Genomic DNA, 57,671 nt, shown 5'->3' with positions numbered 1-57,671 from the left:
TGCTTCAAGCGACCCTTTTTTCCGCGCGTAAATGGGATACTCACTCCCCTCTTCGTAACGGGTGTAATAATAATAGCCGTTAAGCAGATACGGCACAGAGCTGTCATCCTCCTTAATCCGCGCGCGCATCTCACTGAACAGCGATTCCTGAAAAGCCTCGGTGTGGGCCATCATGGCGCTGAGGTAATCATTCTCGGCATTCAAATAATCAATCACCGCGGGGTTGTCGCGGTCGTTCATCCAGAAAAACGGATCGATGCGGGTATGCCCGTGCATGGTAAGCTCAACGGGGATCTGCTGTGCAACCGGCGGCTGAAGGTCAGCCGGAAAAGCGGGCCCCTGCTGTTTGGTACACTGTGTAAACATTAGCATAAACAGCGCCGCAGTAAGCAGCGCAAGAACATGTTTCATAAAGGTTTTGATTGAGATGTAGGATAAACCGAAAGCAAGACCTCCGCGTTTGGCAGAAAACAAAACGGCGGAGGCGCTTAAGGTTGGTTTGGGAAAGGTATCTGTTTTTTGGGAGTTTGAAGACGTGAATTTTTGGTGGGAGTTGCATTTTGCTGGACTAAGGTTCAGGTTAGGAAAGTTTTTCGGGCGTAGGAGAATACCGCGTAACATCAAATTTTTAATTCCCGAAAAAATCGCTCCATTCGCGCGCCCTGATGCCGAGTACAATTCTTTGTTTTTTATGTTGGGATTTCAAAATGACTTGTACAATTGATATATTGCTAAATGTTAATTACAATCGATACATCTGCACTATTAGCTGTTCTTTTAAATGAACAGCATAAGCTGGCAATCATTGATGCCACTGAGGGTCACGATTTGCAGGCACCCGCAAGTTTGGATGCCGAAGTAGGAAATGCTCTTTCAGCCATGTTTAAGCGCAAGAGAATAACACTGAATCAGGCCCATCAGGTACTTGCCTTGTTTGATCAGATACCCATACGAAGAACACCGCTAAGGCTGCCAGAAGCTACTGAAATCGCCATTTATCATAATATTTACGCTTATGATGCTTACGTTTTAGATTGCGCACAGCAGCATCGTTCACCCCTTCTTAGTCTGGATTTTCAACTGATTCAAACAGCTCAAAATCTGGGCATTAATCTCGTGGAGTTACACAAATGAAAGTTTACACCTATTCCCAGGCCCGGCAGCAACTTGCTCAGCTGCTGGATGATGCCCGCGAAGACGGGCAGGCACAAATCAGGCGCAGAGACGGGCAGACTTTTGTCATAAAACCCTTGGAAGAAAAAAAGTCTCCGCTTGATGTTGCCGGGGTTTCTTCTGACCTAAGCCTTGACGAAATCAATACCTTCGTTCGCGAAGGCCGGGAAAGAGCGTAATTTTTATAAGTATAAAAACCCGCCCTAATCCCGCCCTAATCCCGCCTAATCCGCCCAAGTTGCGTGTCATTAGCCCGGGGAGGCTACATCCCGCGCCAGTCCTGCTCCTCGGCGGGTTTGTTGCTGAGGATGTCCTCGATTTTCGCCATAGCTTCATCCGTGAGTTTGGGCACCGCATCGAGGGCGCTCATGTTCTGCCGCACCTGCTCAACGGTTGAGGCGCCGGTAATGACCGTGCTGACCTGCGGATTTTTCAGGCACCAGGCCAGGGCCATTTGCGGCAGGGTGATGCCCAGCTCGTCAGCCAGCGGGGCCAGCTTTTTCACTTTCTCGAGCTTTGCGCGTCCGTCTTCGGTTTCGAGCAGCGCCTTGCGGAGCCAGCTGTATTTCTCAAGCTTCAGGCGCGAGCCCTCGGGTACGCCTTCGTTGTATTTGCCGGTGAGCAGGCCGCTCGCCAGCGGACTCCAGATTGTGGTGCCCAGCCCGATATCGCGGTACAGCCGCGCATACTCACGCTCGACGCGCTCCCGGTGGAACATGTTGTACTGCGGCTGCTCCATCAGCGGCGGACGCAAATGCTCGCGCCGGGCAAAATCGTAGGCCATGCGGATTTCCTCTGCGCTCCACTCGCTTGTGCCCCAGTACAGCGCCTTGCCCTCACGGATCATCTGATCCATGGCCCACACGGTTTCTTCAACCGGCGTGTGCAGGTCAGGGCGGTGGCAAAACAGCAGGTCCACATAACCGGTCTGCATGCGCTTCAGGGCCGCCTCGGTTCCTTCTTTGATGTGCTTGAAGGAGAGGCCGGTATCGTTCGGGCCCCCGCCTCCCCAGAATATTTTGGTGGATAGCACCAGATCAGACCGCTTCCAGCCGGCTTTTCTGATGACCTCTCCCATAATTTCCTCTGATTTTCCGTTCTCGTACGCCTCAGCATTGTCGAAGAAATTGACGCCGGCATCAAAAGCAGTTTTCATCTGCTCGTACGCCAGCCCGGTATCGACCTGCTCGCCAAAGGTGACCCACGAGCCAAACGACAGCGCCGATACTTTGAGTCCTGATTTTCCTAAAAAACGATATTCCATGGTGTGATGGGGTTTGGGGGTGATGATTAGTAAGTTGAATTGTACCGTTTAACTGATTGCATTAATGCGGTTCTGAAGCTCCCTGATTCTTTTGATGAGTTCCTGAAATGTAAGCGCATCTTCATAGATCATAAATCCGGCCATTTCGGAATAATCATTCTCATATTCCCTGATGACAGTTTCGGGTGGTATAATTCTGATTTTATCAGGTGTATGGTTGCTGTAATCAAGACCTCGTAGGGAATTAAATTTTTTCCTGTGAGCCACTATAGTCTGATATAGTTCCGGATTTTGTAAAGCAGCATTTCCATAGCCTGTACCTGCTACTTTTTCAATGTCATAGAGGTGTCTCGAAAGCCTGTTAGTCCGGATTTTTTCCGGTACCTGCGAAAATTCTTCGTGCAGAAGAAAGATCTTTTCTAAAAAGGTTTTTTGAGGCGTCACAGTCATAACCTTAAAGCTTTCTTCTGCAAAACTCATTTTAGGAAAGGTTGAACTTAAAACCGAATGAATCTCCCGAACTTCCGCGGGCTCCATTAAAGATCTGGAACTTACCTCAATCAATACCCTTTGGGGCAGATAGGTGTGAGGCTCTGTAACTGAATGATAGTGAATTTCTATTGTCTGTGGATCTTTATCGGAGTTCGTTACAGCTTGGGCAATCAGCTCACAGTCTGAAATGGCGCCCCATTTTGTGAGCTTGCTGCGTAAATCCTGAATAAACTGATTTGATATAAACCCGCAGGATCGCTGCCTGAGTTTTTTGATTTGTGTCTTGCTGATATCTCCCTCATACCCAAAGAAGCTTCGGTCAATAGCCAAATCAATGTCTTCTGAAAACCGATGGATTAAGCCCCATGCCTTACTCAGTGAAGTACCTCCCTTGAACAGCAATTGTTCGCTGTATGGGAGTTCAAAGCAAGCCTTCAGGCACAGGGTAACCCACCAGTCTTTCTCAATAGCCGCCGCCGGTAAACCGGTACGTTCCGTTACCTGATTGAGGATTTCAACCCTCCTCTGTTTTGGTAAGCTTAGCCAGCTCGTGTTCATCTCGCAGCCTTCATTAAGATGTCATAAATCCAGACGGGCGTGAGCTTTGCATCATTGAGGATGTTTTCATTTTTTTCTTTTTGCAGTAGGGCCCTGATTTTATCCTGCGTTTGCTGGTCTGCGCGGTTCTGACCAATGGTCTTTAGCGCCTGAATAACAAGACCGCTTATTTCCCCTTTGGCAAGAAGGTTTTTGGGCGTGGTTTTTTTGAAGGTGATGGTCCGCCTGCCAACCTTAACCGTTCTTGCAGCACCATCTGTAAGGTAAACCACTTTCATTGGCACCTGGGCGGACAGGCCCAGTTTATTCAGGGCCTGAACACCTGTTGGTACAATGCGCGCCCGATCGCGCCTTGCTATAGCTTGGGCTACTTCTTCTGTTGAGGGATAAAGAACACCAAGCTCAGCGTCTGTTTGGGGGTAAAAATAGATACCATGAGCCAGGCGCAGCAATAGCCCTTCCTCTTTCAGGCGAAACAGGGCTTTTTTAACGCTTTCCGGATTTCCGTAATCCAGAAAATCGTCAATGAACAGAATGCTTCCCCTTCGGTAGCGTTTCAGGGCCTCAGCGATTTCAGATTTTACTTGCGGTCTTTTCATAGGGAGTATCATTTCGTCCCAAATTTAGCAAATATTTGGGACGAAATGAAATTATCAACCGGGGTTTTCAAAAGCTGGGGATCCTGTGCCGGAACAAGCTGACCCTTTCGGGGATGTCTCCCCCAGGTTCGTTTCCTGCGTGTAGGGTATCATCGGTAACCGAATTTCAACCTGGGTTCCCGGGCAAGCCACCTCCTCACACCCCGCCCCGCGGCACGCCGGTCCCTCATTGGCTTTTTGCCAGTCAAACTTTTCCGAGCGGCGGGCAGCCCGTTCGCCGGGGCAGCCCAACGAGAGGGCATTCGGCCGCTTCAGAAATCACCCTTCGCCTTCCACAATTTTTATTTCCTCTTCTGTGAGGCCGTAGAGCTGATATACGAGCTGATCGATTTGGGCTTCAAGGGCGGAGGTGTCGGCTTGGGGGTTTTGCTTTTTGATGGATAATATTGCTTCACTGAAATTGCTAAGCTCTAATTTCAAAACTGGCCCCGGCTTAGCAATTGGAAGTTTTGCTATGTAGGTAGGCTTATATTCAAAATATCCCCCCTGCTTTGTTGATGAAATTGACTTAAGAAAAAAGTCGATCGCCTTTGAATTCAATAAACCCAGCAAAAACAAATCGCTTACGGGAATAATCGTTGTTTTATCATTCCCGTAATTACCTTGGGTATCAAATACATACGAGGCAGATTTTACGATAGCAGGAACAATAATCTTATCTCTCTCAAACTCATCATAATAATCGCAAGCCCGCAGTTCCCACCAATAGTGTCCTTTATCGTACCTTTCTTTTGCTTTCTTTTGATATTTCAAAAGGTGGTTCATAATAGCAGGGTACTTTTCCATCATTTTGGGTAGCGCAGCTTCTTCAGTCAGCGCCCCCCATAAACTCCGCGTATCTCCATTTTTGAAAAGAATCAAAAACTTTGTCGCCTTGGGCTGCTGATATCTTTTGATGTCCCGGCCCGCTAAAAACGGTTTTATGATGGCAGCTGATGCGGGGTCTTCTGCGATGAGTTTATTTTTGGTTCCCTCATCTATCACAAAAGCTTCATTCAAACCCGTGAGTACACCACGGTAAATTTTGCCTTCTACGTAGTCCCCGAGTGGTACGCCCGTATTTTTGAGTTTGGCGAGCAGTTTCTGAACCTTGCTGTCCGTAAGTGTCCATCCTTCATCCGGAAGTTCATTTACCAGTACTTCGATCCGGTTTTGCGCCACATAGGCCGGGAGGCCGTCCGGGTAGGCAAGCGTTTCAATATTCACCGCTGTGAACATTTCCGAACCGGCACTTTTTCGCAGCTGCATGATGCAGGGGTAGGTTGTAGCTTCCTCAAAAACGGGCAGATCACCAAAATCGAGAATCTGAAGGATTTCAAAATTTCTGAGGTAGCGGCGCAGGGCTTCACCATAATTGGCGCGCATCCATTTGTTGGGAATAATGTAGCAGAACGTTCCGCTGCCTTTGAGCAGATTCATTCCTAACTCAACAAAATAGGTGAACAAATCAGCGGTACCGGCGAAGGTTTCAAAACGGCTGCTCAGGTACGGCTTGATTTCCGTGAAAGCTTCCTGCCGGATATACGGCGGGTTGCCGATCACGACGTCGAAGCCTACGAATTCGCCCGCATCATTCAGCACTTCGGGGAATTCGAATCGCCATTCAAAGGCGTTTTCGTAGATTTTGTTGGCCTTTATTTCCTCAATTTCGGCTTCCAGCTTTTTGATTTCCTGCGCCAGCTTTTCGGTTTTTTTGGTCCATACGGCCTTCTCCTTTTTGCTCATCCCGAACAGGTCGGTCTGCGTGGTGAGCACGGTCAGCTCGCCCTGCAGCCGGCTGAGCCGTTTCAGTATGGGGTCATTTTTTGAAATTTCGCTCCGGAAATCCGATTTGATGCCGGCAATGAGGCGCTCCATCTCCCGCTTCTGTTCCTTGCTTTGTGCGTTGCGGTAGGTATCAACGGCGGCCCGGTAGCTGCCGATGGTCCAGCGGCTTTTTTTGAGCGCCTGCTTCAGGTCGGCATCCATCGCAAAGCGGCTCACGAGCGAGTTCCCGCACTTGATGTTGATGTCGATATTGGGCAGGGTTTCGAGCTCATCCGGGCTTTTGTAGTAGGCGTGTTTCAGCAGCTCAATCCACAGGCGCAGCCGGCAGATTTTCACCGAATTCGGGTTGATGTCCACCCCGAAAAGGCTGTTTTCGATGAGGGTTTGTTTTTCGTGGAAGAGGGCCTCCTGCACCCGCTGACTTTCCGGGTTGGCCGGGCGGTAGTCGATCAGGGCGCCGTCTTCATCGGTTACGATCAGCTCATCATTCACCACTTCCACAAAATATTCTTTCAGCCGGCGGCCGCTGCGGTCCTGCAAAATGCGCAGGTCGTTTTTCACGGCAATCAGCTCGTTCAGGGCCGATACGAGGAAGTGCCCCGAGCCTACGGCCGGATCGCAGATTTTGAGGCTGTTCACAATTTCGTTGGCCTCCTGCCGGTCGTCAATCCGGTCGTACAGGCCGCCGAGATCGGTGCAGTTCCAGCCCTTCACCTCGTTGAATTTCTGTACCACCGCCCGCCGGATGGTTTCGCGGCACATGTACATGGTGATGAAGCCCGGGGTGAAGAACGAGCCGTCTTTGTAGCCGTTTATTTTCTCGAAGATGAGGCCGAGCACCGAGGCGTTAATCAGGGCTTTGTTGTCTTCCTGCACTTCCTCCGAGCCTTCACTGCTGAAATCGTAGGCGTTGAGAAATTCAAACAGGTATTCGAGGGTCCGCATCTCACCGGTGCGCTTCCGGCCGCTTTCGGTTTTGAGCACGGTCTGTGAAATCAGCGGGATGGTTTTGTCGTCTTTCAGGTTGCTGATCATCAGGGTGAGCTGCTCCGTCTCGCTGGGTTCAAACAGGGAGGAGTTGAGGTAGGGAACCGTGGCGAAGAGCTGCTTCACGTCGGGGTTGCGCCCCTCCGGCCGGCGGGCGAGCACCTGAAAAAACAGGCTGTTGAGGTCGTCGTAACTCTTCAGCTTCTCCGCATTGAGAAAGGCATACCGGGGGTCGCCCTTGTGGTAGGTGATGAGCTGGGCTTCGAGCAGCTTCAGGAAGAGCACCCGGTTGATCCAGGTGATGGTGAGTTCGAGGGCCACGCCGAACAGCCGCTCCTGATAGGTGGCACCGTACTGCGACGGGTTGGGGAGGCGGCCGATTTTGTCGAGGCTGTCCAGCTGTATGATGGTATCCTCGAGAATGCTGCCGGAGTTGCGCTCCGCTTCGCTGCTGCGCCCGATCAGCTTCTTGCCGCCCTGCCGGGTTTCGCTGAGCCCGATAATGTGGAGCAGCTCGCTGTAGAAGCGTTTGTCGAGGCTGTTGCTGTCGTTCACAAACGGAAGCTTGAGCAGGTGCTCGGGCGAAAGCAGCTTAAAAAGGGCGATGAGACGGGTATCGCCTGATTTATCGGTGCTGCGCAGCGGTTTTTCGTACTGCTGAAGGCTGAAGTGCGCGAACGTAATTTCAGAGCTGAGGCCGGCAATAAACGGGGCGGCAATCTGAGAGTAGAAGAAATCGGTAGTTGTGCCGGGCAGCCGGCCGGCCTCAAAATCGGTGAACTGCTTCACTAGCGCCTTGTTTTGTGCAAAGAGGGTTTCAAAAACGGACGCATCAAAAATGAACCACTCATTAATATTGGTGATGATGAGGTGCTTCAGCTCCGGGTTTTGGTGCGTAATCCGCTCGCGCAGGTAGTAGAGCAGCAGCTCCTGAAAAGCCTTGCGGTTGAGGTCGGCCGTGCTCACCATCTCAGCCCGGTTGCCCGGCTTCTTGGCCTCGATAATTACCCCGACGCTGCTTTTGGCCTTATCCCCGTTGTGGATCACCAGGTCGTTACGCCCCTTGGTATTGATGTAATGGGCGGGATCGTACCAGGTCTTCTTCAGAAAATCAGACAGCAGGTTCTTGTGAAACTCTTCGGATTCGCCCTCATTCTCCCGGGTGCGGTCCAGCAGAGCGCGCAGGCCGGCTTTAAACCGCTCCATGTCGGAGCGGATGGGCTTCACCTTCAGAAAGGCTTTATTCAGGGCCCGCCGGGGCGCATTTACGGTAAGCTGCATAGATGATGGCTGAAGTACAGGAACAGTGGCACGGGTAAAGTACTAAAGAATAACTGAAATCCGGGAAGGGAGTTTTAATGCCGGGAGGGAGGGCAAACCTCACAAATAATCCCGAAAAATCCGCGCAAATCCCGCCCCGATCCGCAAAATCCGCGTGCCATATCCGCCTCAAGATCACTCATCATAACCTCAAAAATTATTTTATCTTACGAGCAACCTTAACTCTTCAATTTTGTTATCTGCCCCTATGTCTTTCAAAAAAATCCTTTTAGGCCTGTTTGCTGTTCTGCTCCTTGTTTTAGGCATCTGGGGCTATAAGCTGATCTGGGGGAAGCCCTTTAACATTGATCACTTTTTCGACCGCTATCTTGTTGAAGCGGCCCTTTCCGAGCCCGAAATCCTGACGCTCCTCGGCCTGGTGGATAACACCTTTCTGGATTTTCACAGTCATAAGCTCACCGATGCTTCCCCTCAGCACACCTACCGCGGACTGGAGCGCGACCAGAAATACCTCGACTTGCTCAGGCGCTACAACCGGGAGCAGCTTTCAGGTCAGAAAGCCATCAGCTACGACATGATGGAGTGGCTGCTGGAAAGCAATGTGGAGGGCGGGCGCTGGGCTTTTCACGACTTCCCGGTAAATCAGACTTTTGGCATCCAAAGCCAGACGCCTGAGTTTATGACGACCAACCATCAGATCATCGGTAAAAAAAGCGCGGAGCATTATATCAAACGGCTTCGGGCTTTTGAGGCCAAGTTTGATCAGGTGCGTGAGTCGGTAAATTACCGGGCCGAGCGGGGCGTGATCCCGCCGCAGTTTGTGATTGACCATGTGCTTCGGGAGATGACCGCCTTCATCGGGCAGCCGGCTATGGAAAATCCGCTGTATGTCAATTTTGCGGCTTCGCTTTCCGGGCTGGAGGGCATCAGCGAGGGCGATGCAGCGCGGCTGCTGGCAGATGCTCTGTCCGCCATAGAAAGAGAGGTTACCACAGGCTACGGCTACCTGATCGAAACTTTTGAGGCGCTTCATGCACGGGCCGGCGAAGAATCCGGCGCATGGACGCTTCCCGACGGAGATGCCTATTACCGCTACCTTACCCGTATGCACACAACGCTTCCGCTCACCCCTGAAGAAATCCATCAGACCGGTCTTGAAGAAGTGGCGCGTATTAAGGCAGAAATGTTTGAACTCTTTGATGAAATCGGGATTTCCGGAGAAACGGTTGCTGCCCGCTTTGCAGTGCTGGATGAGGACCCCGCGATGTTTTACCCTGATACAACCGGTGTTCACGATCAGATTATTGCGGATTACACGGAGCAGATCCGCTTTCTCTACGAAGCTACGGCTCCGCTCTTTAATCGCACCCCAAGAGCTGAGGTTGAAGTAAGGCGTGTACCTGAATATTCGCAGGAAACCGCCCCGTTCGCCTACTATAATATTCCGGCCATGGACGGAAGCCGGCCGGGCATTTTCTTCATCAACCTTCGGGATATTACTGAAGTAACGAAATACGGAATGATGACTCTCAGCGCGCACGAGGCCGTTCCGGGGCACCATTTTCAGCTGGCTTTAGCGCAGGAAATCGAGGGCGTACCGGTGATCCGGCAGGTCTATCCGTTCACAGCCTACATTGAGGGCTGGGCGCTGTACACCGAGTGGCTGCTTGATGAAATCGGCGTTTATGATAACGACCCCTACGGAAACCTCGGCCGGCTACAGGCAGAAATGTTCAGGGCCGTGCGGCTTGTTGTGGATACCGGAATACACCTGAAGCGGTGGACTCGCGGGGAAGCCGTAAGCTACATGCACGAAAACACCGGAATGCCCCTTGGCGATATCATTTCCGAAATCGATCGCTATGTCGTAATGCCGGGTCAGGCGCTGGCGTACAAAATCGGGATGATACACATCCAAAACCTGCGCACAGAGGCCGAAGCAAGGCTGGGCGACGCCTTTGATGTGGCCGAATTCCACGATGTTATTCTGATGAACGGCGGCCTTCCGCTGGAGATACTGAGCACCGTTGTCGAAAACTATATCGTACAGGCCGGCGGGTAATCAGCCCGTCCTGCTGCATCTCAAACTCACCTAAACTAAAAATCCGCGCAAATCCGGCCCGATCCGCAAAATCCGCGTGCTATCAGCGCGTGTCAGCAGTGATCGCCCGAGAACCGGATATCCCCCACGGAGCTCAGGCGGTCGAGGCGGATTTCCATGCCTGATTTCAGTTTGATGAATTCCTGCTTGTCGCGGCTGTACACGTCGGCGATGGTGTCGGTGCGGCTGTGCTCCTGACCCAAATCGCGGAACACAATCCGGACTTCTTCCCGGCGGATCACCAGGCGCTCAAGCTCGTCGTACAGCGCGCAGGCGATTGGGGTGTAGGGCGATGACGATGGCGTTGACGGCTCAGAGGCTGGTTCGAAACCGGAAGTGCTCATAAATGCTTCAGTTTAAATGCGTTGGGGTTTTGATGGATAAATGTGGGGCTCAGCTCGGTTATCATCTTCCTACTGATACTACTGATACCCCATCGCCACGGCAATCACGATAAACACGAGCGCTACCGCGTACAGAATCAGCATCTTCACGAACAGCCATTTCGCCCAGACTTCCCAGGGGATGCGGGCGATACCTAACACGCCCATCAGCACGCCCGAGGTCGGGATAATCATGTTGGTGATGCCGTCGCCGAGCTGGAAAATAAGCACAACGGTTTGCCGGGTGATGCCGATCAGGTCGCCGAGGGGGGCCATAATCGGGATGGTGAGCGCGGCCTGACCGCTGCCGCTCGGCACAATTACGTTGAGCAGACTCTGCACGCCGAGCATGAGTCCGGCGGAGGCGTACAAGTTCAGGTTATCGAGCGAGGCCGACAGATGGAACAGAATCGTATCCACAATTTGTCCGTCGGTGATGATAATCAGAATGGCGCGCGAAAGTGCGATGATAACCGCGGCGCCCATCACGTCTTTCATGCCGCTGAGGAAGGCCGTTGCGGCTTCATCCCCGCTGAGGCGGCCGAAGATGGCGGAAAATACCGCGAGCCCGATAAAAAGGGCGGAAAGCTCTTCGATGTACCAGCCCAGCTCAACAACGCCGTAAATGAGCGCCCCGAGGGTTCCGAAAAACAGCAGCAGCACAATGATGTGCCCGGCCCGGATCGGCGGAATGATGCCATCATCTTCGGCGGCCTTGCGGTTTTTATCGATGTTGTACACCGGCGACTTCAGCGGGTTATGATGCACCCGCGCGGCGTAGATGTACACGATGATGATGCCGGTTACGGTCATGGCGGCCCAGAGCAGCATGCGGAAACCGGCCCCGGAGAACACCGGAATTTCGGCCAGCCCCTGCGCAATGCCCACCGTGAACGGATTGTACACGGCCCCCGCAAACCCGATATGCGCCCCCACATACGGAATAGCAACCCCGGTGATGGAGTCGTAGCCCAGCGCCAGCGAGAGCGTAACAAAGAGCGGGATAAACACAATGGTTTCTTCGCTCATGCCAAAGGTTGCCCCCATCACGGAAAACAGAATCATGAAAAAGGGGATGTAAACCGGCCGCCATGCGGGGTTTTCGGAAAAGAATTTGGCGGCCCGGCGAATCACCACATCGAAGGCGCCGGTTTTGGAAATGACGGAAAAGCTGCCGGCTACGATAAACACAAAAACGATGATCGCCATCCCGTAGGAGTCGTTGAAGCCCCGCACCGGCGCAATAAACAGCTGCGTGAGCGAGGTGGGCGTGGAGTCGATGTACTGAAACGACTCCGGATCTACGACTTCGCGGCCGTTTACCTCAATGCGGTCGAATTCGCCGCCCGGCACTACCCAGGTGAGTCCGGCGAAGAATACCATCACCAGTAAAACCAGAATGAGGGTGTTAGGGGCTTTAATCTTCCATTTCATAGGCAGGCTTTTCCTGTGTGGGATGGGCGGACTCAGAAAGCCCGCTTTCAGGTTAGATGTAAAATTTTGCCCTTAATATAGGGAAAAGCATCCGTTTGGCACTAACCCCAAAAAGCACGGGATAATCCGTAGGTTTGGGATTTTTCACAAGCATGAAGGCCAGTGATGCGCACGGAGTTCACCCTGAAAAAATGAAAACGGGGGAACTGCTTCCGTTGCCGGGTTCAGAACCGCTATGTGTTAGGTTGTTTTTCGCAATCCCGGCAGAGAATTCTAACTGACGTTTACAGCCTGTTTTGCAGCGGAGCCTGGGGCGTTACCTGAATGCCGCCCCCAATTGCGCGCAGTACTTTCATGATTGTACTGAACTGTGGTTTGGCGCCCGCGGACAAGGCTTTGTACAAACTCGGCCTGCTCATGCCGGTTTGCTCAGCAATTTTTGTCATGCCAATTGATCTCGCAATATGCCCGATTGCCAGAATTAAATCTTCCTCGCTGCCCTCGTCCAAAACTGTGTTCAGGTATTCAGCAATCATTTCGTTGCTGTCGAGGTAGTCGGAGATATCAAATCGTGATATTTCCATGGTTTTGTTTTGCTTTAGCACGAATATCCTTCGATTTCATTAGCCACTTATAGATGGCTGCTTTTTTTGGGATAGCCAACATAAAAGTGTGTATCCGTTTAGATACAAAAATCTAATTGATCTGCAGGCCATTGCAAAACGATTATAGCGCATTTTGCAAAACCCCCGCTCACAAAAAAAGCCCCTGACGCAATGTTCAGAGGCTTTTTATTTGCTGTGGTGCTGCCTTTCTGAATCCGGCATTGTTCTCCTTTATTTGTTGATGTACCGGCTGAAGGTTCCCATACCGTCGTAATCGGTTGGTACGTCAACCCGGGTTTTCTGATGCTCGCGGGGCTCGTCTTTCAGGGAGTAGTAGTAAATGGCCGAAATGCCGGCAAGCGTGGCCACGAGAAGTGTAATGAGTAGTGTAGTCATAGTTCTGATCCGTTGATTTTGTGTAGTTGTTACGGTGTTTTCGCCACAGGCGAATGTCGCATGTTTGTGTTTTAACAAGATATCTGCAATATCGTTCAGTTGCCCTTTGGTTTAATTTTGGGCTGATTTTTTGGTACCTTTCTGAATTGCAGATTTGTTTTCAAGACCGATTTTTTTCAAAAACCTGAAGCCGTACCGCGTATGTCTGAGCATTACAAAGCCTTAACCCGAAAATATCGCCCGGTTCATTTCGAAGATATTGTTTCGCAGGAGCATGTGAGCTCTACCCTTAAAAATGCCATCGAAAACGGGCGTATTTCGCACGCCTATCTGTTTTGCGGGCCGCGGGGCGTGGGCAAAACAACCATGGCGCGGGTGCTTGCCCGCACGCTCAATGAAATCGGGGATGAGGTTGACGGTGAGATGCTGAACCAGACCTTAAATATTATCGAGGTTGATGCGGCATCGAACAATAAGGTTGATGATGCGCACCGTATCCGGGAGTCGGTGCGGGTGCCGCCGCAGTCGGGCAAGTACAAGATTTTTATTATTGATGAGGTGCACATGCTCTCCAAGCAGGCGTTCAATGCGCTGCTGAAAACGCTTGAAGAGCCGCCCGCCTACGCCATTTTCATTTTCGCCACGACCGAGCCGCACAAGGTGCTGCCTACGATTTTGTCGCGGGTGCAGCGTTTCGATTTTAAGCCCATCACGGTTAAGGAGAGCGTAGAGCGGCTGAGGTTTATTTGCGAGCGGGAAAGTATTTCGATTGATGAAGACTCCCTGCACATGATCGCCCTGAAAGCCGACGGCGCCCTGCGCGACGCGCTTGGTATTCTGGATCAGGTGATTGCGCTCTGCGGTACCGATATCCGCTACGAAGAGCTGATGAAAGCCTTTAACGCCGTGGGGCTTGAGCGGCTGTTTGAGCTTACCGGCTATATCGAACAGGGCGACAGCGTTGCCGGCATTCAGCTGATTTCTGATTTGCTGATGGAAGGGCACGATGTCTCAGAGTTTTTGGGAAGTCTTACCGGGCATATGCGCAACCTGATGCTTGCCCGCGATCCGCGCAATTTTTATGCGATTGAAACGAGTAAGGAGGTCAAACTGCGCCTTAACAAAGCCGCGCAGGCCTTTTCGGATGATGACCTCATGCGCATGCTCCACATTGTGCATGAAGCGCAGTTCCGTCTCCGCGATGCCAAGCAGCCGCGCATTCTGCTGGAAATGACGATACTGAAGCTGATCCGTATGGAGAAAACCGACGGACTTTCGGGGCTGATGCAGGAACTTCAGCAGCTTCGTAAAGCTGTAGCCGGCGGTGCCGTTCAGGGAAAGCTGGCTGCACCGGCAGCCAATGCCAATGTAACCGCAAGCGATCCGGCTGATTACCGCACTGCTGAGGCAGTTCCGTCTGAAAAGCCAAAACCGGCAGCTGCACCCAAACCTGCTGTTCAGATTCCCGGCGCCCCGCCAGTAAGCGGCCTGCGCCGAAAGCCCGGCATGAGCAACAAACGCGCAGAGGCGGTTAGCACGCCAACTACCGTTAAAAAACCGGCACCCGAAACTTCTCAGGTTCACACAGCCGGCGATAATGTTTCAGCTTCAGCTTCAGCTTCGCCTTCACCATCAGAGACAGCAAGCTTAAACGCGCCTAAGCCGAAGCCTGTGCCTGCCGAACTTCCTCCCGAAGACGCCCTCCTAAAACCGGTAAGCAGTCCGGCCGTTTCGCAGCCCGTACCTGCTCCGGCTGTAGCCAGGGTTTCGGTTTCAGCACCCCAACAAGCGCCCGTACCTTCGGCCGGCGAGAAGCAGGTTTACCTGCATCAGGTACAGCAGGTTTGGGAAGCCTTCATCAAAGCCCTGCGACCTCCTGTGCCGCAATCGCTGATCCTTGCGCTTGACCGGGTGAAGCCCGTTGACCTTAGGGGCCGGCTGCTTACGCTTGAAACTCCGGATCCTTTCCTGCTTGATATGCTCGAAACCAATAACCGCATTTTGGGTGAGCAACTCGAGCAGCATATCGGAACCCGGCTCCGGCTTCAGGGCCGTCTGCTTCACGTTGAACAAAAACAAAGCGAGGAAGAAGACCCCTTTGCCAAATTCGAGCGCCTGCAGAAGCAGGATCCGAAACTGCGGCAAATTGTTGAACTGTTCGGCGCTGAAATTGACTGGAATTACCGCTGAAACAGCCGGGGCGGTTTTCAGCGAATTAAGCTGGTCAGCTTGCTGTTTTACCCTGCATCAACCATGATATTTTTTCTTTTTCTCACCTAAGCTTATAAAGTTATGAATCCAAATATGGCCGACCTTTTCGGCAAAATGAACGAATTCCAGCAGAAAATGCAGGAAGCCAAAGACAATGCTGCAGCCATAGAAGTGAACGCTGAAGTAGGCGGCGGCATGGTTAAAGTGACCGCCAACGGCAACCGTCAGATTGTGCGCCTCAAAATTGAACCGGATGTTATCGACCCGAATGATGCCGATATGCTTGAGGATCTCATTATCGCCGGCGTAAACAAGGCACTTGCTGAAGCCGAACGTGCTGCGGCTGAGAAAATGCAGGAAGTTGCCCGCAACATGCTACCCGGCGGCGGCCTGCCCGGTATGGACCTCAGCAAATTTGGTCTGTAAGCAGCCCCTTAATTTATTTTCATGCATCTGACTTCCGAAACCCTTGAACGGGCTATAGAGCATCTTTCCAAACTGCCGGGCGTGGGTCGTAAATCGGCACAGCGCCTTGCCATGCACCTCGTAAAGCAGGAAAAAGACGGGGTGCTGCAGCTTGCGCAGGCCCTGATTGACCTGAAAGAGAAAATCCGCTACTGTTCAAACTGCTTCACCATAACTGACAACGACCCCTGCCCTATCTGCCGCTCGGCAAAACGGCAGCGCTCAGTGCTTTGTGTGGTGGAAGATTCGCGGGATGTGTACGTCATCGAAAAAACCAATGAGTTCAAAGGCGGCTACCATGTGCTTGGCGGCGTCATTTCACCGCTCGACGATGTAGGGCCGGATGACATCCGCATCAAAGAACTTATCGCGCGGGTGAACAGCAGCAGCGAGCCGGTTACGGAAGTAATCCTCGCCCTCAACCCCGATGCGGAAGGCGAAGCGACCTCTTTCTACATCCACAAAATGCTGAGCCCGTTTGGGGTAAAGGTCACCCGAATTGCGCACGGCATCCCCATGGGCACCGAACTTGAGTTTATCGACGAAGCGACCCTCAGCAAGGCGTTCATCGGCCGCAATGCTTTTTAACCCCGAACCGAAACACGCGCCTGGGCCCACCCTTCATTTTTTTGACTTATGGGATATTTGGTTTTCGGGATACTGCTCGCCCTTTGGCTCCTGCTAAGCCGCGGCCGCGGATTCCTCACAAAAGACGACCGCCGCAAGCGCAAGCTGCAGCTGCTCGAATACGCCGGGGCTGCGGCCATTTTCAGCATCATGCTGGAGTCGGTGCTGCGTGGCCGGGCAGAAGTGCTCTGGTACCCGATTGGCGTAATGGCCGTGATTGCAGTTTACTACAGCCGGAAAATATTTTTCTGGCTCAAAAGCCTGAAGGCAGAAAAACACACCCGGCGCTGACCCCTTCAAAGAATTGCAGGGCAAGTTTATGCAGTAAAATCCTGCGGTTGCAAATTCCCTCAAAATAGCGCAATATTGCGGACACCCCTGCCCGGCGCCCGGAAGAGTTCCTGATGTACCTGACCGACTGTTGATTTGTGAGGGCCGGTTCCGCTTATGCAGGGTGATGTACGGCTCAATGAGCCGGTATTCCTTGGGATAACACTAACTTAACCTGCAAACTCATGCAATCTAACGGGGAACAACCCGCACAGGATTACAGCCTGGGCCGCATCCTGCTGCTTTCACTCATTGCCGCGCTGGGCGGCTTTCTTTTTGGTTTCGACAGCGGCGTAATTAACGGCACGGTCGATGCCCTGCGCGAGACCTTCAATTCCGATGCCGTAGGCACAGGTTTTAATGTAGCATCGATGCTGCTGGGCTGCGCGGTCGGCGCTTTTTTTGCCGGCACCCTGGCCGATAAGATCGGTCGTAAACCGGTGCTCATTATCACGGCGGTCGCCTTCATTATCAGTGCCTGGGGTTCGGGTATTTCGGCGAGTTCGGGGCAGTTTGTATTTTTTCGCATCCTGGGCGGCATGGCCGTTGGTGCTGCAAGTATTTTAACCCCGGCCTACATCAGTGAGATAGCCCCGAGCGCGATCCGCGGCCGGCTTGCGAGCCTGCAGCAGCTCATGATTGTACTCGGCCTCTTCGTGGCCTTTCTGAGCAACTACCTGATTGCCGGCGCCACCGACGGCTCTATGGGCAGCTTCTGGTGGGGCTTCAGCGCCTGGCAGTGGATGTTCTGGATGGAAATTATCCCGGCCTCGCTTTTCTTTGTCGGCCTGCTGTTCATCCCTGAATCGCCCCGTTTCCTTGTAGCTGCGGGCCGCGAGAGCGAAGCCAATTCGGTTTTGTCGTCCCTCACCATCAGCGGCGCTGATTTTTCTGCCAAGGTGAAGGAAATCCGCTCTACCCTGCTTAAAGATTCTAAGCCCGGCCTCAAGGATGTCATTTCAAGGGCTACGGGCAAGATTCACCCGATTGTGTGGGTTGGTGTCGGTCTTGCGGTACTGCAGCAGTTTACGGGCATCAACGTGGTGTTCTACTACGGCGCCGTGCTCTGGCAGGCAGCTGGCTTCACCGAAGGTGATGCGCTGATGGTGAACGTGATCGGCGGTACCGTGAATGTGGCCTTCACCTTTGTGGCCATTGCGCTGATCGACCGGGTCGGGCGGCGGCCGCTGCTGCTCGTGGGCTCGCTGGGTCAGGCGGTGATGCTCGGCATTATGGCCTTCATCTTTTACTTCGCAACCGTAGGCGCTGACGGCAACCTCATGCTCGAAGGTAATTCCGGCATCTACGCACTGCTCGCTGCCAACGGCTACATCGCCTTCTTTGCTTTTTCATGGGGCCCTGTAATGTGGGTAATGCTCGGGGAGATGTTCCCGAATCAGTTCCGCGGTGCCGCGCTCGCCATATGCGGACTCATGCAGTGGGGCGCCAACTTCCTCATCACCATGACCTTCCCTGTTTTTCTTGACAGTTTCGGGCTTGGCATTTCGTACGGCATCTACGCAGCCTTCGGTGTTGTGGCTTACATTTTTGTGAAGAAATTCGTGACCGAAACCAAAGGCCGCACCCTCGAAGAAATGACGAGCAGCTGAGGCTGATTTCATTTTCCCCGCCGGTTTCCTGACCAGCGATTCTCAGATTCCAAAACACGCAAAAGGCCCCGAAGCAGTGCTCCGGGGCCTTTCTTGTTTCAGGAAACGTCTCTCTCTTTGCGGATTCCTTTATGCAGGGCTTCCTGCTGCGGTTTGCCTACTTGGCTGCTTTCGCAGGGGCAGCAGGAGCAGCGGCTTTTTTATCGCCCTGATCTACTTTCTTGGAGAGGTCATCAACTTTGGTGATGAGCTTCTCAACCTGAGCGGTAAGCTCTTTGATTTCATCCTGTGTAGGAACGCCCATTTTGTGGATGAGTTCCTGCATGTTCTCGTCGATTTCGCCTTCAGCTTTGTTGAAGCTTGATTTAACGCGGTCTTCGAGTTTTTTGTAGGCTACGAGCAGTTCATCGTAGGCTTCGTCGAGCTGCTTTTTGCCGCGTGCTTCGAAGTGTGTGCCTTTTTCAACCAGTTTGGTGAAAACTTTCTGGCCTTCTTCTTCAACGCTGGCAAGGGCGCCAAGGCCTGCGAGCCATACTTCACGTGCTTTACCGGTGAGGGTGTCAACTACGTTTACTTCGTCGTGGTTTACTTTTTCTACTTGCTTGCTCATGGTGTTCTCCGATTAGGGATGGGTTTTATTGAAAATCTTTGAAATGGGGTAAGGTTCTTTCAGGAAACCGGCGGCTGCTTTCCGTTGGAAGAGCTTTGGTTTTCCTGCTGCCGGAGCTGCTGCTGCAGCTCCTCAACCCGGCCTTCGAGGGTTCTGACTTTATCCATCAGCCCCTTAACATCGGCGCGGTCGGCCAGGGGAAGAACTTTGTGAAGCGAACGGCCTAAAAAAGCCAGGCCGCTTTCAAAAGCTGTTGTGCCCCAGCGGATGAGGCTGTGCAGCGCATCGGGGGAAAGGCCGTCTTTCCCGCCCGCTTCAACAATAGCTTTAGTGAGCACCTCAGAGGTGATGTCGTTTCCGGTCCGGGTGTCGATTACCTCGACATCTTCGCCGTCGCGGATAATCTGCTTGAGCTCCGTCATCGAAATGTAGCGGCTCTCTGCGGAGTCGTACAGTTTGCGGTTGCCGTATTTTTTAATGGTTCGTTTCATAACACTTCAAAGATAACGCAACGCGTCATACAATGCAAGAATTATTTTACGCAACGCGTCAATTACAGCGTTAAGGGGCTTTCATGTTCAAAATTTAGCGGTTCACTCTGCGTCTGCGTCCGGTTTTGGGGCTTCCCGCTTCCGGACCTGAGCCTGCCGGCCTTCCTGACGAAGCGGGAGCGGCTCGGCCGATCTCAGGTGCAGGTCGCGCTGCGGGAACGGGATTTCGATGTTGTTTTCACGGAAGCGGCGAACCAGATCACAGCGGATGTCAGAAGCAATTTTGTACTGCCGCTTCGGGTCGGGCACCCAGCAGAGCAGCAGCATTTCCCAGGCGCTGTCGCCAAAATTGCGAAGCAGCACCGTTGGCTCGGGATCATCCATTGTTTCAGGATGGGCAAGCGCGCTCTCCTTAATGATGCGCAGCACGAGGTCAAGATCGGAATTGTAGGATACGCCAATTTCAACGCGCATCCGGATTTTGGTATCGCCGTGTGAGTAATTGATTACCTGACTCGACAAAAACTCCGAGTTTGGCACAATGATCGAAATGTTATCGATGGAGTTGATGGTGGTAGAACGGATATTGATTTCCTGCACATCCCCTTCCAGATCACCCACAATGATGCGGTCCCCCACGCTAATCGGCCGTTCAAACAGCAGCATGATGCCTGAAATGAAGTTGGAGGTCAGGTTTTGCAATCCGAAACCAATACCAACGGATAGCAGACCGAAGATAACGGTGAGCCCGCTCAGGTCGAGCCCGATAAACTGAAAGGAAAACAGAACGCCCAGTATCAGAATGGTATATTGAGTGATGCGCTGAAGCGTGTACCGGATGCTTTCATCCATCTTCACATTTTTAAGCACACGCAGATACAGCAACCTTGACAAAAATTTCGCACCTGCAAATACCAGGATGAGCATCAGCGAAAAAACGATCAGATTCCCAAGCGTGATGGGGGCACCTTTAATCTGGAATACGCCGGTTCCCAGAAAATTCCACAGCTGATAAAAAAAATCAGCAAAGCCCGTTTCGGTTGCTTCAATCAAATCGGTAACAAAACCGTTGTTGCCATCATCCGTTTGTGCTGCCGGAAAGGAAGCCCCGTAATATTCTTTATTTCGCATTCAAATATTCAATATTGATGTTTCTATAAGTTCTCTGCATCACTTATTTTAAACTTCTGTTCATGTTACGAAGTACGGACAGTTAATTTGCCGCATTAAGAGGTTTCTTTAACTTCTTAAATTAACCAAGCGGCTAATTTCGCTATTATTTTGAAGCAACAGACAGTTTGACTCTGCCGTATCATTAAAATATTAAACCACAAAAATCTGAGTAGATCATGCGAATAATTTTATTCGGTCCTCCGGGTGCCGGCAAGGGCACACAGGCCAAACTTATTGAAAAAGAATATAACATTCCTCAGCTTTCCACCGGGGAGATGTTCCGCTCGGCCATTAAAAACCAGACACCACTTGGTATTAAAGTTAAAGATATCCTTGATGCAGGTAAACTTGTGCCCGATCAGACCGTCGTTGAACTGGTTGAAGAAGCCCTGAATGATGAAAAATTTTTGAACGGGTATATTCTGGACGGATTCCCCCGAACAGTGCCTCAGGCAAAAGCTTTTGAGGAGCGGCTTAAGAAGAACGGAAAGAAACTTCACTCTTTCCTCTCTCTTGAAGTGCCGGACGAAGAACTGATGAAGCGGATTTTGAGCCGCGGCGAAGGCCGGGCCGACGATACGCCGGAAAAAGTAAAAGTGCGGCTCGAAGTATATAATGAAGAAACCGCTCCTGTTCTTAATTATTACAAGCAGCAGGGCGTTTACCGCGCCATCGACGGGCTTGGCACTATTGAGGAGATTTATGCCCGTATTAAAAAGGTGCTTGATAACTAAGCATTAAAAGCCGCACACGCTCTTTTTATTCAAAATTAAAGGCTGAACACACCTATGGTGCTCAGCCTTTTTTTGTTGGAATGCAGAAGCCGCACTTAATTCATCTGTATCATTTTGTCGCGCAAAATCTCTGTAATTTCCGCCTGACTTATGTGATACTTTTCGTTGCAGAACTGACAGACAAGTTCCTGTCCTTCATCGGAAATGGCTTCAAGGTCTTCCTTGCCGAGCATTTGCAGTGCTGAGATGAACCGATCTTTGGTGCAGCGGCAGAAGAAGTGAACCGGTCCTCTCGAGAGCTCTTTAACCGCATAGGGCCGCCCGATATCGTGCATGATGGTATCTATTTACTCCCCGTTGAGCAGCCTTTGCCCAACAGGTTTCATGTTAATCAGATTTTGTTCAAGCTTGCTGATGATGTTTTCAGGTGCACCCGGCAAGGCCTGAATCAGCACGCCGCCGGCTGACACGATTTCACCATTATCATCAAGTTGTACATCGAGGTGGATAGCTGAAGGGATCTGCTCACTCTGAGCCAGATAATAGGCGATATCAGAAGAAATGGTGCCGTTAATTAGCTCAACGGTCCCGCTGATCTGATCAGCTTCATTGTACAGGGTTTTGGTAACCGTGAGCAGACCGAGGCCGAAACCATCACCTACGGAAGTATGCTGGGCCGGATCGAGAGCGGCATCGGGATTTTGCACAAACCCCCGGATTTCCCCAACGCTGTTTGCTTCTGTTACAAGTGCGCCGACCGGGCCGTTACCTTCGATCCGCAGCCTGAGGCGCTCCTCGCCCTTCAGGCTTGAGGCAAGTAACATGGCGCCGGTAAGTGCACGGCCAAGCAGAACTTTACTAAGCAGCGAAAGCTCGTGCTTTTGAGCCGCAATCTGAGCTACATCGGTTGTTTTTATTACGCTAAACCGACAATGACCGTCAGTTGTTATTCCTTTAATAATGCGGTCTTTAAACAGAAAATCTTCTTTATTCATGGGTCTGAATGCAAAATTATTTTGCTGCGATCAGTAATCGCAGAATGACGTTTAAACCCGGTCTGTACCCGCAGCAAAAGATAGAATTTTATAGCCGCAGTTAAGAGTCAGGAATACTTGCACCCTGTAACACAAAGCGTGCCAAATAAGTGCCTGTTCCAAATTCCGGCATAAACAGAAAAAAACGCCCCTTCAACGAACAGTTCAGCCCAAGCTTCCGGATCCTAAAAAAAACAAAGACGATGCCATGCATGACATCGTCCTTAGTGCTATGAGTGCAGATATGAGATTGATTAAAAAAGTCTGCCTAAAACAAACAAACAAAAGTGTGGCCTTTCGGTTCAGAAAAGCGCTTCCATAAGTTAAGAAAGTTCTGCCACAATACCATCGTTTCTTTTTAATTCAGATATAAAAGCTAAACCGAAAAGAATCAGAAAGAAAGAGTACAAATGTTATCTGATTTTCCGGCCGGGCACGGATGCCGGCTGCTCCCCGCTGCGGGTTGCGGGCCTGCGTGCTGCTCTTTCTTTATCAAATATGGTGAATTCCATATAAGAGAAAGTCCGGTCTTCGAACTCGAGCCTTATGGTGCGGTGCGGCTTCATGCCTACAACCGTATCGAGGTTGGCAATGGAAGAGAAAAGGCCAACTTTATAGCCGCCGGCGCTCATTTTTGTCTTTCGGGCAAAATCACCGAGCAGCTTCAGGTTCACATCAACAGGAGGTGCTGTAATAATGTGCCCTTTCATTTTAGGATAGTTGAGCATGTTCGGCCTGGATACCCTCAGCCGTATGTTATTGTTCAGCCTTGCTTCACGGGTACTGAACTGAATGCGCGAAATATTATCGGGGCTGGAATCGAAGCCCATGATCCAGTCGACGTCGTCTCTGAGCTTATCCACAACTTCTTCACGTTTTTTCTTCCACAATGCATGCCTGAAGGTACGCCATTTTTTCATGCGAAGGCTGTCATCTTCAAAAAGCGGCGTACGATGCTTGGCAAAACGTGCTGCTTCAAGCAGTAAAACCCCGTCGTTGGCAAAAGGATCAATCATGGCAGTGGTACCATCCCATTCACTTAGCAAAATAAGACCGGCGGCCATGGCTGGGCTGAGCACGCTGTGTTTAGGTGATACAAGCCTGCCCCGCTTCTGAAGCACATCACCGCCGGCTTCAAGCATTAGCTGACAGCTTCCGTTAACACTAATCTGAAGATTAACTACGAATTCAGGTTCATTTTCTTCCTTCACAGCTTTCGGAGCGGCTTCAAACTTTTTGATAAAAATCCGTTCTATGCCCTTTTCAATTTCGGCAGCAAGTTTTTGGAGGCTGCTTCCTGTAAGGCCGCCCTGAAAAGCCTGAACCCTGTATGTTGAGTGCACAGGCAAAACTGAGGTCCAGTCCACAGAATCAACGAGGGCGGCAATATCTGTTTGAGTGATATCAACAGGCTGGCTCAGGCACAGTTCAAGGCCGGTAAGCACCCTGCTTTGAAGCAAGAAGGAATACAGCTGTTCATCCTCTGCCTGAAACCGTACGGCACCGCTCATACCGAAAAGATACCCTGCCCCGGCCTGCTTAAGCTCTGCCTGAAGCAGTTCTTCAAGACCCGGATGTGTTTTTGCGTGATAAATACCGTTTACAATCATGCTTCTTTATTGGAGGATAGAGGTATAGTTCAGCAACAGATGAAATAAATCAACTTGCCGGAAAGCGTATTAAGCAAAAGCATAGTGATTAACTCATTAAGTTAATCAAATTCAGGTACATCTGTTGTAATATTCTCTTAATGCAGTACAGCTGCATGAGCACCGCCGGAACCTGATATCAGATATCCGGCTTTATAAGCTGTTATAAATGATAAAGGTGAAAAAACCGCTTGCTTCATATCGTTCTGCGGTTAATATTAAAAGATCTAAGCACCTTACTCAGTTCTTATATTTACAGCAGTTTTTTATACTTTCTGAGCAGTATTTGAAATTCATTTTAGTATAAATACAGGTTTCCGTTCTTACGGAAACATCACAACACTACTTGGTTTTTGGGCTGATCCCCCTTTTCCCTGTTCGATAAAAAAGAAATAAAAACAGGAACAATATGTCATTCCGCTGGATTATGGCCCGGCCGGAGGATGATGATGCTATATCTTCGTTACAAGAAAAACTGAATGTAACATCAGTAATAGCCCGTCTTCTGGCTTTGCGTGGGATTACCACGTTCGATAAAGCCAAAACGTTCTTTCGCCCTGAACAGGCACAGATTCACGATCCTTTTCTCATGCAGGACATGGAAACAGCAGCCTGCAGGCTTGCTGCCGCAGTACGTTCTCATGAAAAGGTGCTCATTTACGGAGATTATGATGTTGATGGTACTACCTCAACAGCCATAATGTATCTGTTTCTCAAGCAGTTTGGTCTCGACGCCCGATACTTTATCCCGCACCGCTTCAAGGATGGCTACGGGATTTCGGTTGAAGGTATTGAAAAAGCTATTGAAACCGGCGCTACGCTTGTACTTTCCGTTGACTGCGGTATAACAGCAGTGGATGAAGCTGCCTATGCAAGGGAAAAGGGTCTCGACCTGATCATCTGCGACCATCATAATGCCGGTGATGTTATTCCGGATGCCTTTGCCGTACTTGACCCCAAACGGCCCGGATGCGGCTATCCGTTTGACGGGCTCTCCGGCGCCGGTGTGGCTTTTAAGCTCATACAGGCAACCATCAGTAAACTGGGGTTACCTGCCGAAATGGCGGATCGGTATCTTGACCTTGTTGCCATTTCTATTGCGTCAGATATTGTGCCGCTTGTTGATGAAAACCGGATTCTGATGCATAAAGGCCTCAAAATCCTGAATTCATCACCCCGTATCGGAATGCGCGCTTTAGCAAAGCTCATCAAGCTTGAGCTCGGCAGTATTTCAACTTCTCAGATTGTTTTTTCACTTGGCCCGCGCATTAATGCAGCCGGGCGTATGGGGGATGCCAGCATCGCTGTTGAGCTGATGATTTCCGACAATGAGGCAGAGGCTGAACAAAGAGCACATCAACTTGAGCAGGTTAACAAAAAACGCCGTCTCACCGATGCCGATACCATGAAACACGCCCTTCTGATGATGGAGCAGGACGGTAACCTGGAGGAAAAATCAGTTGTTGTACTTCACGACCGCGACTGGCACCTTGGCGTTATCGGAATTGTAGCTTCACGCCTTGTGGACCGCTTTTGCCGGCCAACTGTGATGCTCAGTACCGTTGACGGATACGTGAAGGGCTCTGCAAGAAGCATTAAGGGGTTCAATATTTACAATGCGCTCAAACAATGTGAAGATCTGCTGCTGCAGTTTGGCGGTCACGAATTCGCAGCGGGCCTCACCATGACCGAAGACAAGCTGCCTGAGTTCAAGGAAAGGCTTCAGTCTGTTGCGAGCTGCGACCTGTGTGACGAAAGTTTTGAGCCCGAGCTGATTGTTGATGCTGAACTCGACCTCAGCCAGATAGATCTCAAATTTTGGAAAATTCTGAATCAGTTTGAACCTTTCGGACCTCAGAATTTACGTCCGGTTTTTGTGAGCCGGGGTTTGAAGGTTACCGGAAACCCGACTGTTGTAGGTAACGGGCATCTTAAAATGCGGGTAAGCCAGAATGGCTCGGCTCCCTTCGATGTAATTGGTTTTAATATGCATCAGCACCTTCCTTTGATCCGCAACAGCAACGGGAAAGGTATCGACATAGCTTACGTGCTCGAAGAGAATTTCTGGAACAACAAACGCTCCCTCCAAATCCGCCTGAAAGATGTTGCGTTGCCGGCCTGACCGTTTCCGGGCCGGTAATCAAACGAATGAGAAGCAGCTGCTGTTATTAAGGCATATATTCAAATACGTACAGTTTAATTAAAACTGCCTGGCTACTTTGATTAAACATAAATTATTAGCTTAAATAAAACAATAACTTAATTAAGGGATTAATTACACATGGATATTCATATTGGAATTACCGAAGAAAATCGCAAAGCTATAGCTGAAGGCCTCAGTGCCCTGCTTTCTGATTCATACATGCTTTATTTAAAAACTCACAATTATCACTGGAATGTAACAGGGCCGCACTTCCATTCCCTGCATCAAATGTTCGAAGAGCAATACACCGAACTGGCAACGGCTATTGATGAAATTGCTGAGCGAATTCGTGCGCTGGGTGAGTTTGCCCCGGGCACATTTATGGCCTACTCCAAAATGGCAAAGGTAAAGGAAGAAGAAGGAGTACCCGAAGCCCTCGAAATGGTACGCAACCTCCTTGAGGCCAATGAGCAGGTTATCAGCACTGCGCGTGCAGCACTGCCGGCATGTGAAGAAGGCGATGATGAAGCCTCCCTCGACCTGCTCACACAACGCCTGCAGGTGCACTCAAAAACAGCCTGGATGCTTCGCAGCATTGTGAGCTAACCGTCTTCCCACTGTAATTTACACGCAGCTCCCCTTCATGGTTTGCGTCTATAATTCCCTCCACTCAGGCTTTATTTGAAGCTTTAAAAAGCTTATATTGAAAATCTGATTCGGGATGTAGCGCAGCCCGGTAGCGCACACGCCTGGGGGGCGTGGGGTCGCAGGTTCAAATCCTGTCATCCCGACTCATCAAATTAAAGCCGGTTCTCAAATGAGAACCGGCTTTTTTTATGGAATCACGGAAAATTGTGACTTTTAGGCATAGGCCTTGTCCAGCATTGCATCCGGCTGAACCCAGCCGTAGTACGCCTGATGAAACAAGCTGAACCGCATCCGCCCGCCAAACCAGTTCCAAACGGTTTTCTGATCTACACTACTTGGCCGCCCGGTTGAAAGCGCCAGAAAAGATGAAAAAGGATAACTCCGGTAATCTGTTGAAACATGATAACGCTGTGGCATGGTGTGGATGTCAAATGCCCGGTAAATACACTCTTTTTCTGTACTAAGCTCTTCTGCATAGGCCCTCTGCAGGAATACTTCAAGTTCACTCACCGTGAGCACACCCACAAACCTGCTTCGAAGTTTTTCGCATACATAAGAGAGCATGTTTTCGGGGCTAACCGGCTCAGAAGACTGAACGCTAATTATTACTCCGAAACGCCCGGGTATCAGCACATAAGCGCAGGTTTTAATCTTTTGTGCAAAGCAGGCCCGCCACGCATTTAGGAAGGCAAACCGATCAGCTCTTTGTTTAAACAAGCTGTCACTTTCGGTTACAAACTGCAGGAAGAAGTATCGTTCGGAAATTGTATTTTTCATAATGTGCTCCATTTGGTTTTTATTGTTTTCCGGATAGAGCAAAAAGCCGCCAAAACCTTACATCTGAGCCCAAAATAAATCAGGCCGTTCCAAATTTAATGTCAGATATTACCCGATCATTGCCCTCCCCTGTTTTTGGCTGTCTCGTTCCTGCCTTATTTCCTGACCTCGAGCACCTCAGTGTTATCCTCAATACACAGCATACTTATTATTTAACCGACGAGCCTTTTTCGCGAAAATCTAAAGCTCACAGAGCGCTCATCAGAACGGTTAACAGCACCCAATGGCTTACACTCCCTGTTGAGCCGGCCGATAAGAAAAAACCATTGTCACAGGTACGAATCAAATCTGAGGCCGGCTGGCCAGCTTTCTTTCTAAAGGCACTGCAAACCAGCTATGGCAACAGCAGGTATTTTGATTTTTATCAGCCTGAAATCGAATCGGACCTGAATCACGCGGCGCAGTTGCCATCCCTTACAGCGGCCATACAATACCTGAACATGCGGCTTTTTTGCTACCTTGAAGCCGGCACATTCTGGCAGGATAAAACAAGCTGGATAAACACGCGGGAATTTGACCTGATCAAAGCAAATCAGGCCGCTGCGTGCACTCCGGCTTTGCTTATTGAGCAGCGCGGCAGCTATTACCGCAAACCAGGGCGTACAGACGGCATTCAGATTCACGAAGCAGCTTTCGCGCTGCCCGTTTACCGGCAGATAACAGACGATTTTCATCCATCCTGCTGCCTTCTTGATGTGTTGTTTCAGTACGGACCGTACAGCTATCAGGTAGTTGACCAGCTAAAAAAGCGCACAACTGGAATTTGACAGCTAAGCGACAGCTTACGCGCATCAAAAAAGCCGGAGAAGGTGAACTCCTCCGGCTTAATTCATGCACGTGAACAGTACCCTACTTTACTTTTTGCAGCAGGAAACGGTACAAAGAGTTGCTGTCAGGGTGTGAACGGCAGTGAAGAATGATGGGTAACGATCCTTAAATTACCACCATCAAGAACATATCCGAATGTTTTGTTTACCATTACCGTGCTGCCGTCATAGGCTTCAAGGGTAATGTTGCTCATTGCAATTGCCATATCACCATGTATGAAAACATCTGACATTTCAACAAAGCCGCCAACATAAGGCCGAAGCGCAAAACCGCTGTCATTAGGGAAATCATCATTTCCACCCACAAAGTAAGCGAGTGCCCCTTCCATAGTAGGGCGGAAAGTCTGCTCACCGAAGGCGAGTGTAGGCTTAAACAGCACAAGTCCGTTTGGATAGTTGTAGTAATCTGTGAGAACCTGACGCGCAGCTGCATGCGCATCACCGCCCTCCGCATGTGCGTTACCAATCGAAACCAAAGCAGCGATCCATGCTTCCTGAGCCTGTTCAATCATCTCAGCAGTAATCTGAGTTCCTGCTGCCTGAGTGTAGTTTGTTGATGACTGTTCTTCTGAACAGGCTGTTAACAAAAGCCCGATAACGATAGCAGGCACTATTGCTGAATATAGTTTTTTCATAGGTTTGCTAAATAAATAATTGAATTGGTTGATAATTCAGAAACCGAATTACTCATGGTCTTTAATCAGAAGGCTTACAAGACTTTTTTTGAGAACATCAGCATCTACGGGTTTGCTGATAAAGTAATCAATACCGGCTTCAAAACACCGTTTTTTTTCTTCTTTCACAACACCAGCTGTTAGTGCTATAATAGGTGTATGCCGGCCCTTCATCGCTTCTGATTGTCTGATCAGTTTTGTGGCTTCAATACCATCCATTTCAGGCATCTGAATATCCATCAAAATTAAATCAATTAAACCATCAAGTTCTTCAAATTTTCTGACAGCTAAACGTCCGTTTTCGGCCTCAATTATATGTGTATTTGGTAATATTTTGTTTACAAGTGTTCGGGCCAGAATCATATTGAGTTTTACATCCTCTACAATCATAACTGTTTTTCCTGCATGAGTATTGGCAACAACTTGAGACAAGTTCCCTCTTTCGGGTGCGTGCCGAGCCCAACATTCCTCGTTAAATTTTACCAGTATTTTTGCCAGCTCACTAATATTAGCGGGCTTCAGAACCCGGGCCAGTGCTTTTTTGCTGCTTATAAGGGCTTCAGCCTGCTGCGTGTCTACCACAGAGTGCAGCACAATAGCGGAATGAATACCGGGCTTTGGCGTACCTTGAGCAGCTGCTTCCAAGAAGAATTTGAGGTCTGCAAGAATAACCGGAGGTTGCTCAGCCGGTTTTATCCCGGCAATTGCACGTTCAAGGCTGGAAAGCTCATTAAAAGTTTGAAACCTGAACCCGAGCTCGCGCATGCGTTCCTGCATGAGCCATGCTTCCCGTTGGTTTTCAATTAAAAGAAAGGCGGTTTTTCCTTCAAAAGACGGCACAGGCAGCCCCGTGGCATCGCCTGCAACACTGAACCCAACTTCAAAAAAGAAGCGGCTGCCTTTGCCTTCTTCACTAACGAAATCAATTTTGCTGCCCATTCTTTCGAGAAGCAAAGAACAGATAACAAGCCCAAGCCCTGTTCCGCCAAATCGTCTTGTCATTGAATTATCGGCCTGGGAAAATGAGCGGAACAGTTTATCACGGGTTTCTTCACCTATACCGATTCCGGTATCGCGCACTTCAAAGTACACCGTTAAGCGGTCTCCGGCCAAAGCTTTTGGCTGAACGATGAGTTCTACTTCACCTTCTTCACTGAATTTTACGGCATTACTGAGCAGGTTCACCAAAATCTGCTTTAGCCGGATTGCGTCTGTCATCACCAGCGGAAGGCTGCCGTAGGGCACATTCATCAGCAGGCTTAACCCGCTTACAGCAGCCTGATGTTTTATGATATCAGTGGCTTCAGCAGCAATGGTATATAAGTCCGTCGGAAGGTACTCCAGTTCCAGTTTACCGGCTTCGATTTTTGAGAAGTCCAGAATATCGCTAATAATTGCCAGCAAAGATTCAGCCGAAACCTGGATATTATCGAGATACTGCTGCTGTTCCGAATCCAGGCGCGTATCCTGCATGAGCTCTGTGAAGCCGATTACGCCGTTGAGCGGTGTGCGGATTTCATGGCTCATGTTTGCAACGAACAGGCTTTTTGCCCGGCTTGCATCCTCGGCTGTTTCACGGGCCTGCTTGAGTTCGCGCTCCAGCCGGATTCGCTGCTGCACATTGGTGAGCACATCCGCGAATATTTTGAGAAGGTTGGTTTCCTTTTCGGTGAATAGCCTCAGGCTCTTTACCGAGTCAAACCCTACAAAGCCGATGAGCACATCCGCTTCATACATAGGCAGCGTAATGATGCTTTTTATCATCTGATCGGCCATCAACTGCCTGAGTGCTTCGTCTTCAATAAGCGATGTATCGGGAGCATAGAAAACTTCCCGTTTAAGATGACATTCATAACACGGCCTGAACAAATCGATCGGCACATCCTGCATCATTTCAATAACCGGCTCAACGCCGGGCGCACACCATTCGTAGGTGTTGTCGGTCACCATTCGGTCGAGGTGATAATCAAAAATGTAAACCCGGTCGCTTTCCACAAAAACACCAAGCAAACCAAGCGCTGCTTCAATATCAGTGTCAAACTGATCAAGTTTCGGGTTTATGAAGGTGCTTGCTATACGGAAGAGCAGCGAAAGCATTTCCGAGTAATGCTCTCTTTCGGCTTCGGCTTCTTTTTCGCGGGTTATATCACTCGTGAACCCATCAACCCTAACGGGCACTCCTTCAGCGTTGCAAATATTTCTGGCTTTTTCATGGAGCCAGCGTACTTCTCCGTTTTTGATAATCCGGTACTCGATGCTGTAGCTTCCGGTTTGGATCAGTTTTTTGTACTGCTCCAATAAGCCCGGGTAATCTTCCGGGTGCACAAACTGCTGGCAAACAGCCTGGTTTTGTGCCCATTCACTAATCTTCACACCAAATACGTTTTCAAACGACGGCGTTGCAAAATTAACGTTGTAATCCGGTAAACGAAGCGACCAAATTGCTTCACTCATCTCAGCAAAGATGCTTTGCAGTTTCTGCCGGGTCGATTCCAGTTCAAGCTGATTTCGTTTTTGCAGATCAATATCTTGTACGGAACCATAGATTCTCACACAAATGCCGTTTTCAAAATCTGCATCACCTATCGATCGAACCCATTTAAGGCTACCGTCTGGTTTTCGGATCTGACTTTCTATGTCGTACGGCTCCCCTTCCGCAATAAGTTTTTCAATGGCCTGCATCATATGCCGGGCACTCTGCTCTTCATAAAGTTGCACCACTTCATCAAGAAGGGGACTGAACGCATCCCTGCTTTTTCCGAAAATGGTGTATGCCATATCACTCCAATGCAACTGTTTGAGGCGTAAATCATACTCCCATGCCCCTACCTTGGCCATTTTATTGGTTTGCAGCAGCATTTTTTGTGTATGGAGCAGTTCGCCTTTAGCCTTAATTTCGTCTGTTACATCGCGAACTATAGATAATATTTCGTCAGCATCACTTTGCACAAAACGCGCTTCAAAATATTTATTCCGGCCCGAAACCTCCAGTTCATATTCTACAATCTGCTGCGAATCTCCCTCAAAAACGGCATCCATTGCTTTCAAAAACTTAACAGCCAGCTCTTCGGGAAGCACGTCTTCGATTTTCTTCCCAATGAAATACTCCGGCTGAACGAACAGTAATTCATCTGAAGGGCTGTGACAATCGAGATAGGTACCATCCCTGCGGAGGCTGAATATCATATCGGGTATTGCTTTTATGACGGATGCGTACCGTTGCCTGCTTTCGAGTAAGGCTGCTTCATCTTTCTTGCGCCTGGTGATGTCGGTGTGTGAGCCGGCCATCCGGTACGGAATTCCGTTTTCATCCCGTAAGGCATCCCCTCTTGAGTGAATCCATATATAGTGTCCGGCCTTATGCCGCATCCTAAATTCGATGTCATAGCGCTCGGTCTCACCCCTATGGTATCTGTCAATATAATCATAGACTACGCTTTGATCATCAGGGTGAAGCAGCTCCTGAAAAGAACTCGTTTCATTGGGGATCTCATCATCCCGGTAACCGAGCTGCTCTTTCCATTTTGGGGAGAAAAAGATTGACTTTTCCCTTAGGTTCCAATCCCAAATACCGTCATTAATGCCACGGATTGCTACTTCGAACTGCTCTTTTTGCCTTGCAAGCTCATCCATCGCCGTCTTACGCTCTGTTATATCAAGAGCTATGCCAAGTACCCCCGGCTTTTTTTGACCGGGATGATAATACGGTACTTTAATGGTCTGGAACCAGCCGTATCCCCCTTCATTACGCTTTTCATATTCTGGCTGCATCACGACAAGCTGCCCGCTTCTGAGCACCTCTTCGTCACTGTTCATATATTTATTGTTCCACTCGTCATTATCAGACAGTTCGCTATCGTTTAATCCGATAATACTTGATGCCGTATGGCCGAATGCAGCTGCAAACCTGCTGTTTGCAAACAGATACCGTTTATCCGCATCTTTGGCGAAAATGTAGTACGGGATGGCTTCGAGAATGGCCTGCTGCTGCTGCATTTTAAGATCGAATGCATGCTTCTGATATAAAAAGGCCGAAAGCTCGTACCCGACCGATTCAATTACAGGCGGACTTCCCGGCAAAAGTTTCTCGAACCAAAGTACCCTCCGCTGCTGCCCGTTAATTGTAAACTCGGAGAGATAGCAGCATTTTTCGGTTCCGCTTAAAACCTTTTCTATAAAGCGCTCTACTTCCGGTTTTTCCTCTTCGGTGAGAAGCTCGAACAGGTTGGAGCTGCCCGACTGTGGCTCTGAAGGCATCTCAAAAAAAGACACAAAAGCTTCATTCATATATGTGAAGGTTCCGTCTTTCAGGTAACGGCACATCAGTACTTTTTCCTCCTGAAACCCAGCCCGTTCAGCCTGGATGCCAGCGGTTTCGGGTTGCACCTCTTCTGCATCACCTTGCTGCGGCATCACCAGCAACGATATACTGTCGGCCGAGGCTTCAGCCTGAACCCTATACACCAGTCCGTTTTCATGACGTAAAGTAAAAGACCTGCTGAAGCTGCGGTCGCCTTTCATGAATCCCATGCGTATGCTGTGCCACCATTCTGAAAGCGCCGGTTGATCTGCAAACAACCCTTCAGCGGATAAAGCCCCCGTGTCGCTTTCTGCATAACCGGCCCAGTTAAGAAAGGTTCGGCTCACAGCAGCCGGCTTAAGCTGCCCGGTTTTGCTTTCAGGAAGTGGGGCCGTAAGCTGGAAACGAATCAGCAAAAAAGGCCATTCCTGAATGATTAACGCTTTTGGGTGCAATTCGCCTTTCATAAAATAATCCGGATTTCAGATGTATTACAACGCTTTTGAAGGTGATGGTATCTAATTGAACAATACGACATCCTACTTAATCAAGTAAATTAACCTGACAGCCTTCATAATCTCTTTTCAGTTTACAATTGCGCATGAACTGCTGATTTCCTTTAACTACCTCCGGATTTGTGTGATACCGTGATTTCAATGAAATACCACAACAATCTCCTATGGTTAAATTAAATTCGTGCAGTCCGGCTTTACGTGATAATACGTATTCTTAATCTGAATTTAAATCTGTAATCATACGCTGTGCGTTCAAAAAAAAAGCCTGACGGTTTAGAGTCAGGCTTTTCTTATTGAATGCAACAGCACTTTTTAAAATTCAAGTGCAGCCTGCTCTCCTGATCCGGATGCAGGCTTCGGACCTGAGCCGGCAGGGCTTCCGCTTCCGCCGCCGTTGTCGTCGCTGCCGTTATCCACATCGTCATCATCTTTTACCACGCGGGTAACGCCGGAAATGGAATCGCCGTCGCTGAGGCGCATAATGCGTACCCCCTGCGTATTGCGGCCCATCGAGCGGATGTCTGTGCAGTGCATGCGGATGATCTTTCCTTTTTGGGTGATGATCATCAGGTCGTCCACATCGCTCACTTCCTTCAGGGCAACCAAATCGCCGGTTTTGGGCGTGCGTTTCAGGGTGATGACCCCTTTGCCGCCCCGGCTTTGCTCGCGGTAGTCAGTTACGAGGCTGCGCTTGCCGTAGCCGTGCTCAGAAATGGCGAGTACGGTCGCTTCATTGGTGTTTTGGACCACAACCATATCAACCAGGGCGTCTTTGTCGCCGTCGAGGGTTATGCCGCGCACGCCGCGGGTATTGCGGCCCATTTCGCGCACGTCAGTTTCCATGAAGCGGATGGCACGTCCGCTGCGAGCTGCCAGCAGGATGGTGCTGTTGCCGTTGGTGAGGCTTGCACCGAGCAGTTCGTCATCATCATCAATTTTAATTGCGATAATGCCGTTCTGCCGCGGACGGCTGTAATCGTCGAGCAGGCTCTTCTTCACAATTCCTTTTTTGGTCGCCATAATGATGTAGTGGCTCTTCACATACTTCTCATCATCCAAGGTTTTGACCGGCACAAAGGTTTTGATGCTGTCGCCTTTTTCGAGCTGAATCAGGTTCACAATGGCACGCCCACGGCTCAGTCGGGTCCCTTCAGGAATTTCATAGACTTTCAGCCAGTAGCAGTTTCCTTTTTCGGTGAAGAACAGGATGTAGTTGTGGTTGGTGGCCACAAACAGATGTTCCACATATTCTTCATCTTTGGTTGAGGCGCCCTTCATTCCGGTACCGCCCCGTTTCTGCCGGCGGAAGCCGCTCACCGGCGTGCGCTTGATGTAGCCTGTGTTGGAAATGGTAACGACCACATCCTCATCGGCAATCATATCCTCAATGCTGAAATCATCGGCAGAGTACACGATTTTGGTACGGCGCTCATCGCCGTAGCGGTCGCGGATTTCATCCAGCTCTTTTTTGATGATTTCTTTCTGCGCATCGGTGCTGCCGAGAATGCGGCGGAATTCACCGATCTGCCCGATAATGTCGCGGTACTCGGCGTCAATCTTATCGCGCTCGAGAGCCGTAAGTTTCTGCAGACGCATGTCGAGGATGGCTTTGGCCTGCAAGTCGGTAAGGGCGAATTTGCGGCGAAGCTGATCGTTGGCTTCCGGCACGTTTTTGGACGCGCGGATGGTCGCAATTACTTCATCGAGGTTATCTACCCCGATTTTGAGGCCTTCCAGGATGTGAGCACGGGCTTCGGCCTGATCCAAGTCGTAAATGGTACGACGGATGATGACCTCAAGGCGGTGATTCACAAAATGCTTGATCAGGTCTTTGATGTGCATCACCTGCGGGCGCCCTTTCACGAGCGCGAGGTTAATAACCCCGAAAGTGTGCTGCATCTGCGTGTACTTGTACAGCTGATTGAGCACTACGCTTGCAATGGCGCCGCGCTTGAGCATAATCACGATGCGCATGCCGTCGCGGTCTGATTCATCGCGCACATCCGAGATTTCGGTGATCTTATCGGTATGCACGAGCTCAGCGATTTTCTGAATCAGCGTGGCTTTGTTTACCTGATACGGAATTTCGTTTACGATAATTTGCTCACGGCTGCCGCGCAGCTCTTCTACCGTTGCCAGCGCGCGCATCACAACGCGGCCGCGGCCGGTCGTGTAAGCATCTCGCACACCTTCATATCCGTAAATAATACCGCCGGTCGGGAAATCAGGAGCGGTGATGTGCTTCATTAGCTCCTCGATGGTGATGTCAGGATTATCGATGTAAGCCTTGGTGCCGTCCACTACTTCGCGCAGGTTGTGCGGCGGCATGTTGGTGGCCATCCCTACAGCAATACCGGAGGAACCGTTTACCAGCAGGTTCGGGAAGTTCGAGGGCAGTACGACCGGCTCATTGAGCGTATCATCGAAGTTGGGCTGGTAATCGACCGTGTTTTTATTGAGGTCGGCCAGCAGCTCCTCAGCGATGCGCTTCATGCGCGCTTCGGTGTATCGCATGGCAGCCGCGGAGTCGCCGTCCACCGAGCCGAAGTTACCCTGCCCGTCAACCAGGGGGTAGCGCAGGGAGAAATCCTGCACCATCCTCACGATGGTGTCATAAACCGCGCTGTCGCCGTGCGGGTGATACTTCCCAAGCACCTCCCCTACGATACGGGCACTCTTCTTGTACGGACGGTTGTGCAGCATGCCCAGCTCGCTCATGCCGTAAAGCACGCGGCGGTGTACCGGCTTGAGGCCGTCCCGCACGTCGGGCAGTGCACGCGATACAATCACCGACATCGAATAATCGATGTACGACGACTGCATTTCGTCTTCAATACTGACTTTTATAATGTTATCTCTGGCCATCTAAAAAATAGGTTTGTTTTTTAGGGGGATGATGAACGCTTTGCCCTTATCTGCTTCCGAAGCAGTTTTCCGGGCCATTTTTGATCCCCGCGTGGAAAAATCCGGGTTAAATATCGAGTTTTGCGTACTTGGCATTGCGCTCAATGAAGGCGCGGCGGGGTTCAACCGAATCGCCCATCAGAATGGAGAAAAGGCGGTCGGCAGCGGCGGCGCTTTCAATCGAAACCTGCTGAAGTGTGCGCGTTTCGGGATCCATGGTAGTTTCCCAAAGCTGATCGGGGTTCATCTCACCCAGACCTTTGTAGCGCGACACGTCGGCCTTTTTGCCGTTTTTCTTGAATTTGGTGAGGATCTGATCGCGCTGCTCATCATCCCAGGCGTACTCGATTTTTTTGCTCTGCGTAATTTTGTAGAGCGGCGGAGTAGCAATGTAAATGTATCCGTTCTCGATCAGCTGACTCATGTGCCTGTAGAAAAAGGTGAGCAGCAGGGTCCGGATGTGGGAGCCGTCAACATCAGCATCCGTCATGATGATGATTTTGTGGTAGCGCAGCTTGGAAATATCGGCTTCGTATTCATCCCCGATACCCACGCCCAAAGCGGTAATCATCGCCCGGATTTCGTTGTTTTCGAGAATTTTGTTGATGCGGGCTTTCTCCACATTCAGGATTTTACCCCGCAGCGGCAGAATCGCCTGAAAACTTCTGTTCCGGCCCGATTTGGCCGAACCGCCGGCTGAGTCGCCCTCAACCAGATAAATTTCGGTATGTTCCGGATCGTTGATGGAGCAGTCGGCCAGCTTCCCGGGCAGGCCGCCGCCGGTCATGGCGCTCTTGCGCTGCACCAGCTGCCGCGCCTTGCGGGCCGCATCGCGGGCTTCGGCAGAGAGAATCACCTTTTCGAGGATGTTCTTGGCCACCTTCGGGTTCTGCTCCAGGAACTCGTTCATTTTCTCGTACACCAGCACTTCCACCGCGCTCTGCACTTCAGAGTTACCGAGCTTGGTTTTGGTCTGCCCTTCGAACTGAGGCTCCGCAACTTTCACACTTAAAATAGCTGTAAGGCCTTCACGGAAATCTTCCCCGCTGATGTTGATTTTTCCTTTAATCAGCTTGTTCTTATCCGCATAATTTTTGAGCGAACGGGTAAGCGCCCGGCGGAAACCGGAAACGTGTGTTCCGCCCTCATGCGTGTTGATGTTGTTCACGAAGGAGTGCACATTCTCCGAGTACGACTTATTGTACTGAAGGGCAAGGGCAACGGGAACATTATCGATTTCACCGCTCACAAAAATGGGTTCGCCCATGAGGGATTCGCGGTTCTCATCGAGGTATTTCACAAAATCCTTCACCCCGCCTTCGAAGTGAAAAATCTCCTGAATCGGCTCTTCTTCCCGCAGATCATTTATTTCAATGGTGATTTCCGGGTTCAGGAAGGCAAGCTCGCGCATCCGCTCAGTGATGATTTCGAGCTTGAACTCAACCGATTGCCGGAAAATTTCGGAGTCCGGCATAAAGTGGATGATGGTACCATTCTTCTCGGTTTCGCCGATAACCTTGAGCTGCTCGGTGGTAATACCCCGCTGAAAAGCCATGCGGTGGATTTTGCCGTCGCGGTGCACGATAGCTTCAAAGTCGGTGGAGAGGGCGTTCACACAGCTCACCCCCACCCCGTGCAGACCGCCGGAAACCTTGTAGGAATCTTTGTCGAATTTACCGCCCGCATGCAGCTTGGTGAGCACGAGCTCAACTGCAGGGATACCCATTTTCTCATGAATATCAACGGGGATACCGCGGCCATTATCGGTAATGGTGATGGAGCCGTCGGGATTGATATCGAGTTGGATGTAGTCGCAATAGCCTGCCAGGGCTTCATCAATCGAATTATCTACGACCTCGTTGATCAGGTGGTGAAGGCCGCGCACACCGGTATCGCCGATGTACATTGAAGGACGCTTACGCACGGCCTCAAGCCCTTCCAGCACCTGTATGTTCGAAGCTTTATATTCAGCCGGATTGGAATTTAACATGCAAAAATAATGCTGTTGAAAAGTTAGGTTTAAAAGACGGCTTAAAATAGCCCTAAAAGCGCCAAAAACCAAAAAACATATCCCGATGCACCCTTTAGGGGGGATTGCACCACACAGCGAAAAATAAAGCCCTCAAAATGTGGATAAAGCGGGCGGATGAGCACTTCAATTACCGGCAGCTTTTTAATGCCCCGCGCAAAGCCTTAGAGGCTTACTGCCGGAGCCGGGCTTAAGCAACGGCATGCAGCCCGGCGTTCCGGTCATTTTCCGGGCAGGATTTGTAAAATCGCCCATCCGGTTAAAGGCAGGGCTCAGTCGTTCTGGGATGATTCAATCTGCTTACGGATTCCGTAAAAGGCCGCAATGTCGTAAACCGTGTGGGCGATCATGGCCGCGAAAATACCCTGATACAAAAATAACAAGCCGAGTGCGAAACTGAGCAGCAGCATAAAAGCTGCAAATACCAGATGCGCGCCGCTGCTGAATTTGATGTAGCCGTGCACCACCACAAAAAGCACCGAAGCAAGCGTGATGCCGGCAAGCGGAATGAGGGCAGCCCGAAACAGCCATTCTTCCGAAATCCCCGCCGAGAGGGATATAAAAAAAGCATCTTTATTGGTCAGGTTTGCTTTTTTGATGATGCGCACAACCGTGAAGCTGTCACTAATTATTCGCAGGGCTTCCACTTTCATCAGGCTCACACCGGCATAGCCGAGCAGCAGACCGCTCACAAGACCGACCGTGAGCTGCACGGCCAGCGGCTCGCCGGCCGCGATGATGCCGGCTGTATCCGCCTGAGGCATCAGCCATATAAGGATACTCCCCAGCACCAGCCACAGCAGCGCTGACACCATAGCGATTTGCAGCATTTCCCTGCGGTTAACCGGCGGATCCTGATCGTGTGTTTCCGGAGTACTCATTCGGGGGTTTGAAGAAATGGTCAGTAAATGGCGTTGCCCGTTAAAGTAACAGAAAGCTGAAGTTTAACTCCGCTCCTTTTTTGATAAAGCTTAATCTGAAATTTTAGGACCAGCGCATCGCGAGCAAAAGCTGACACAAGTAAAACCTAACTGAGCTTTTGGAAGAGCTCTGCTTGAGGTACTGAAATTTCAGTCAGTGGGAAAGTGCAGATAAATTCTGCCCCCTGCGTGTATTCCCAATTTAGTTCAACCCTGCCGCCAAGGCGTTCAGTTGATATTTTGACTGAATACAGCCCTACCCCTACACTACTCTCTCCGGCTGTGGGCTGCGAAGAAAGCTTGGCAAATAAACTGAACACCTTATCCTTTTCATTTTGGGCAAACCCCTGACCGGAATCCCGGATTTTCAGCACCCAGTTTGTTTCGGTCATGCTGAGATCTACCTCAATTACGGTATCCGGGTTTGCATACTTGATGGCATTTGATAGGAGATTTGAGATAATATTGTTGAAGACCATATCGTGCGTAAGGGTGGTAAAGGCTTCAAGCCGGCTGTTAATCTGCATATTTTTTTTCTCTGCCTGTGGCCTGTATTCCTCGATAACCTGCCGCACAATTGCATCTACAGCAATCTCAGACATCTCGCTTCTGATGTCTGATGATTCAGCCTCAAATACCGTGAGCAGACTGTTCACGATGTTTCGCATTTTTTCACTCGAAAGCCTGAGGATGGTCTTCATCTCCACGCAGCTGTCGGGGTCGTAAGGATCCATCAGTTCTTCTGCAGATTCGATAACACTCAGGGGGTTGCGCAGGTCATGAATAATTACATTGATTAGCCGCTGCCTTTCCTGCGCAAGGTTTTCAAGCTGTTTGTTTTGTTCAGCTATGCTGCGGCTCTGCTCCAACAGCTGCCCGTTTACACTTTCCAGTTCACGGCTTGAGTACCGGAAATACAGCACAAAGCCGACGGCAACAGCTGTAAGCAGCAGTAGGGTGAGCAGAACGATAATAAAATAGTACTCCGCCTGCCGCTTCAGCTCAATGGTTTCACGCAGGAACACATTCTCAGCTTTTTCACGCTCAAGCTGATTTTGAATCAGCACATTTTCTATCGACAAGTCTCGTTCTCTCACATCAACTTCGAGAACCTGTTCATGATACCGTTTGTACCATCTCAATGCAGCTTCATAATTACCGATAGCCTCCTCGAGCTCATGCAGCATTCGGTATGTTGTCAAAGCATTTGCCATAATTCCGCTGCTTTCCATCGCTTCAGCCAAATCATATAGAATTTCAAGGGTTTCTTCCGGTTCAGCTCCCATTTGATAAAATGAGCTGGCAATTCCGTACTGATTAAATACAATACCGGGAGTTAGCCCGTGCTCAACGCTTAGTGCTGTTCCCTGCCTGAATGCATCAAGAGCTTCATCCCACTTTTCAAGCAGGTTATACGACATCCCGATATTGTAGTAGTTACGGATAACACTCAGGTGCCGGCCGTTTTCAAGATTAATCGCTTTAGCCGAGCGCAAGCTGTCTATAGCCCGGTGATGGTCGTTCTGTAAGCGGTAAATGTTACCCAGGTTGTTTAGCGTACGGGCAATATTCTGAACATCCCGCTGCTGATACTGACGTACCAGCGTCTTTTCGAACCATTTCAGGGCCTCTTCGGTATTTCCCGTCTGCGATAGCGTAAGACCTATTGCGTTGTATATATTGCTGATGTAGAAAGTGTCGTTTTCTCTTTCAAAGTAGGGCACCGCTCCCAATAATAGCTCAAGCGCTTCCGCCATACGATTCTGATGATAGAACCAGAATGCCTGTGAGATATCAAAAAGATACTTTTGCCGTAAATCAAAAGGATGCTCAAGGCGCAATTCAAGAAGCCTCTGATACAGCTGCTCTGCTTTTTCCTCTCTGGTAATATTAGTGAACATCAGCATCGCAATCGGCGCCATTTTTATTTCAAGCTGCCAAAGCTGATGCTCTGCTGCCAGCTCGTATGCACGCGTAAAATAGGTCTCTGCCGGCCCGTAACGCTGGAAATTAGCATGAAACCATCCCATATACATTAATCCGTAAGCATACAGCGGAGAAAGTGTATCCGCTTCGGTAAGCTCTCTGACCTGCGCTACAACGTTTTCGAATTTTTCACTGTTGAAATTCTCACTTAAAACTACAGCAAGTGAATCCAGCATTTGTATTTCTGCCTGATAACCGTTTGTGGGCTCATCAATTACGTTATCGGGCTTGCTGCACGCAAAAAAGAATACAAAAAAAGACAGCGATAGTGTCAGGCTGGATATCCGCAGCCACCCCAAATATGCTTCGCACGGTTTATAAGTTTTTATGAACGCCATTAAGCTTGGTAATCAGTTTTAATATTCAGGTATGTTCGGTTCATATTACATCCACACATTTCACTTGGCTTTTCAATTGAGTTTTTTTTCTCGTTTTGATTGCCTTAAAATAGGTAATTATTATATGAGCTGTTATAGCTTTAAAAAATCTTAACGAATCACCTTAAGGCTACTTTTTTTATAAGTAGATTGACTAAAAGGGCGCACAAAAACTCTTGTATATTTTTATCTCCCTGCCTCCTTAACTATATCTTTAACTGTTAATCAACTTTCCGGGATCATGTTTCTCACTTCAATCCGCACTTTTTTTTCGGCTTTAATTCTTATTGCCATCCATTTATTTTCCTGCACAGTCGCTGATACCCCTTCCGCCGACTATGAAGCCCTAACGCTGCAAAGCCCATTCCCTGACATCACCCTCAGTACGCAGCAGCAGCAGTTTGCCGATGAGTTGCGTGAAACCGGCATCCTGTTCTGGAATCAGGAGCAGATGCGGTTCGGCTACCGCAGCACGCATCTGTTCTCACCCGTTCGCTTTTTGCACCCTGCGGATGAGCCTTTCCCACTGCCTCATGCTGATGTAATGCTGGATGGTTTCAATGTGCTATACCTGCACAACAACGGCGTGCGCGATCTCGATTACTTCATCCGGGAAATGGATGTGAGCGGCCTGCTCGTTTTAAAAAACGGGCAGATCATTCTGGAATATTATGCTGACGGCCGCACTGAGTCAGATCCCTGGATGTCGTTTTCCGTCACAAAATCTGTGCTTTCGATGCTGTTTGGGGCTGCTGTTGAGGATGGGTTCATCCGCAGCACCGACGACCTTGTAACCCTGTACATACCCGAGCTTGAGGGCTCGGCTTATGCGGGCGTCGCCATCGAAAACCTGCTGCACATGGCCTCCGGCGTGGCATGGAATGAAGACTACACCGATCCCGATTCAGATGTGGCCCGGCTTGAAGCCATTACCGGAGCAGAAGAGCTGGTGGCCTACATGGCCGCCCTTCCCCGCGCCGCAGCACCGGGTACAGTGTTCACCTACAGCACCGGCGAAACCAACCTTGCGGGCGTGCTGCTCAGCCGTGCCACCGGCATGTCGCTCACGGCCTACGCACAGCAGCGGCTCTGGCACGGCTTCGGTATGGAGCATCCGGCCTCCTGGAGTTTAATGGGTGAAGATGAGCTCGAACACGGCGGCTGCTGCATCAGCGCGAGCCTGCGCGACTACGCCCGCATCGGGCATTTTGCCCTCAATGGCGGCGTGAATCAGCAGGGTGAAGCCATCCTGCCGGATACCTGGATGTCGCAATCCGTAAACCCGAGCCCGGCCAATCCCGGCTATGGCTACTTCTGGTGGCTGCAGAGTAACGAGCGCTTTGCCGCGTCCGGCATTTTCGGTCAGCACCTGCACCTTAACCCGGATATGCAGCTTGTTGTGGCCATCCAAAGCACCTGGCCACAGGCCACAAGCGGGGCAGCAAGCGCGCACCGGCGGGCATTTATTGATGGCCTCACCGATGCGGCCCGCAACCTCGGGGGCAGCTCCTGCTGCAGCGAGCAGCTTCAGGAATGAGGCACCGCCAACAGTTTAGACGCGTTCCGCTTCCATATTAAGCCCCGCAGCTTTACCGTAAATACCCGATACTTTAGTTTAGGGGGGATGCTGCGTTTTCAGCCAGGCACCCTAAACTCAAAAACCTCATGAACAGCAATTCCGGATCATCCGAAAACCGAAATCAGAACGCCTACAGCAACAACCTGCTGCTCGACGGGCTTGCAGGCCTGCTGCTCGTCGGTTTGGTGATTTGGGCTTCGGTCTGGCTGGGCCGGCAAACCGGCACCGGAAGCATCACTACCTGGTTTGTTTTCGTGGCGGCGGGCATTACGGCGCTTACCACAGGGTTTGGCGCGCTCCCCTTTTTATTTACGCGCAGCATCAGCCGGAGCTGGCTGGGTTACGGAAACGCGCTGGCAGCCGGACTCATGCTGGGTGCAAGCCTCGGACTGCTGATTGAGGGCGCAACCATTGCTGATGTCTCCAATCCGTTTTGGCGGACCCTCGCCGGGGCGCTTACCGGGGCCGTTCTCGTTGTGCTCGCCCACAAACTGCTCAAAGGCCGTGAAGATGACCTCTCCGTGGGGAATATTCAGGGTGCCAACGCCGTGAAAATTCTGCTGATTGTAGGCATCATGACGGCGCATTCTTTCGCCGAAGGTATAGGGGTGGGCGTTTCTTACGGAGAGACCGAAGCCTTCGGAGTCTTCATCACCATTGCCATTGCGATTCATAACATCCCCGAGGGGCTGGCGATAAGCCTGGTGCTGCTCCCGCGCGGCAGCAGCATTCGGGCGGCAGCCGTCTGGAGCATTTTCAGCAGCCTGCCGCAGCCGCTCATGGCAGTGCCCGCGTTCTGGTTCGTGCTCACCTTCAAACCCTTCCTGCCGTTCGGGCTCGGGCTCGCCGCCGGTGCCATGCTGTGGATGGTCGCCCGGGAGCTGCTGCCCGAAGCGCTGGCAGAAGTCCCCGCCCGCATCGTTTACCTGCTCACCGGCCTCACGGGGCTTGCCATGATGGCCTTTCAGTTTTGGCTGCATTAAACCGATAGCAGCTTATCGGGATTATGGGATTTCAGCTACAGCTTCATTTTCTTTTGGGATGGAAGCGGCCCCCACCGACCTTGCCAGACCGGTTAGCTCAGGCTCTGCCGAGCGGATGCGGAGGGAATTGAGGGTAACGAAGAGCGAGCTTAGAATCATGGCGAGTATGGCAAAAAAGGGATGCAGCAACCCTGCCGCCGCGATACTCATCCCCACAACATTATAGATCAGCGCCCAGAAAAAATTGAGGCGGATTTTCCGTTTCACTTTACGGGCAAACCGCAGGGCTACGGGAATCACGGTGAGGTCGGGCTGCAGCAGAATGATGTCCGCGGCTTCTTTGGCAGCCGGTGTTCCGCTGCCCATCACCACGCCCACATCAGCGGCGCCTGAGGCCAGCATGTCGTTGGTGCCGTCCCCGGCAAAGAGTACCCGCTGCCCTTCATTCCGGAAGGCATTCACCGCCCGGAATTTATCTTCGGGCGACTGCCCGCTGCGGTAGTCCGTGCCGGCGGCCCATTCAGGAGGCAGGCCGGGATCGCCGGTGAGGATTATGGCGGGGATGCCGTCGTTTGTGAGGCTTTTCCAGGCCTGTGCCAGCTGAGCTTTGGGCGGCTGCCAGAAGCGGAACGACATCCGCAGCAGGCCGTCTTCGAAAAGGCCGAGCTCGCCGGGCGCCAGTTTTGAGGCACTTACAGGATGGGTGTGGTTAACCAGAAGCAGCGCTTTGCCCTGCCAGCTGCCGCTCAGCCCCAGCCCGGGCAAGAGCTGCGTATCCTGAACCGGCAGGGGCCTGAGGCCCGATTGTTCGAGGCGGTTGCGCATGGCCTGCGCCATCGGGTGCTGCTGCTGTGCTTCAAGGCCGCCGGCGAGGCGCAGGCTTTCCTCCACGGGAAAGCGGTCAGGATCCGGACTTTGGGGTTCGGTGAGCCCGAGGCCTTCGGTGAGGGTTCCGGTTTTGTCGAAAATCACGCGGTCAATTTCGGAAAGGCGCTCGATGGTTTGCCCGCCGCCAAGCACCAGCAGGCCGCTGTCCTGCAGGCGCTGATTGGCAATCCAAACGGCTGCGGGTGTCGAAATGGAAAAGGCGCAGGGACAGCCGATCAGCAGCACAGCGAGCATGTTGCGCAGGGCAATCTGCCAGTCGGCCGTTTGCACGTAGTAGGCGAGCACGGCTAAAGCAGTAAGCATCACAAAAGCCAGCAGTATGCTTGCGCCCCTGTAGGCCATGCGCTCGTAGCGCCCCGGCTGATACCGGTTTTCGCGCACCCGGCGCAGGTACTGCTGCAGCGAGCTTTCATCGAATGCCGAGGTGACCCGCAGCAGCAGGCCGCCGTCGATGCTGAGGCTTCCGGCGCGCACCGCATCGCCGGGTTGCTTCCGCACAGGTTCAGCTTCGCCGGTGAGGTGGGCCTCATCAACCAGACCGGCGCCTTCGGTCACGATGCCGTCCAGCCAGATCTGTGTGTCGGGCTCGGTCTGTACCCGGGCGCCCTCGTGTACCTGAGCAGCGGAGGTGCGCAGGGCCGTGCCGTTTTCCTGAAGCAGCAGCACTTCGGGAGGCGTGTCGTCGGCAAAGGTTTTGCCGTAGGCCGCGAGCTTCCGTTTGAAATAGGCATCGAGCAGCAGGCTGCCGATATAGAAGGTCAGAATCATGGAAGCCGTTTCGAAGTACGGCTCTCCCACTCCGGTGAACACGCTCCAGACCGAGAGCCCGTAGGCGGCCGAGGTTCCGGTAAAAATGAGGCTTGCGAGACTCAGCCGCAGCGCCCGGAGCTCCCGCCACAGATTGGGCAGAAAGGATGAACCCAGCAGCAGCAGTACGCCCGTACCGAGCACGAAATTCACCCAGCCCAGAAAAACCGGCGCCTGCTCCCCCTCAAAAAAGATGGTGATGCTGATGAATACCTGAAACATGGACAGCACGAATGCAAAAACCCAGCGGAGCACCAGCAGTTTATATGCGGTTGGCGCGGTACTTTGTGCCGCACCAGCGCCATCCACGCCTAATTCGTGCACCATTTTGCAGCCAAAGCAGCAGAAAAGGTCGTGTTTGCTTTGGGTGTAATCCTGAACCGGGAGTCCGCAGTGTTTACAGGCAGGCATTGCTATTTTTCACTTGGTAGGCGATTTAATAAGGAACCGGCTTTTTCTGGCATAGTTGTAACGGAGCAGAATGAAGGCAATTCCGGTGCACATCAGCTAAAAATTTCTCTGAATTTAAAACCTGACCGGAAAGCTGTTTTTAAGCCGGAAACACATCACCCGTTACCCGCTTATGTTAAGCTTTTTGATGATGCTACAGTCTTACGAACAGGCTCAAACCATACTGGGTAAAATTCTGTTTGACGCCGCCGCTGTTAACAAAGGGGGTGATGTTCTGTCTGGAATATAATTCGAGCCCCATCCTTAGATTTTCGAGGTTGAACGCGAATCCGATACCGGCCATACCGGCGATCACAAAATCACTGGCAAGGCGGGGCGTCGGGTAGGGTTCGCGACCCAGTTCCTGTACAAACAGGCCATCTTCATCCAGAAAAAAAGTATCCAGCCGGCCGGCTTTGTAGGTGAATTTATACCAGAAATCGGCACCGGCTGTAATGTAAAAATGGCTCGCATAGGGATAGAACCGCAAATGGAGGGGCACGCCGGCATACATGAGGTTAAAATCGCGGGTAAGCGTAGTTAGAATGGCTTCCCCGGTTGGATCACCCGTTTCTGTTGTAACGGGTGAGAGCTTGTCCTTCACTTCCCAGTCGAAGTACTGATAGGTAAAGCCGGTACGCAGTGCAAGCTGCCGGAACATATACCAGTTGGCATGCAGGTGCAGCCCGGCTCCGATTTTATAGTCAAGCCCGTCGTTCAGCGCCGTGGCCGGGCCCGTAAAACTGATGGTTTGAGTTGTTGTCGAAAACCCAAGCCACAAATCAAAAGAGCGCTCGGAATTGCTCTGAGCCGTTGCAGGGCTTGATGCCATCACCAGAAAAGGAATGACAAAACAGACCAGCAGCCGGTTCCGGATTATTTCGTTTAGGGGTGAAGATGCTAAAACTGTTTTCATCGCATTGGGTTAAGTACCGGTTCAGTTTATGGTGAATAAAGGTATCAATTTTGAAAGGCAGCTGTAAACCAAAATCAGCAGTACCCTTATTGAGCTGCCTCCGCTAAACGCACAGGGTCCGCAGCTGCCGGAGCAGACTGCGGACCCTCCTCTCTCAGTGATGCACAGTTACAGCAACCGGGGCCTATTCAGCCAGTTCCGCGCCGATTCGTGCAGCAGTTTCCACGATGGTTTGCGGGTTATAGGCGCCGCTTATATCGGCTGTAAGCTCTCTGATGCGGGCTACGCGATCCGGATCGATTTCGCTACCTTCGTTGCCGAAAGCATTTCGGATATAGCTAACAACGGCTGCAATTTCGAAATCATCGAGCTGCCGGGCAAAGGGCGGCATCACGCCGTTGTAGGTTGCCCGCTCGCGAACCAGCTCGCCCTGCAGACCATTGAGGATCATCAGCACGGATTTATCCGGCTGCTCAACCACCCATTCGGTACCGGCAAGGGTCGGGAATACGCCGGCGATACCCTGACCATTTGCCTGATGGCAGGCCTGGCAAACCCGGCCGTAGATACGCTGCCCTTCGGCAATCAAATCGACCTCGATTTCTTCAACGGCTTCGGTTGGGGGTGCGGTAAACAACACGTGTGCGCGGTCTGATACTTCGCCCAGGTACCGGCCAATGTAGAAAAAGCCGAATGCAAAGGTGAGGATGATGACAGCGTACATCCAGATCGGGCCTCGCTCATTGCCTTCCTCGGGCAAAGGGCTTTCCCGGAACGCAGCGGAGTGAATCTCCTGCATGCTGCGATTGTCTTCCCTGTCCTGGAATTCAGGTGTTTTTTTGTTGTCTTCAGTCATGGCTAATCAACTCCCGGGGTTTCCTGATTCAGAGATAAGAGGAAAGCGACGAGGTAGCGGGCCTCGTCGGTGGGCAGCACTTTTTTGCCGGGTATGCGGTAGGCTTCCGGCAGGTTAATCCCCTGCCTTCCGGGCCTGGCATCTTCGTTCACGACCTCAAACAACCAGGGGTAGGGTGGCATGATGGAGCCGGGCAGCATGGATCGCGGCTGGAACAGGTGGGTGTAGTGCCAGTCGGCACTGGGCTGGCGCGCGCCGATGTTGGAAAGATCCGGACCGGTGCGCATGGTGCCAAGCAGATGCGGGGTGAGGTTGCGGTAATCCTCCACTTCGGAGGCCCGCCCCCAGCCGCGTTCGAAGTCAGCGCCGAAGCCCTCCGGCCTTACCTGCATACTGTGGCAGTAAATGCAGCCTTCGCGCACGTAAATGGCATGGCCCTGTACGATTTCAAAAGTGTTTCCGAAATCTACCTCTTCCACACGCGGATCGACCACAATTTTAGGGAGAATGGTGAGGCCGACCATAGCAGCGGCAAACATGGCAACAATGCCGAAAAGAAGAATCCAGTTGCGTATCATGAGCGGGCCTCCTCGAGTTTAGGGTTCCAGCTTTCCGGAACAGCGGGTCGCAGGCCAACCCTGGCTACAATGCGGATTACCAGGTAAGCAAAAATCAGATGTCCGGCGGTGAGCATTACACCTGCAACAGAGCGTGTTATGAGGTAGGGGATCGTCATGGTTACGGTGTCAGAAAAGGTGATATCGGGGTTATTCATGGCCAGCCCCTGAAGCACCCCGCCTACCTGTAGCGGAAAGGTGTAGAGAATGATACCGAGCGCGGTAAGCCAGAAGTGAAGCTTTATCAGCTTGCCTGACTGCCACTCCCAGTTGGTGAGGCGCGGCAGGATATAGTAGCAGGAACCGAAGAGCATCATCGTTACAAATGCGTACATGCCGATGTGTGCATGTGCCACCACAAAATGCGTGAAGTGAATCACCTCGTTAACCGAGCGCAGGGCCTGAATACTGCCCTGAAGGCTTACGAAGGTGTAGCTCATGGCTGCAAAAACTACGAACCGCAGGGTCGGGGAATATTTCACCGCGCTGAACGAGCCCACGATGGTCATGTGATGGTTCACTGCCACTACGATAACCGGGATAATCATCATCACGCTTGCAGCAATGGAAATGGTGATGAACCAGGTGGGCAGCGGAGAGCCGATGAGGTGATGGAATCCGTTCCAGTTGTAAAACAGCGCCAGCCCCCAGAAGCCAAGCAGCGACAGCCCGTAGCTGTAAATCGGCCGGCCAATCACTTTTGGAATGAAGTAGTAAGCTGCTGCCAGACCGATTGGGGTGAACCACAGGCCGAGCGCGTTGTGCGCGAACCACCAATTCATCCCGGCCTGCACGGTAGGCGTGTTAAAAATGGGGAGGGAGGAAACCCCGCCAAGCAGTGGCAGCCACAAAAAAGCGGCGATAAGGTACCAGACCGAAACATACAGGGTTTGCACATTGCGGTTGAAGAGCATCAGCATGGCGGCAATGCCAATCACCAAAATACACCAAACGATTACGATCATGGTGCTTACGGGGAACTCCAGCCACTCGATACCGCGTGTGTAACCGGCCAGAATCTGAAAGCTGCCCACGACAAGGGCTAAGTTCCAGATTACGGTAACGCCGGCAATGTAGGGCCGCATGGGGATGGCAACACGCAGCATGCGGCTCAGCAGCCAGAGTGCCACGCCGGCACCTGTCATGGAAGCCCAGCCGTACACCATGGTGTTAAGGTGAAGCGGCCTCACCCGGCCAAAGGTCAGGAACGACCATTGGCCAAGCCAGTCAGGGGCGTGCATCTTAATGGATGCAAGCAGTGCAAGCAGCGATCCGAAAAGCAGCCAGAATACCCCTGATACAATCAGGAACAGCACTACATTTCGGGCTTTTTCATCTAAAAAGCGAATCGACTGCGCACTCGAGTCAATCTCGGAAAAATGGGTTGTACTCATATATTATTTGTCTGAATGCGTTTCTTCTTCAGGTTTAAAAAGCTGATCTGTGGGTTCGCCGGCAGGTTCTTCTTCCGTGAAAGGAAGCTGTGCACCTTTGTTGATGTCATCAAACTGACCTGAAAGCCATGCCCAGCTAAACAGGGCAATACCGCTCACGATAATCAGCAGTGAAAACAGCAAAAGGATCCAGATACCGGCACTCACAGATATGGATTGTTCCAGTAGCATATACCCGATTGGGTTGAAGTGAATATTGAATTGCCCGATACCGGCCCGTTGTATTTTGCCGGTGAGGCGTGCCTAACCGGCTTTTTTGCACAGTCTGTTGCTTACCAGTTCGTTTCAGACTGTTACCGGGGCTGACGGGGGAAGGTAACTTCGCGGCTGTAAGTCCGGCGGCGGCATCCGGATCTAAGTATTTGCCAAATACAGATAAGCAGGGCTGCTGAACAGTATGTATTCATACCGCACACCTGCATCATCATTTGTCAGGAGGAGGCATCCGCGCGAATATCGTACCGCGGGTGTCTTATACCTTCAGAAAGTTACCCGTCTTTAAAATCAGGCGCTTATTTGTGGTGGTGCACAGGGCGGACATGCCGGTATCGTAATACTCTGATGCAGCAAAAAATCGGGCATCAGACTTACCGCTTCAAAGCGGTTAATAACCGGATTAAAGACCAGCGGAACAAAAACTGCATGGCTATCGAGGTTCAGCAGGTCCTGAATCTGCGTATGCTCCTGCTCATCCTGCCCTGTATTGCCGGCCGCGTCGTTGATGTAGCTGAGCGTCGAAAAAAGCAAAGACGCAAGCGGAGCAGGAGAAACCGGCGGGGAAACTTTTTCCGCTGTACTTACCGGTTCAGCAGCTACTCCCGAAACCCGTTCACTAACATTTTTTTGAGCCGTAACTGCACAAAGGCAGGGTAAGGATACCGCATATGCTTTCTTAAAAAAATCCGAAACACAGCCGCCGCCAAGCTGATACTGCACCATCGGCATTACCGGCTGAACCAGTAATACTAAATAACAAATCAGAAATATGATAGCGCGGTATTTCAAGAAAATGATGCTCAGTTAGGTTAATTGACACTGTTAATAATTTAAACAAGGCTACTGTAAAAATCTAACCAGTCTGTTTGATTTACATTTTCACCCGCTTCTCCGGAACTGCTTGTCATGGCAGGTTTTACAGCAAGACGCTTCAGCATGACTCCAAAATAAACATTACCATAAACAGAAAAGGCCGCCCGAAGGCAGCCTTTTACTGTGCAAGTAGGTGTTCGTAATGAAGTGTGAGATTATGCTTTGTCTTCGCTCATGAACTTGCGAAGAACGGTCTGCAAAATACCACCATTTTTGAAATAATCCACTTCAACCGGTGTATCTATGCGGCAAATGGTTTTGAAGCGGGATACTTTTCCGTCAAAATCGGGCTTCTCGCTTTTGCTTGCGGTAACCCATACTGCCTGACGCGCCTTGATATTGTCATCAATTTCGAAAGAGAAATACTCATCGCCGTCGAGGCCAAGGGTTTCGGCATTCTGACCGTCTTCAAACTGAAGCGGCAGCACGCCCATGCCCACCAGGTTGGAGCGGTGAATGCGCTCGAACGATTCGGCAATCACGGCTTTTACGCCCAGCAGATTGGTGCCTTTAGCGGCCCAGTCGCGGGAAGAACCGGTTCCGTATTCTTTTCCGGCGAGCACTACAAGCGGGGTGCCTTCCTTCTGATAATCCATAGAGGCATCATAAATGAAGCGCACTTCGCCGGTCGGGAAGTATTTGGTGTAGCCGCCTTCCGTGCCGGGAGCCAGCTGATTTTTGAGACGCACGTTGGCAAAGGTGCCGCGGGTCATTACGCGGTCGTTACCACGCCGTGAACCGTAGGAGTTGAAGTCTTTGCTTTCCACGCCGTTGCCAACCAGGTAGAAACCGGCAGGAGTATCGGCCTTGATGGAGCCGGCGGGAGAAATGTGGTCGGTTGTGATGGAGTCGCCTACTTTAACCAGGCAGCGCGCATTTTTGATGGGCTTAACCGGCTCAAGCTCTGTGTTCATATCTACAAAGAAAGGCGGTTCCTGAATGTAGGTTGAGTCATCCTTCCACTCAAACAAAGCACCACCGGTAATGGGGATGTTGTTCCACTCTTCGTTGGAGTCGGCTATGCCGTCGTACATTTTGTGGAAGAGGTCGGGGCGTACCGCATTATCGAGGTGCTCCAGGATTTCATCGGTCGTCGGCCAGATTTCCTTCAGGTACACATCCTTGCCGTCTTTGTCCTTGCCGATAGGCTCAGTTACCAGATCAATATCTACCGTACCGGCCAGGGCGTAGGCCACAACCAGCGGCGGAGATGCCAGGTAATTGGCCTTCACATTGGCGTGAATCCGGCCTTCGAAGTTCCGGTTGCCCGAAAGCACGCCGGCCACAATAAGATCGCCTTCTTTAATAGCAGCTTCAACCGGCTCCGGCAGCGGTCCGGAATTACCGATACAGGTCGTACAACCGTACCCTACCAGGTTAAAGCCCAGTTTGTCAAGTTCTTGGGTGAGGTTGGCTTCGTTCAGGTATTCGGTAACCACACGTGAACCCGGTGCAAGGGAGGTCTTCACGTAAGGAGGCACTTTGAGGCCGCGCTCGTTGGCTTTTTTGGCCACGATACCGGCACCCAACATTACGGACGGGTTGGAGGTGTTGGTACACGAAGTGATGGCAGCGATAACCACATCACCATGTTTCATGTCAACGGTTGTGCCGTTTTTGTAGGTGCCTTTGGCTGCAAGTTTTTCCTGTGTAAGCGAGAAGCCGCTTGTAGGCTCTTTACTTGTGAGGGCGAGATTGAAGGATTTCTTCATCTCATCAAGCGGCACACGATCCTGCGGACGCTTCGGCCCTGCGAGTGATGACTCAACGGTTGAAAGATCAAGATGCAGGGTATCGGTGAAAATCGGATCCGTCATGCCGTCTTCGCGGAACAGACCCTGCTCTTTGGTGTAGCGCTCTACGGTATCACAAAGATCAGCAGAGCGGCCGGTACGCATCATGTAGCGCAGCGATTCATTGTCGATCGGGAAGAAGCCCATGGTTGCCCCGTACTCGGGTGCCATGTTGGCAATTGTTGCCCGATCAGGCAGGCTCATGCTTGAAAGACCATCGCCGTAGAACTCAACAAACTTGCCTACTACGCCTTTCTTGCGGAGCATTTGGGTTACGGTGAGCGTGAGGTCCGTTGCGGTAACGCCTTCCGGCATTTTTCCGGTAATTTTAAACCCGATTACTTCCGGGATAAGCATGTAGATGGGCTGTCCCAGCATAACGGCTTCCGCCTCAATACCGCCAACGCCCCAGCCAACGATTCCGAGACCGTTGATCATGGTTGTGTGTGAGTCGGTACCTACGAGGGAATCGGGGTAGAAAATGGTTTCGCCGTTTTCCTGACGGCTCCAGACCGCCTTGGCAAGGTACTCCAGGTTCACCTGATGCACGATGCCGCGGGCAGGCGGCACAACGCTGAAGTTTTTGAATGCTTTCTGCCCCCAACGGAGAAACTCGTAGCGCTCGCGGTTACGCTCAAACTCTTTCTCGCGGTTAAACATGAAGGCAAACTCCTGACCAAAGGAATCAACCTGAACAGAGTGATCAATAACGAGATCGACCGGTACAACGGGGTTAATTTTTTGCGGGTCGCCGCCGGCGCGGGCCATGGCAGACCGAAGGGCCGCGAGGTCAACTACGGAGGGCACACCGGTGAAATCCTGCAGTACTACGCGTGCAGGCTTAAAAGGGATTTCTTCCTGCGCCGGTGATGCAGCATCATAGTTTGCGAGCAGGGTAATGTCTTTTTCGGTTACTACATAGTCGTCGTATTCACGAAGTACCGACTCCAGCAGGACCTTAATAGAAAATGGTAGCCGGTCCACTTGTCCGATACCCGCTTTGGCGAGGGCATCCAGCCGATAAATAACACCTGAGCCACTTTTGGTCTGAAGGGTGGCGCGGCTGCCTGCAAAATTTTTCAAATTACTCATAATATTAGTTCCCGGAATTGAAATGATTTCGGTGATTACTGTTTCGAACGTTCTGCCTGAAAATCAACATAAGCAAAATGTAAAGCCTGGTTTCTGAAAGCCCTTTTCGGAGCAATTCTGTAACATTGTGTACAGTACCCGGCCTTAATTTATGTTGCCAAATACAGAGCTCTAAAATAGTGATTTATGGGCGGATTATCCCAACGTCATTTAGCGAATTTTCGCTAATAGTTCGGCGTTTGCTTTTAAAGCTGCTTATTTAGCTTTAATCAAAATAAGCAGATTCCGATATCGGAGTTCCCGAAATCCGCAGCCACGCCTCATCACCACTTTTTTTAGCAGCTCTGAAAAAGCTTCACCCCAAAAGCCGGAGCTTCAGGGGTGAAGGGTACCACCACTGGTTCTTCATTCCGGCCGCTGCCCGCTGGGACAACCACGCTTGCGCAGGCCGGAACCGGGCCACCTAAACCCGGCATGAAATCACTCAGAGGGCGGATTGTTCTGCCGGCGGAGCTGCTCAGACTCGCGGCGTATGAGCTCCATGCGGCTCATTGATTCATTTATGATACGATCTTCGATCGCAGGGACAAGTCTGGCCTGAATTACAATAATAAGCTCGCGCTGACTGTACTGCACCGATTCAAATCCGAAAAGATACCTGAGGCCAAAAAACCAGGGCGGGAGGTCTTTAAGCAGGGGTACCCCCCGCCTCACGGTACTTTGCTCGGTTTCATAAAGCCCGGCTATGGCTGTTGTTTCTCCGTTTACCAGCAATATTTTGGTTGTTGCTTCCTGTTTGTTGATGATGGTGCTCACCGCATCGGGCTGCGCAGAGCTGCGCTCGGCCAGCACTTCCATAAAGATGAAGGATTCCCCGTCTGAATGAATCAGCCAGGGGGTTACGGTGAGGATGGTTCCTGTGCTGAAAAACTGATCAATCACATTGCCCGCAAAATCGCGCTGTTTGATGGAGAAATCCTGCCCGACCTGAATCCGGCCGACTTCCCCCTCCAGCACCTTGATGGTTGGGGAGGAAAGAATTTCACCTTTATTGATGGCTTCGAGGGTGTTGAGCAGGGCATCGATCTGCCACTGACCGGTGCCTGTCATTTCGCTGATGTTCAAGCCCAGTGCAAACTGCGGCTCACTTACGGAGCCGGCTCCGAAGCTGCTTACTTCAACCATGCCGTTGCGGATGGCCGACCAGTTTACCCCGATTTCCCGAAGGAAGCGGCGGTCGCCCTGAAAGAAGGTTGCCGAGATCTCAATCTCGCGGGTATCGGAGAAAATCTGCCGGGCCGGGCCTCCCCTGCGTTCCTGCGCGGCAATCGACTGCGGTACAGCCTGGTCGCGTATTTCAATACGGTCAGGCAGGGTTAACACTACCAGCTGATGGTAACCGGTTACCAGATCGAGCGCATCGCGCCAGTGCAGCCCGGGTATGCCGAGGGCAATATTGCCGGTAAAGCTGCTCAGGTTCAGAATCATGCGGTTTTCATGGCGCACGGAAAATTCGCTGAGAATGCGCACCGCATCGTTCATAGCCAGGCCGCGGTCGAGCACCACAATGGCATCATGCGGCGTAAACTCCCGCACCGGCAGCCGGTCCTGCGCAGCGGCAGGGGCCGGAGTGCCGGCAAATAAGAGCATCATAAACAGCAGCATGCCGGCCGGCACCTGAAGTGTGAGATTTAAAACTTTCCTTTTTGTCATTGACTTATCCTCAGGGTTACACGTTCGATGATGCCGCCTTTATTGAGCAGGAAGGTTGCTTCCCTGCGTTCTGCCGAAACACTTTCGAGATAGCCCAGGTGCACCCGCTCACGAAGCACAAGCCGCCTGAGCTGATTGCCCTGATCGTACAGGAATATGGCATCCCCGCTTATGGCCTGCAGCCTTGAGCGCTCCGGCTCTATCATATTATTGGCGTTGGGCGCTACGCCGTGGATGAGCGGGAAGAACGGATTGTGGGGCAGTTCACCCCTAACCTGTTCGGCATAGGTCGGGATCACGTTTCGGCCGCCGCGGTTGTAGTAGGCCACAAGATTCATCCTGAAACCGACCTCGTGCAGGTTGTTCTGATTGCTTGTGGGGCGCACCTGCAGGTCGGTAATGCGCACTGCGGGGCTCGAATGCTCGACCGTAAAAATGAAATCCCGCAGCTGCCGGTAATCCGAAACGCCGTCAACATTAAAGCGCATCCGGCCATGACTGCCCTGCGCGGTGCTGTCTGTGAAGGTATAGTTCAGGAAAACAGAGCCGCGGTCGGCAAGGCGGAGGTAGTCGTACAGATGAGGCAGCCTGTGGCTCGGAAACAGGGTTTTCGGGTAGTTATCGATGCGGTGGGTTAGGGTTTCATTCTGCTCATACACCTCCGAAAACCGGGTAACCTCAGCCGTAAGGCCAGCCAGCTGTGCACGCTTTACGTCATTGCTTTTTTCAAGCTCGCCCAGCTCCTGCCAGCTGCCGAACCAGAGCCAGGTAAAGCCTGTACCCAGCATAATGAGCAGGGTTGCTGCAAGCAGCAGGGTATTCCGAATACTGTATGTCATGCTCATGGCTGACCTCCGGTTTGGGCTATTGGGGCGAACGGCAGCACAACGGGGTTAAAATCGGCCGGGTCAGCCGTAATTTTATGGACCACAATCCTGAAGTTGTAGAAAGGCCGTTCGCGTATTTCTATGCCTGTTACCTGCTGTACCCCGGCCTCATAAAATAAATTGGCCACCAGGGGGATGTTCTGCCGCAGCAGGGTTGTGCCTTCAAGCACCAGTACGCCGTTGCTAAACTGCATGCTCGTAATCCAGGTACTCAAAATTCCGGGCAGACCGGCGTGCAGAATATCCAGGGTTGTGGTCCACATGCGGGTGCCTTCTCCGAGGGTTTCCATCTGGCTCAGCTGGCCGGCAAGCTGTGCATTCCGGCTGTCGAGCTCCCGCACGCTGTCGGCTAT

Annotated in this window: 45 protein-coding genes, 1 tRNA gene and 2 pseudogenes (1 of these 48 running past the window's edge); 16 read left to right on the top strand and 32 right to left on the bottom strand. The window is 51.3% G+C overall.

Annotation, left to right across the window (positions count from 1 at the left end):
* Nucleotides 1–411, bottom strand: partial view of a S9 family peptidase gene (locus tag LAT75_RS03270; RefSeq protein WP_291481193.1) — the beginning only. Its footprint begins 1,725 nt before the window's first position; the window shows 411 of its 2,136 coding nt (coding positions 1–411); it begins with the start codon at nt 409–411; its stop codon lies off the left edge, out of view.
* 49 nt (nt 412–460) lie between these two features.
* On the opposite strand from LAT75_RS03270, the gene LAT75_RS03265 reads away from it, so the two are divergent.
* From LAT75_RS03265 to LAT75_RS03255, 3 genes are read left to right on the top strand one after another with little or no spacing between them, the layout of a single operon-like run.
* A complete protein-coding gene (locus tag LAT75_RS03265; RefSeq protein WP_291481192.1) occupies nt 461–724 on the top strand; it encodes a hypothetical protein in 264 nt (87 codons plus the stop codon).
* 11 nt (nt 725–735) lie between these two features.
* Nucleotides 736–1,134 carry a type II toxin-antitoxin system VapC family toxin gene (locus LAT75_RS03260; RefSeq protein WP_291481191.1) on the top strand — a complete coding sequence of 133 codons (399 nt, stop codon included), beginning with the start codon at nt 736–738 and terminating at the stop codon, nt 1,132–1,134.
* Nucleotides 1,131–1,352 (top strand): type II toxin-antitoxin system Phd/YefM family antitoxin, encoded by a 222-nt coding sequence (locus tag LAT75_RS03255; RefSeq protein WP_291481190.1) that lies wholly within the window; start codon nt 1,131–1,133, stop codon nt 1,350–1,352. Before LAT75_RS03260 ends, LAT75_RS03255 begins: the two co-directional genes overlap by 4 nt.
* Before the next feature lie 83 nt (nt 1,353–1,435).
* Here LAT75_RS03255 and LAT75_RS03250 read toward each other — a convergent pair whose 3' ends face one another.
* The 4 genes from LAT75_RS03250 to LAT75_RS03235 form a co-directional block, all read right to left on the bottom strand.
* Entirely contained in the window at nt 1,436–2,437 is a 1,002-nt protein-coding gene (locus tag LAT75_RS03250; protein WP_291481189.1) for an aldo/keto reductase, read from the bottom strand.
* Nucleotides 2,438–2,485: 48 nt separating this feature from the next.
* Nucleotides 2,486–3,487, bottom strand: coding sequence for a nucleotidyl transferase AbiEii/AbiGii toxin family protein (locus tag LAT75_RS03245; RefSeq protein ID WP_291481188.1), 1,002 nt, complete (start codon nt 3,485–3,487; stop codon nt 2,486–2,488).
* Complete coding sequence (locus LAT75_RS03240; RefSeq protein WP_291481187.1) at nt 3,484–4,086, bottom strand: DUF6088 family protein; 603 nt, start codon at nt 4,084–4,086, stop codon at nt 3,484–3,486. The genes LAT75_RS03245 and LAT75_RS03240 overlap by 4 nt, the downstream gene beginning before the upstream one ends.
* A 318-nt stretch (nt 4,087–4,404) precedes the next feature.
* Nucleotides 4,405–8,181, bottom strand: a complete 3,777-nt coding sequence (locus tag LAT75_RS03235; RefSeq protein ID WP_291481186.1) for an Eco57I restriction-modification methylase domain-containing protein — start codon at nt 8,179–8,181, stop codon at nt 4,405–4,407.
* A 247-nt stretch (nt 8,182–8,428) separates the two neighbouring features.
* Between LAT75_RS03235 and LAT75_RS03230 the strand changes: the two genes are divergently transcribed.
* Nucleotides 8,429–10,243 (top strand): DUF885 domain-containing protein, encoded by a 1,815-nt coding sequence (locus LAT75_RS03230; RefSeq protein WP_291481185.1) that lies wholly within the window; start codon nt 8,429–8,431, stop codon nt 10,241–10,243.
* Between the two features lie 92 nt (nt 10,244–10,335).
* On the opposite strand, the gene LAT75_RS03225 is transcribed toward LAT75_RS03230, so the two are convergent.
* The 4 genes from LAT75_RS03225 to LAT75_RS03210 all read right to left on the bottom strand — a co-directional run bounded on the left by LAT75_RS03225 (nt 10,336) and on the right by LAT75_RS03210 (nt 13,100).
* Nucleotides 10,336–10,626 (bottom strand): hypothetical protein, encoded by a 291-nt coding sequence (locus LAT75_RS03225; RefSeq protein WP_291481184.1) that lies wholly within the window; start codon nt 10,624–10,626, stop codon nt 10,336–10,338.
* Nucleotides 10,627–10,704: 78 nt separating this feature from the next.
* Nucleotides 10,705–12,099: an AbgT family transporter gene (locus tag LAT75_RS03220; protein WP_291481183.1), complete on the bottom strand. Its 1,395-nt coding sequence runs from the start codon at nt 12,097–12,099 to the stop codon at nt 10,705–10,707.
* A 284-nt stretch (nt 12,100–12,383) separates the two neighbouring features.
* Complete coding sequence (locus LAT75_RS03215) at nt 12,384–12,683, bottom strand: addiction module antidote protein (protein WP_291481182.1); 300 nt, start codon at nt 12,681–12,683, stop codon at nt 12,384–12,386.
* Between the two features lie 252 nt (nt 12,684–12,935).
* Entirely contained in the window at nt 12,936–13,100 is a 165-nt protein-coding gene (locus tag LAT75_RS03210; protein WP_291481181.1) for a hypothetical protein, read from the bottom strand.
* A 201-nt stretch (nt 13,101–13,301) separates the two neighbouring features.
* Here LAT75_RS03210 and dnaX point away from each other — a divergent pair, with 201 nt between their 5' ends.
* The 5 genes from dnaX (at nt 13,302) to LAT75_RS03185 (ending at nt 18,343) form a co-directional block, all read left to right on the top strand.
* On the top strand, nt 13,302–15,290 hold the full coding sequence (gene dnaX / locus LAT75_RS03205; protein WP_291481180.1) for a DNA polymerase III subunit gamma/tau: 1,989 nt from the start codon (nt 13,302–13,304) through the stop codon (nt 15,288–15,290).
* Between the two features lie 102 nt (nt 15,291–15,392).
* Nucleotides 15,393–15,737 carry a YbaB/EbfC family nucleoid-associated protein gene (locus LAT75_RS03200; protein WP_291481179.1) on the top strand — a complete coding sequence of 115 codons (345 nt, stop codon included), beginning with the start codon at nt 15,393–15,395 and terminating at the stop codon, nt 15,735–15,737.
* Between the two features lie 21 nt (nt 15,738–15,758).
* Nucleotides 15,759–16,364, top strand: coding sequence for a recombination mediator RecR (gene recR, locus LAT75_RS03195; RefSeq protein ID WP_291481178.1), 606 nt, complete (start codon nt 15,759–15,761; stop codon nt 16,362–16,364).
* 48 nt (nt 16,365–16,412) lie between these two features.
* Nucleotides 16,413–16,694 (top strand): hypothetical protein, encoded by a 282-nt coding sequence (locus tag LAT75_RS03190; RefSeq protein WP_291481177.1) that lies wholly within the window; start codon nt 16,413–16,415, stop codon nt 16,692–16,694.
* 224 nt (nt 16,695–16,918) lie between these two features.
* Nucleotides 16,919–18,343 (top strand): sugar porter family MFS transporter, encoded by a 1,425-nt coding sequence (locus LAT75_RS03185; RefSeq protein ID WP_291481176.1) that lies wholly within the window; start codon nt 16,919–16,921, stop codon nt 18,341–18,343.
* 157 nt (nt 18,344–18,500) lie between these two features.
* Here LAT75_RS03185 and LAT75_RS03180 read toward each other — a convergent pair whose 3' ends face one another.
* The 3 genes from LAT75_RS03180 to LAT75_RS03170 form a co-directional block, all read right to left on the bottom strand.
* Complete coding sequence (locus LAT75_RS03180) at nt 18,501–18,953, bottom strand: phasin family protein (protein ID WP_291481175.1); 453 nt, start codon at nt 18,951–18,953, stop codon at nt 18,501–18,503.
* Nucleotides 18,954–19,012: 59 nt separating this feature from the next.
* Nucleotides 19,013–19,444 carry a polyhydroxyalkanoate synthesis regulator DNA-binding domain-containing protein gene (locus LAT75_RS03175; RefSeq protein ID WP_291481174.1) on the bottom strand — a complete coding sequence of 144 codons (432 nt, stop codon included), beginning with the start codon at nt 19,442–19,444 and terminating at the stop codon, nt 19,013–19,015.
* A gap of 102 nt (nt 19,445–19,546) precedes the next feature.
* The gene (locus LAT75_RS03170) at nt 19,547–20,575 is read right to left on the bottom strand and encodes a mechanosensitive ion channel domain-containing protein (protein WP_291481173.1); all 1,029 of its coding nucleotides are present in this window, start codon (nt 20,573–20,575) and stop codon (nt 19,547–19,549) included.
* A 218-nt stretch (nt 20,576–20,793) separates the two neighbouring features.
* Between LAT75_RS03170 and LAT75_RS03165 the strand changes: the two genes are divergently transcribed.
* A complete protein-coding gene (locus LAT75_RS03165) occupies nt 20,794–21,351 on the top strand; it encodes an adenylate kinase (protein WP_291481172.1) in 558 nt (185 codons plus the stop codon).
* A 95-nt stretch (nt 21,352–21,446) separates the two neighbouring features.
* Here the strand turns inward: LAT75_RS03165 and hslO are convergent.
* Both hslO and LAT75_RS03155 read right to left on the bottom strand, forming a co-directional pair.
* Nucleotides 21,447–22,346 (bottom strand): annotated as a pseudogene (hslO, locus tag LAT75_RS03160) (Hsp33 family molecular chaperone HslO).
* A gap of 452 nt (nt 22,347–22,798) precedes the next feature.
* Complete coding sequence (locus tag LAT75_RS03155; protein WP_291481171.1) at nt 22,799–23,995, bottom strand: hypothetical protein; 1,197 nt, start codon at nt 23,993–23,995, stop codon at nt 22,799–22,801.
* 448 nt (nt 23,996–24,443) lie between these two features.
* On the opposite strand from LAT75_RS03155, the gene recJ reads away from it, so the two are divergent.
* The 3 genes from recJ (at nt 24,444) to LAT75_RS03140 (ending at nt 26,968) form a co-directional block, all read left to right on the top strand.
* Entirely contained in the window at nt 24,444–26,156 is a 1,713-nt protein-coding gene (recJ, locus tag LAT75_RS03150) for a single-stranded-DNA-specific exonuclease RecJ (protein WP_291481170.1), read from the top strand.
* Between the two features lie 159 nt (nt 26,157–26,315).
* A complete protein-coding gene (locus LAT75_RS03145) occupies nt 26,316–26,783 on the top strand; it encodes a Dps family protein (RefSeq protein WP_291481169.1) in 468 nt (155 codons plus the stop codon).
* Between the two features lie 111 nt (nt 26,784–26,894).
* Nucleotides 26,895–26,968: transfer RNA gene (locus tag LAT75_RS03140), tRNA-Pro, on the top strand.
* Nucleotides 26,969–27,038: 70 nt separating this feature from the next.
* Here the strand turns inward: LAT75_RS03140 and LAT75_RS03135 are convergent.
* On the bottom strand, nt 27,039–27,602 hold the full coding sequence (locus LAT75_RS03135; protein WP_291481168.1) for a hypothetical protein: 564 nt from the start codon (nt 27,600–27,602) through the stop codon (nt 27,039–27,041).
* A gap of 98 nt (nt 27,603–27,700) precedes the next feature.
* Between LAT75_RS03135 and LAT75_RS03130 the strand changes: the two genes are divergently transcribed.
* On the top strand, nt 27,701–28,429 hold the full coding sequence (locus tag LAT75_RS03130; protein ID WP_291481167.1) for a WbqC family protein: 729 nt from the start codon (nt 27,701–27,703) through the stop codon (nt 28,427–28,429).
* A 125-nt stretch (nt 28,430–28,554) separates the two neighbouring features.
* Here LAT75_RS03130 and LAT75_RS03125 read toward each other — a convergent pair whose 3' ends face one another.
* From LAT75_RS03125 to LAT75_RS03100, 6 genes are all read right to left on the bottom strand, one after another.
* A complete protein-coding gene (locus LAT75_RS03125) occupies nt 28,555–29,124 on the bottom strand; it encodes a hypothetical protein (protein WP_291481166.1) in 570 nt (189 codons plus the stop codon).
* A gap of 48 nt (nt 29,125–29,172) precedes the next feature.
* Nucleotides 29,173–33,810, bottom strand: coding sequence for a PAS domain S-box protein (locus LAT75_RS03120; RefSeq protein ID WP_291481165.1), 4,638 nt, complete (start codon nt 33,808–33,810; stop codon nt 29,173–29,175).
* A 480-nt stretch (nt 33,811–34,290) separates the two neighbouring features.
* A complete protein-coding gene (gene gyrA, locus LAT75_RS03115) occupies nt 34,291–36,843 on the bottom strand; it encodes a DNA gyrase subunit A (protein WP_291481164.1) in 2,553 nt (850 codons plus the stop codon).
* A 106-nt stretch (nt 36,844–36,949) separates the two neighbouring features.
* The gene (gyrB, locus tag LAT75_RS03110) at nt 36,950–38,872 is read right to left on the bottom strand and encodes a DNA topoisomerase (ATP-hydrolyzing) subunit B (protein ID WP_291481163.1); all 1,923 of its coding nucleotides are present in this window, start codon (nt 38,870–38,872) and stop codon (nt 36,950–36,952) included.
* A gap of 311 nt (nt 38,873–39,183) precedes the next feature.
* Nucleotides 39,184–39,792: a CPBP family intramembrane glutamic endopeptidase gene (locus tag LAT75_RS03105; RefSeq protein ID WP_291481162.1), complete on the bottom strand. Its 609-nt coding sequence runs from the start codon at nt 39,790–39,792 to the stop codon at nt 39,184–39,186.
* A 146-nt stretch (nt 39,793–39,938) separates the two neighbouring features.
* Nucleotides 39,939–42,116: a tetratricopeptide repeat-containing sensor histidine kinase gene (locus tag LAT75_RS03100; protein WP_291481161.1), complete on the bottom strand. Its 2,178-nt coding sequence runs from the start codon at nt 42,114–42,116 to the stop codon at nt 39,939–39,941.
* Nucleotides 42,117–42,435: 319 nt separating this feature from the next.
* Here LAT75_RS03100 and LAT75_RS03095 point away from each other — a divergent pair, with 319 nt between their 5' ends.
* Entirely contained in the window at nt 42,436–43,731 is a 1,296-nt protein-coding gene (locus tag LAT75_RS03095) for a serine hydrolase domain-containing protein (protein ID WP_291481160.1), read from the top strand.
* A gap of 128 nt (nt 43,732–43,859) precedes the next feature.
* On the top strand, nt 43,860–44,756 hold the full coding sequence (locus tag LAT75_RS03090) for a ZIP family metal transporter (RefSeq protein WP_291481159.1): 897 nt from the start codon (nt 43,860–43,862) through the stop codon (nt 44,754–44,756).
* 21 nt (nt 44,757–44,777) lie between these two features.
* Here LAT75_RS03090 and LAT75_RS03085 read toward each other — a convergent pair whose 3' ends face one another.
* From LAT75_RS03085 to LAT75_RS03035, 11 genes and pseudogenes are all read right to left on the bottom strand, one after another.
* On the bottom strand, nt 44,778–46,862 hold the full coding sequence (locus LAT75_RS03085; protein ID WP_291481158.1) for a heavy metal translocating P-type ATPase: 2,085 nt from the start codon (nt 46,860–46,862) through the stop codon (nt 44,778–44,780).
* Between the two features lie 193 nt (nt 46,863–47,055).
* Nucleotides 47,056–47,817 (bottom strand): hypothetical protein, encoded by a 762-nt coding sequence (locus tag LAT75_RS03080; RefSeq protein WP_291481157.1) that lies wholly within the window; start codon nt 47,815–47,817, stop codon nt 47,056–47,058.
* A gap of 184 nt (nt 47,818–48,001) precedes the next feature.
* Nucleotides 48,002–48,673 (bottom strand): cytochrome c, encoded by a 672-nt coding sequence (locus LAT75_RS03075; protein ID WP_291481156.1) that lies wholly within the window; start codon nt 48,671–48,673, stop codon nt 48,002–48,004.
* 2 nt (nt 48,674–48,675) lie between these two features.
* Nucleotides 48,676–49,251 (bottom strand): cbb3-type cytochrome c oxidase subunit II, encoded by a 576-nt coding sequence (locus LAT75_RS03070; RefSeq protein WP_291481155.1) that lies wholly within the window; start codon nt 49,249–49,251, stop codon nt 48,676–48,678.
* Nucleotides 49,248–50,684 carry a cbb3-type cytochrome c oxidase subunit I gene (locus LAT75_RS03065; RefSeq protein WP_291481154.1) on the bottom strand — a complete coding sequence of 479 codons (1,437 nt, stop codon included), beginning with the start codon at nt 50,682–50,684 and terminating at the stop codon, nt 49,248–49,250. Before LAT75_RS03065 ends, LAT75_RS03070 begins: the two co-directional genes overlap by 4 nt.
* A 3-nt stretch (nt 50,685–50,687) precedes the next feature.
* Nucleotides 50,688–50,915: a cbb3-type cytochrome oxidase assembly protein CcoS gene (gene ccoS / locus LAT75_RS03060; RefSeq protein ID WP_291481153.1), complete on the bottom strand. Its 228-nt coding sequence runs from the start codon at nt 50,913–50,915 to the stop codon at nt 50,688–50,690.
* A gap of 333 nt (nt 50,916–51,248) precedes the next feature.
* Nucleotides 51,249–51,491 (bottom strand): hypothetical protein, encoded by a 243-nt coding sequence (locus tag LAT75_RS03055; RefSeq protein WP_291481152.1) that lies wholly within the window; start codon nt 51,489–51,491, stop codon nt 51,249–51,251.
* A 497-nt stretch (nt 51,492–51,988) separates the two neighbouring features.
* Nucleotides 51,989–54,718, bottom strand: a complete 2,730-nt coding sequence (gene acnA / locus LAT75_RS03050) for an aconitate hydratase AcnA (protein WP_291481151.1) — start codon at nt 54,716–54,718, stop codon at nt 51,989–51,991.
* 480 nt (nt 54,719–55,198) lie between these two features.
* Nucleotides 55,199–56,431, bottom strand: coding sequence for a type II and III secretion system protein (locus LAT75_RS03045; protein WP_291481150.1), 1,233 nt, complete (start codon nt 56,429–56,431; stop codon nt 55,199–55,201).
* Nucleotides 56,428–57,276, bottom strand: a complete 849-nt coding sequence (locus LAT75_RS03040; RefSeq protein ID WP_291481149.1) for a hypothetical protein — start codon at nt 57,274–57,276, stop codon at nt 56,428–56,430. Before LAT75_RS03040 ends, LAT75_RS03045 begins: the two co-directional genes overlap by 4 nt.
* Nucleotides 57,273–57,671 (bottom strand): annotated as a pseudogene (locus LAT75_RS03035) (hypothetical protein); the annotation flags it as partial. The pseudogene LAT75_RS03035 and the gene LAT75_RS03040, both read right to left, overlap by 4 nt.

It is taken from the genome of Cyclonatronum sp., from assembly GCF_022565315.1.
Classification (GTDB): Bacteria; Bacteroidota; Rhodothermia; order Balneolales; family Cyclonatronaceae; genus Cyclonatronum.
The sequence above is the reverse complement of the archived record's forward strand: the minus strand, read 5'-3'. Positions and strand labels throughout refer to the sequence as shown.

Excerpts from the sequence above, each read along its gene's own strand:
- LAT75_RS03260 (WP_291481191.1), top strand. The coding sequence starts at position 736 with ATGTTAATTACAATCGATACATCTGCACTATTAGCTGTTCTTTTAAAT.
- LAT75_RS03255 (WP_291481190.1), top strand. The coding sequence starts at position 1,131 with ATGAAAGTTTACACCTATTCCCAGGCCCGGCAGCAACTTGCTCAGCTG.
- LAT75_RS03250 (WP_291481189.1), bottom strand. The coding sequence starts at position 2,437 with ATGGAATATCGTTTTTTAGGAAAATCAGGACTCAAAGTATCGGCGCTG.
- LAT75_RS03245 (WP_291481188.1), bottom strand. The coding sequence starts at position 3,487 with ATGAACACGAGCTGGCTAAGCTTACCAAAACAGAGGAGGGTTGAAATC.
- LAT75_RS03240 (WP_291481187.1), bottom strand. The coding sequence starts at position 4,086 with ATGAAAAGACCGCAAGTAAAATCTGAAATCGCTGAGGCCCTGAAACGC.
- LAT75_RS03235 (WP_291481186.1), bottom strand. The coding sequence starts at position 8,181 with ATGCAGCTTACCGTAAATGCGCCCCGGCGGGCCCTGAATAAAGCCTTT.
- LAT75_RS03230 (WP_291481185.1), top strand. The coding sequence starts at position 8,429 with ATGTCTTTCAAAAAAATCCTTTTAGGCCTGTTTGCTGTTCTGCTCCTT.
- LAT75_RS03225 (WP_291481184.1), bottom strand. The coding sequence starts at position 10,626 with ATGAGCACTTCCGGTTTCGAACCAGCCTCTGAGCCGTCAACGCCATCG.
- LAT75_RS03220 (WP_291481183.1), bottom strand. The coding sequence starts at position 12,099 with ATGAAATGGAAGATTAAAGCCCCTAACACCCTCATTCTGGTTTTACTG.
- LAT75_RS03215 (WP_291481182.1), bottom strand. The coding sequence starts at position 12,683 with ATGGAAATATCACGATTTGATATCTCCGACTACCTCGACAGCAACGAA.
- LAT75_RS03210 (WP_291481181.1), bottom strand. The coding sequence starts at position 13,100 with ATGACTACACTACTCATTACACTTCTCGTGGCCACGCTTGCCGGCATT.
- dnaX (WP_291481180.1), top strand. The coding sequence starts at position 13,302 with ATGTCTGAGCATTACAAAGCCTTAACCCGAAAATATCGCCCGGTTCAT.
- LAT75_RS03200 (WP_291481179.1), top strand. The coding sequence starts at position 15,393 with ATGAATCCAAATATGGCCGACCTTTTCGGCAAAATGAACGAATTCCAG.
- recR (WP_291481178.1), top strand. The coding sequence starts at position 15,759 with ATGCATCTGACTTCCGAAACCCTTGAACGGGCTATAGAGCATCTTTCC.
- LAT75_RS03190 (WP_291481177.1), top strand. The coding sequence starts at position 16,413 with ATGGGATATTTGGTTTTCGGGATACTGCTCGCCCTTTGGCTCCTGCTA.
- LAT75_RS03185 (WP_291481176.1), top strand. The coding sequence starts at position 16,919 with ATGCAATCTAACGGGGAACAACCCGCACAGGATTACAGCCTGGGCCGC.
- LAT75_RS03180 (WP_291481175.1), bottom strand. The coding sequence starts at position 18,953 with ATGAGCAAGCAAGTAGAAAAAGTAAACCACGACGAAGTAAACGTAGTT.
- LAT75_RS03175 (WP_291481174.1), bottom strand. The coding sequence starts at position 19,444 with ATGAAACGAACCATTAAAAAATACGGCAACCGCAAACTGTACGACTCC.
- LAT75_RS03170 (WP_291481173.1), bottom strand. The coding sequence starts at position 20,575 with ATGCGAAATAAAGAATATTACGGGGCTTCCTTTCCGGCAGCACAAACG.
- LAT75_RS03165 (WP_291481172.1), top strand. The coding sequence starts at position 20,794 with ATGCGAATAATTTTATTCGGTCCTCCGGGTGCCGGCAAGGGCACACAG.
- LAT75_RS03155 (WP_291481171.1), bottom strand. The coding sequence starts at position 23,995 with ATGATTGTAAACGGTATTTATCACGCAAAAACACATCCGGGTCTTGAA.
- recJ (WP_291481170.1), top strand. The coding sequence starts at position 24,444 with ATGTCATTCCGCTGGATTATGGCCCGGCCGGAGGATGATGATGCTATA.
- LAT75_RS03145 (WP_291481169.1), top strand. The coding sequence starts at position 26,316 with ATGGATATTCATATTGGAATTACCGAAGAAAATCGCAAAGCTATAGCT.
- LAT75_RS03135 (WP_291481168.1), bottom strand. The coding sequence starts at position 27,602 with ATGAAAAATACAATTTCCGAACGATACTTCTTCCTGCAGTTTGTAACC.
- LAT75_RS03130 (WP_291481167.1), top strand. The coding sequence starts at position 27,701 with ATGTCAGATATTACCCGATCATTGCCCTCCCCTGTTTTTGGCTGTCTC.
- LAT75_RS03125 (WP_291481166.1), bottom strand. The coding sequence starts at position 29,124 with ATGAAAAAACTATATTCAGCAATAGTGCCTGCTATCGTTATCGGGCTT.
- gyrA (WP_291481164.1), bottom strand. The coding sequence starts at position 36,843 with ATGGCCAGAGATAACATTATAAAAGTCAGTATTGAAGACGAAATGCAG.
- gyrB (WP_291481163.1), bottom strand. The coding sequence starts at position 38,872 with ATGTTAAATTCCAATCCGGCTGAATATAAAGCTTCGAACATACAGGTG.
- LAT75_RS03105 (WP_291481162.1), bottom strand. The coding sequence starts at position 39,792 with ATGAGTACTCCGGAAACACACGATCAGGATCCGCCGGTTAACCGCAGG.
- LAT75_RS03095 (WP_291481160.1), top strand. The coding sequence starts at position 42,436 with ATGTTTCTCACTTCAATCCGCACTTTTTTTTCGGCTTTAATTCTTATT.
- LAT75_RS03090 (WP_291481159.1), top strand. The coding sequence starts at position 43,860 with ATGAACAGCAATTCCGGATCATCCGAAAACCGAAATCAGAACGCCTAC.
- LAT75_RS03085 (WP_291481158.1), bottom strand. The coding sequence starts at position 46,862 with ATGCCTGCCTGTAAACACTGCGGACTCCCGGTTCAGGATTACACCCAA.
- LAT75_RS03080 (WP_291481157.1), bottom strand. The coding sequence starts at position 47,817 with ATGAAAACAGTTTTAGCATCTTCACCCCTAAACGAAATAATCCGGAAC.
- LAT75_RS03075 (WP_291481156.1), bottom strand. The coding sequence starts at position 48,673 with ATGACTGAAGACAACAAAAAAACACCTGAATTCCAGGACAGGGAAGAC.
- LAT75_RS03070 (WP_291481155.1), bottom strand. The coding sequence starts at position 49,251 with ATGATACGCAACTGGATTCTTCTTTTCGGCATTGTTGCCATGTTTGCC.
- LAT75_RS03065 (WP_291481154.1), bottom strand. The coding sequence starts at position 50,684 with ATGAGTACAACCCATTTTTCCGAGATTGACTCGAGTGCGCAGTCGATT.
- ccoS (WP_291481153.1), bottom strand. The coding sequence starts at position 50,915 with ATGCTACTGGAACAATCCATATCTGTGAGTGCCGGTATCTGGATCCTT.
- acnA (WP_291481151.1), bottom strand. The coding sequence starts at position 54,718 with ATGAGTAATTTGAAAAATTTTGCAGGCAGCCGCGCCACCCTTCAGACC.
- LAT75_RS03045 (WP_291481150.1), bottom strand. The coding sequence starts at position 56,431 with ATGACAAAAAGGAAAGTTTTAAATCTCACACTTCAGGTGCCGGCCGGC.
- LAT75_RS03040 (WP_291481149.1), bottom strand. The coding sequence starts at position 57,276 with ATGAGCATGACATACAGTATTCGGAATACCCTGCTGCTTGCAGCAACC.